This is a genomic window from Stappia sp. ICDLI1TA098 (assembly GCF_054880955.1).
The window spans coordinates 1,699,588-1,755,567 of the sequence record NZ_JBTZBT010000001.1 but is presented as its reverse complement, the minus strand read 5'-3'; the positions used below and the strand labels follow the sequence as shown (position 1 = coordinate 1,755,567).

Below are 55,980 nucleotides of genomic sequence, written 5' to 3'. Positions count from 1 at the left end.
GGTCCCATACCTCAAGATCGATGAGCATTTCATGAAAATCGCTGGCATGGCGGATCAGTTTCAGGTTGTCGATGTTGCCGTCGAGATCGGCAATCGCGCCGGCAATGGTCGCAAGCGACCCGGGTTCGTTCAGGGCGGAGACGTTGATGCGCGCGGGAAAACGGTCATGCCGGTCTCCGGCCATGTCCCAGCGCACGTCGAGCCAGCGGTCGGTTTCGTCCTCGAACGCCTGCAACGCCGTTGCCTGTATCGGGTATATGGTGACGCCAACGCCCGGTGTCAGGATGCCGACGATGCGATCTCCGGGAACCGCGCCGCCCTCGGGCGCGAAGGAGACCGGAAGATCCCCGGCCAGGCCGCGGATCGGCAGGGCCTGGCGGCCGCCGTCGCTCTCGTCTGAATCGGGCACGCGGAACTTCATGCCGCTACCGGATTCAAGGTCGAACCAGCCGGGCTCGGACCCCACCTGCGACGGCGTGACGCGGTCGTCGCGGTAGTCGGGATAGATCGCGGAGACCACCTCGTGGGCGCGCATCTCGCCACGCCCGACGGCGGCAAGCATGTCGCTTGCGTGGGTGAAACCGAGCGGTCCCAGCGCCCCGGCGATGAGTTCGTCGGTGAGCGTGTGGCCGGCGCGCAGGAAGGCGCGCTCCAGGATGTGACGGCCGAGAGCGCCATACTGCTGGCGCGCCGACTCGCGCGTCGCCCGGCGGATCGCGGCGCGCGCCTTGCCGGTGACGGCGATCGTCTCCCAGGCCGGCGGCGGCGTCTGCGCCTGGCTGCGCACGATCTCCACCTCGTCGCCATTCCTCAGCTCGGTGACCAGCGGCATGATCTGGCCGTTGATCTTGGCGCCGACGCAGGTGTTGCCGATGTCGGTGTGGACCGCATAGGCGAAATCGATGGGCGTGGCTCCGCGCGGCAGCGCGATCAGCCGGCCCTTGGGCGTGAAGCAGAACACCTGATCGTGGAACAGCTCCAGCTTGGTGTTCTCCAGGAACTCCTCCGGCGTGTCGCCCTGCGACAGCAGCTGGATGGTCCGGCGCAGCCAGTCGTAGGCGCGGCTTTCCTCGTTGTGCTTGGCGATGTTGCGGCCGCCGAACTCTCCGTCCTTGTAGAGCGCATGCGCGGCGATGCCGTATTCCGCCACCCGGTCCATGGCCGTCGTGCGGATCTGCAGTTCGACGCGCTGGCGGCTGGGACCGACGACCGTGGTGTGGATGGAGCGGTAGTCGTTCTGCTTCGGCGTCGACAGATAGTCCTTGAAGCGACCGGGAACCGCCGGCCAGCTCGTGTGCACGACGCCAAGCACCCGGTAGCAGGCCTCGACGGTGCCGACGACGACGCGGAAGCCGTAGATGTCGGACAGCTGCTCGAAGGCAACAGATTTCATCTGCATCTTGCGGAAGATCGAATAGGGGCGCTTCTCCCGCCCCTTGACCACGGCGGAGATGCCGCGCTCCTCAAGTCGCGTGACAAGATCGCGCTCGATGTCGCTGATGAGACTCTTGTTCTTCTCCTCCAGCGCCGAAAGCCGATCGACGATTGTCGAATAGGCTTCGGGGTAGAGCGTGCGGAAGGAAATGTCCTCCAGCTCCTCGCGCATGTCGTGCATGCCCATGCGCCCGGCCAGCGGCGCATAGATCTCCATCGTCTCCTCGGCGATGCGCCCGCGCTTGTGCTCCGGCATGTGATGGAGCGTGCGCATGTTGTGCAGCCGGTCGGCGAGCTTGACCAGAAGCACGCGCACGTCGTCGGCGATGGCCAGCAGCAGCTTGCGGAAATTCTCGGCTTGCTTGGCGCGCTTGGAAACGAGGTCGAGGCGCTTGATCTTGGTCAGCCCGTCGACGAGCTTGCCAATCTCCGGGCCGAACAGCCGGTCGATCTCGTCGCGCGTCGCGGTCGTGTCCTCGATGGTGTCGTGGAGCAGGGCGACGGCAATGGTCGCCTCGTCGAGCCTGAGGTCGGTCAGGATCGCGGCAACTTCCAGGGGATGCGAAAAGAAGGGGTCGCCGGACGCGCGAACCTGGCTGCCGTGCTTCTGCATGGCATAGACGTAGGCCTTGTTGAGCAAGGCCTCATCCGCGTTCGGATTGTACCGCTGGACCCGTTCGACGAGTTCGTATTGCCGCATCATCGCGGTGGCGCCTCACCCTGCGACACGGCCGGCAGAGGCTTGCCCGGCGGACCGGCGCGGCTGCGCCATCCACGAAGGTCGCCAGCCGGCCGGGCACGTTTTCAGATGCCGGATCGGGACGCTCAGATGTCGTCCTTGCGCTCCGGCGGAACGAGGCCTTCCAGGCCGCGCAGAAGATCTTCTTCCGACATGCGGTCGAACTCGACCGAGGAATCGTCGACCGAGTTCACCTCGGTTCCGCCGCGCTGAGACGCGTTCGGCACCATCGGAACGGCGTCGGCCTCGGGCTCGTCGACCTCCACGTACTTCTGGAGCGAGTGGATGAGGTCTTCCTTGAGGTCTTCGGGGCTGACGGTCTCGTCAGCGACCTCGCGCAGGGCAACGACGGGGTTCTTGTCGTTGTCGCGATCGATGGTCAGCGGCGAACCGTTGGAAATCATCCGCGCCCGATGGCTCGCAAGCAGCACCAGTTCGAAGCGGTTATCGACCTTGTCGATGCAGTCCTCGACCGTCACGCGCGCCATTGGCAGTCTCCATGTCCTAGTGATCTCGGCAAGCGGCGATATGTACTGTGTCGCACCGCGGAAGGCAACCCTGCCGCACCGCCGGACGTCAAGGTTTTTCGCCCGCAGCCTGCTCCGCGCGGCGGGCGCGGTCACGAGGCCTCCCGAGGCGGCTTTTCTGCTCCTTGGCACATGAGAACCGACCAGGCGCGAAGGGGAGGGTGATGGTCGCCCGGCGCGGGGAGTTTCCGTCGCCGGCGAATATCCGTGACGACCCGTAGGATTCATGGCCTTCGCCGTCATTGTTAAATCAATCACAGGTATCGGCGCAGCAAGTTCCCTACAAATATTGACTTTTTTTAGTGGAATTATCAACGCTTCGTTTACACTGTTTTCAGTGGTTACCGCATTGAACTTAACTGAAGTTCTGGGCCATGCTTGTGTTTTAGCCGGGCTCTTTCCCCATTCGCGGTCAAGTTGTGTTGCCGTCGCGACCCTGAATGGTGTAGGGGGACCCGATATCCGCATTTCCACTTGGAAACGTGGAACAACAAAAAAGAAGACGGCCCAGAAGAGGCCGTGTTCAGGGTACGTGTGGCCGGACAGTCGTTCGGGATGGCAGGTTTTCCACGTCGGATGCGAAGGCACTGGTGCGCGCTTTAAAAGCACGCGCGAACAGACTTTAGTCATGATTTGCTGGAGACTTCCCAGCGACGGATTCTGGAAGCCGACGTTACAGTGAAAGGTTTTGTACGTTATGTTCGACCCCCGCGAGAAGGTAGCGTTGTTCATTGACGGTGCGAATTTGTATTCGACCGCAAGATCTATCGGTTTCGATATTGACTACAAGATGCTGTTGCAGGAATTCCAGAAGACAGGCTACCTGCTGCGCGCTTATTACTATACTGCCCTGATCGAGGATCAGGAGTATTCATCTATTCGTCCGCTGATCGACTGGCTTGACTATAATGGCTACAAGGTCGTTACCAAGCCGGTGAAGGAGTTCGTCGACTCCAGCGGCCGCCGCAAGATCAAGGGCAACATGGACATCGAGCTTGCCGTCGATGCCATGGAGATCGTCGAGCATGTCGATCACATTGTATTGTTCTCCGGCGACGGCGATTTCCGCTCGCTCGTCGAGGCGCTGCAGCGCAAGGGGCGCAAGGTGACGGTGGTCTCCACCCTGCAGACCCAGCCGCCGATGATCGCCGACGACCTGCGGCGCCAGGCCGACCACTTCGTCGACCTCGCGACGCTGGCCAAGAAAGTCGGCCGCGACCCCGCTGAGCGTCCCGCACGCCCGGTTGAGCGCGTGCGTCGCGCGGAGACCGAAGAGGACGACGACGACTATTGAGCGCGCCCTCCAGCATGTCCGCAGGCGCGCATCCGGCCGAGCCGGGGCGCGACTGTCCGCTCTGTCCACGCCTGGTCGCGTTTCGCGAGTTGCACCGCGAGCGCGAGCCGGGCTGGCACAACGCACCCGTGCCGACCTTCCAGGCTCGCTCGCCCCGGCTGCTGATCGTCGGGCTGGCGCCGGGCCTGCGCGGGGCGAACCGCAGCGGGCGTCCCTTCACGGGCGATTTCGCCGGCGATCTGCTCTACGAGACGCTGCTGGATTTCGGCTTCGCGACGGGGCGCTACGAGGCGCGGCCCGATGACGGGCTGAGCCTGGTCGACGCGGCGATCACCAACGCCGTGCGCTGCGTTCCTCCCGAGAACAAGCCGGTCGGCGCGGAAATCCGCGCCTGCCTGCCGTTTCTCACGGCGACCATCGAGGGCTATCAGGGGCTGGTGACGCTCGTCGCCCTCGGGCGCATCGCCCATGACGCGACGCTCTCGGCCCTCGGCCTGCGCCGTGCCGCCTATCCCTTCGGCCACAACGCGCGCCATGATCTGCCGAACGGCCTCGTGCTGTTCGACAGCTATCACTGCTCCCGCTACAACACGAACACCGGCCGGCTGACGCGGGAAATGTTCCGCAATGTCTTCACCGATGTGCGCGCAACCGTCGACGCGGCTCCGGCGCGCGCCTGATCTGCCTGCCCTGCCTGAACGGCCGATCCTGCCTTGCTCCGACAGGGCCGGTGTCAGTCGTCGGCGGGGGCCCAGCCGTCGGGGCCCAGGTGGTCCTGCGGCTGGAAGCGGGCCTTGTAGTCCATCTTCGGCGAGCCATTGACCCAATAGCCGAGATAGACGTAGGGAAGCCCCAGCGCCCGCGCCCGCTCGATATGATCGAGGATGAGGTGCGACCCGAGGCTGCGCTCGGTCACCTCCGGATCGAAGAACGAATAGACCATCGACAGGCCGTCGCCGAGCACATCCGTCAGCGCCACGGCGAGCAGCGGGCCGTCGCCCCGCCCCGTGAGGAACGTATCCGGGCCGCGGCGGCGGTATTCGATCAGCTTCGTCTCAACATGGGTGTCCTCGATCATCATCGCGTAGTCGAGGACGCTCATGTCGGACATGCCGCCATGGGCGTGGCGTGCGTCGAGATAGCGGCGGAAGAGGCTGTACTGCTCGGAGGAGGGGGCCGGATCGAGCTCGGTCCCGACGACATCGGCGTTGCGTTTCCACACCCGGCGGAACGAGCGTGTCCAGTCGAAGTCGTCGACGCGGATGCGGATCGAGATGCAGGCTTGGCAATTCTCGCAGGCCGGACGATAGGCGATGTTCTGGCTGCGCCGGAAACCGCCCTGCGTCAGCACGTCGTTGAGCGGCTTTGCCCTCGATCCCACCAGGTGGGTGAACACCTTCCGTTCCTGCTGGTCTGGCAGGTAGGGACAGGGCGAGGGGGCCGTCAGGTAGAATTGCGGTGTATCTGTCGGGTGCCGCGTCACCGCTTTAACCTCTGCCTGTATGTCTCAAAGCATGGTGAAACCATAATACATTGGCGCAAGAAAAGTGAATGCCAACCAAAGAAGTACAGCAAGCGGCGCTCCTGCGCGAATGAAGTCGGAAAATCTGTAGTGGCCGGGACCCATGACGATCAGATTCGTCTGGTAGCCGATGGGCGTGGCGAATGAACTGTTGGCGGCGAAGATCACGCAGGTGACGAACGCCTCCGCAGGCATGCCCGTCTGGCGCGCCATATTCACCGCGATCGGGGTGAAGAGAACGGCCGTTGCGTTGTTCGACAGCAGGTTGGTGAGGCACATCACCAGCAGGTAGAGCGCCGAGAGCACCACCATGGGCGGCTGGCCCGCCAGCCTGCCGACGAGCAGGTCGGCGATGGCGCCGGCACCGCCGGTGACCTCGAGCGCCGACGCGGCCGCGATCGAGGCGCCGATCAGCATGAAGATGCGGCTGTCGACCGCGCGCAGCGCCTGGCGCACGTTGAGACAGCCGCCGGCAACCATCGCCATCGTCGCGGCCAGCGACGCGGTGACGATCGGCACCAGGCCCGTGGCGCTGGCCGACACCATCAGCAGGAAGATGACGAGCGCGCGCGGCGCCAGGCGGCGCGGCGGCAGCTCCGCCGCCGACCAGTCGAGCAGAAGCACGTCCCGGTTTGTCCTCAGTCCGGTGATTTCCGCGGCGCTGCCGGCGACGAGCAGCACGTCGCCGGGCTCCAGGCGGATCTCGGTCATCGCCATGCGCGGCATGCGCGAGCGCCTCTGCACGCCCATGACCACGCAGCCGGTCTCCGTGTGGAAGCCGCTCTGGGAGATGGTGCGGCCCGACAGGCGTGAGGCCGGGGCGACGACGGTTTCCGCCAGCGTCAGCGAGCGTTGCTGGGCCGGTGGCGTTTCCGCCTCGCCCGCGTCGTCGCCATTGTTGCCCTCCGCCGCCATCAGCGGATGCCGGCGCGACAGCGCCGCCGTCAGCGCCGAGCGCGTGGCGGCGACGATCAGCGTGTCGCCGGGACGAAGCGTCACGTTCTCGAAAGGCGGCAGGATCGGCCGCTCACCGCGCTGGACGAGGCGCACGGTCATGTCCTTCAGCGCCGGGAACAGGCCCGCCATCGAGGTCTCGCCCTCGAGCGGATGACCGGCGGTGATCTGGATCTGGGCGATGAACTGCTTGCCCGACGAGGATTGCAGCTCGTCCGTCATCGAGCGCCGCGGCTTCAGCAGGAACGGCATGACGAACAGCACATAGACGCTGCCGATGGCGGCGAGCGCGACGCCGAGGCCGGTGAAGCTGAAGAACGTGAGGCGCACGTCGCTGGTACGCGCGGCGACGTCGGCGACGAGGAGGTTGGTCGATGAGCCGATCAGTGTCGTCATGCCGCCGAGGATGGCAATGAAGGAGAGCGGCATCAGCAGCCGCGCCGAGGAGCGGCCCTGCGCCGCCGCCACCGCCGAGAGGATCGGCAGGAACATGACCACGACGGGCGTGTTGTTGAGAAAGCCGCTGATCACCGCGACGGCGATCAGGATCGGCACCGTGGCGAATGTGGGAAAGCGCTTCGTGGCGTTGACGATCATCTTCGCCGGCCGCTCCAGGGCGTTGGTCTGGAACAGTCCCTGGCCGACGATGAGCAGGCAGATGACGGTGATCAGCGCCGGATTGGCGAAGCCCGCAAGGATCTGCGCCGCGCCGAACGGCGTGCCGCCCAGGTTCGCCGGAAAGGCGGTGAAGATCGCCAGGAAAGCGACGATCGATCCGAGTGCGATGGCCTCCAGCGCGAACCTCTCGGTCGCGTAAAGCACGATCGTCACGACGATCACCACGAGCGTGAGGATCATGGCTGGATCGGCTGGCATCATGCGGTCGGTCCGTATCCTCTTCCCGGCCATGCCCGAAAGGCACGGCCGCGGTGGTCGCGAACCTTAAGTTCTATCCCCCGCGCGCCGCTTCGCAAAGCCGGAATGACAGCGCCGCCTGCCGCGCGCACGGGAATGATTTTGCGCAAAACCCGTGATCAGCGCCAAACCGCGCGCCCGGATCAGCCGCGGGCGCGGTTGAGCACCACTGTGCCGAGGATGATGTCGTGCAGCAGGCGCTTCTCGATGTTGAGCAGGCTGACGATGAGAACCAGCGGCGTCAGCAGCGTCACGGAGAACCAGAACAGCAGCGCGTGGATGGCCGCGATCAGCATGTCCGGACGGCGACCGTCCATCATGCGCATGGTCAGACCCATGGCGCGCATGCCGGGGGTGGCGCTGGTCGCACCGCCGAGCGAGACCGCCACATAGACCAGCGCGACGGCGGGCCACAGGATGGGAAACAGCAGCCAGCCGAGCCCCAGAGTGAAGATGCCGAGGAAGAACACGAGCACGCAGGACAGCAATGTCACCGCGCCGATGAGAAAGGCGTCGATCACGAATGCGAAGACGCGGTTGGTGCGCACGGACGCGAAAAGGGCGGGGTCGGGCGCTGCCGTCGTCTCGTCCGGATATCCGTACTCCTGGCTCATTCTCGGTCCTTCTTGTCGCCGGGACGCATCGTCCCTGTCCCAATGAGATGGGAAGGACGGCGGGGAAATGCAAATCGCTCCGCCGCAGGGGGGCTACAGGCGCGATTCGCCAAGATCGAGCATATGGACGGAATGGCCCGCCCGCTCGAGCGCGGCGAGGATCGTGGCCGCATGGCCGGCATCATGGGTTTCCATGGTGACGTCGAGCGTGGTGCCCTTGGCCGGCACATTGAGGAACAGCCGGTGGTGCGAGACCTCCATGATGTTGCCGCCCTCCTGGCCGATCAGGGTGGAAATCTCTCCCAGGATGCCGGGCCGGTCTGAGGTGGTGATGCGCACCGATACGAGGCGTCCGTCGCGGGCGAGCGCCCGCACCATGATGGAGGAAAGCAGCCGCGGGTCGATGTTGCCGCCGCACAGCACCAGGCCGACGCGCCGGCCGGAGAAGCGCTCCGGCGCGGCCAGCATGGCGGCAAGACCGGCGGCCCCGGCGCCTTCGGCCATGGTTTTCTGCAGCGTCATGTAGGCATTGATCGCCTGCTCCAGCGCAGCTTCGTCGACAAGGAGAATGTCGTCGACGGTGCGCCGCACGATCTCCAGCGTCAGTCGGCCGACATTCTTCACCGCGATGCCCTCGGCAAGGGTCGCCCCGCCGCAGTGGGCGGGCTTTCCCTCAAGGGCGGCGACCATCGAGGGATAGAGGCGCGATTCCACTCCGATGACTTCGATGCCGGGCTTCAGCGCCTTCGCCGCCGTCGCCATGCCGGAGATAAGCCCGCCACCCCCGACCGGGACCACGAGGCAGTCGAGCTCCGGCTGGTCCTCGAGCATCTCCAGCGCGATCGTGCCCTGTCCGGCGATGATCGCTTCGTCGTCGTAGGGATGAACCCACACGAGGTCTTCCGCCGCGGCGAGGCGCTCGGCCTCCGCCTGCGCATCGGCGAGCATCTCGCCGGCGAGAACCACCCGCGCGCCGTAACCGCGCGTCGCCGCGACCTTCACGATCGGCGTCGGCTCCGGCATGACGATGGTGGCTGGAATGTCGAGCCGTGCGGCGTGATAGGCCACCGCCTGGGCGTGGTTCCCCGCCGACATGGCGATGACACCGCGTGCCCGCTCGGCCTGCGAGAGCGCGAGCAGCTTGACCAGCGCGCCGCGCTCCTTGAAGGCGTTGGTGACCTGGAGGTTTTCGTATTTGACGAAGACCTCGGCGCCGGTCAGCCGCGACAGTTTTGGCGCCGGCAGGAAGGGGGTGCGCATCACCGCCCCCTCGATCAGGCGCGCGGCCTCGCGGATCGTGTCGAGGGTGACGGACATCGGGCAGGCTCCCGGCAGGAAGAAGGAAGGTCCTCCTGTGCCATCAAGCCGGGACCATTTGCAAGCTCGCGATGGTGGAGCCGACCATGAGCGCGGCAAGCGCGATGCGCAGGCCCTGCAGAAAACGCCCGTTGCCGGTGCTCTCGCGCAGCCACGACCCGCACAGCAGCCAGAGGCCGTTGAGCACGAATCCGAGGCACAGGAAGGACAGCGACACGGTGAGCGCGTCGGCGAGATAGCGCGCCGGGGAGACGAACTGGGAGATCGCCGCCACCTGCATGGCGTAGGCCTTTGGGTTGAGCGGATGGACGATAAGGCCGCGCGGAAAGCCGGGCACCCGCGCCGCGCCCGAGGGCCCCTTGGCCGGGCTGCGGACCACGACCCAGGCCAGATAGAGAATGTACCCCATGCACGCCCAGCGCAGCACGGCGAAGACCTGCGGCGCGCTGGTCAAAAGGGCGTAGAGACCGGCGACATTCAGCCAGAAGATGATCTGAAAGCCGCTCATGGTGCCGAGCAGGAAGGGCAGGGCGGGGCGCGCGCCAAAGGCCAGGCCACTTGCCATCAGCGCCATGTTGGCTGGCCCCGGCGAGCCGACCATGGCGAGGATGAAAAGCCCGAGCAGGGCGAACTGGGCAAGGGGCATCACGCTTTCGGGCGACATTTCGGCGACTCCGGCGGGCGACGGCCTCGACCGTCGCGACTTGTATCGAGGCGGCGAAACTTGCTTGAATCAATTCGTGGTACAATAGTAATATTGTACTCATGACAATATTCCTGAACCTTGCGGATAGCATCGACGAACCCCCCTCGGCGAGGGTGATCGAGGCGCATCTGCGCGCAGCCGTCACCGACGGGGCTCTGGCCCCGGGAACCCGCCTGCCGCCGATCCGCGAGGCGGCATGGCAGTTGCGCTGCGCGCCGGGAACCGTGGCGCGCGCCTACAAGGCGCTGGTGCTGGCCGGCCTCGCCCACGGCGAGGTGGGGCGGGGAACGTTCATCGGGGGGAGCGATCCGTGCATCGCCTTTCCGCCCGGTCTTTCCGGCGAGGCGCGCGCGGACCGCGCGAGCGCCGACGCCGTGCCGGCGCCCACGGTCGATCTCGCCATCAACAGTTTCGGCATGGAGGACCCCGGCGCGCTGGTCGCCGGCGGGCTCGCCCATGCCGCCGAGGTGCTCGGGCAAGGCGCGCCGGCCGGCTATCGCCCGGCCGGCGGCGGCAGCGGGGAACGGGAAGCCGTGCTGCCGTTTCTCGCCCGCTGGCGCGACGGGCTGGAGCCCGGCAACGTGGTCATCACCGGCGGCACCCAGTCGGCGCTCTTTGCCGCGCTGCTGGCGCTGCGCGACCAGGGCGGGGGGCTTGCCTGTGACCAGCTCACCTATCCAGGCGTGATCGCGGCCGCCGCCGCCATTGGCCTGCGCCTGCACGCGGTCGTCGCCGACGGGGAGGGCATGTCGCCCGATGCGCTCGATGCGCTCGCTGCCAGGGTACCGCTCGCCGGGGTCTTCGTCATGCCGGGTATCCACAATCCGACGGGGCGCGTGATGGGCGCGCGGCGGCGCGCGGCACTCGCCGAGATCGCCGCGCGGCGCGGCCTCACCGTGATCGAGGATCAGGTCTACGGATTTCTCCTGGACGCGGACGGACCCGGCTTCTCCCATCTCGTGCCGGAGCGCACGGTGCTGGTGACGGGGCTGTCAAAATGTGTCTCGCCGATACTGCGCGTTGGCTACGCGGCGGCGAGCCCGCTGCTCGCCCGCCGTATCCTGGCGGTGCAAAACGCCATGCAGCTGATGGTGTCGCCGGTGCTGACGGAGGCAGCGTCCTGGATCCTGGGCGGGCCGGGGCTGGAGGCGCGGATCGCACGGCTGCGGGCTGGGGTTGCCCGGCGCGGTGCGCGCGCGGCGGCGCTGCTGCCCGGCGTCGACCCGGCGCGCCTCTCGGGCGGTCTCGCGTGGATGGAGCCGGGTTCGGGCTGGCGGGCGGAGGAATTCGCCGCAGAGGCGTTGCGCCTCGGGGTGCGGGTCAGCCCGGCGCGGCCCTTCGCCGTTGATCCGCGCGGCGCGCCAGAGGCGGTACGCCTCTGCCTTGCCTGCGAGCCCGACGAAACGCGCTTCGAGACGGCGCTTGAAACGCTTGCCGGGCTCGCTGGCCAGTCGTTCCCGGCCGCGGCCATGCTGCCGTGACCGGGATGGCGTCCTCTCAGTCGCGGCCGAGCAGCTTGCGTGCCGCGTCCACCGCGAAATAGGTGAGCACGCCGTCGCAGCCAGCGCGCTTGAACGCCGTCAGGCTTTCCATCATGGCGCGCTCGCCGTCGATCCAGCCGTTGTTGGCGGCGGCCATGATCATCGCGTATTCGCCCGACACCTGATAGGCGAAGGTCGGTCGCAGGAAGCTGTCCTTCACCCGGCGGATGATGTCGAGATAGGGCATGCCGGGCTTCACCATGATCATGTCGGCGCCCTCGGCGAGGTCGAGCTCGACCTCGTGCAGTGCCTCGTCGGTGTTGGCCGGGTCCATCTGGTAGGTGCGCTTGTCGCCGACCAGCGTCGCATTGGTGCCGACCGCGTCGCGGAAGGGGCCGTAGAAGGCGGAGGCGAATTTCGCGGCATAGGACATGATCTGCACGTCCGTGTGGCCGCTCGCGTCGAGCGCGGCGCGGATCGCGCCGATGCGCCCGTCCATCATGTCGGAGGGCGCGATCACATCCGCGCCGGCGTCCGCCTGCAGCAGCGCCTGGGCGACGAGCTGCTCGACGGTCTCGTCGTTGAGCACCGTCTCGCCGTCCATCAGCCCGTCATGGCCGTGGCTGGTGTAGGGATCGAGCGCGACGTCGGTGATGATGCCGAGGGGAAGGCCGGCACCCTTGATCGCCCGACAGGCGTTGCAGATCAGGTTCTCCGGGTTGAGCGCCTCGGAGCCATTGGGGTCGCGCAGCGAGGGATCCGTGTTGGGGAAGAGAGCAATCGCGGGAATGCCGAGCTCGGCGGCCTTTTCCACCACCCCGGCGATCCGGTCGACCGAATGGCGCGAGACGCCGGGCATGGAGGGAACCGGCTCCTCGATGTTGCTGCCGTCCGTCACGAACACCGGCCAGATCAGGTCGTCCACGCCGAGCGTATTCTCCCGCACCAGCCGGCGCGACCAGTCGGTGCGTCGGTTGCGGCGCATGCGCCGTCCCTCGAGAATGGTGTCGAGCTGGATGGCCGGGCGGCCTTCGAGAGGGCGCTGGGGGGCGGTCATGACGGGATCTCCTGCGGGCTGGTCCGAAACCGGACGTGGCGTGTGGCGGGACATTAACCGCTTGGCGCGTCGGTCGGAAGCCGGCGGCGCGCGCTTTCCGCCGACAGATTGACGCGGCCGCGGGGGGCCGGTACTTCACGAGGGAGGCGGTCCCGCGCGGACCGATGCGGGAGGAGATGCGGCGCATGGATTTCACCCTAGGCGAGGATCAGCGGGCCTTCCAGGACGTGGCGCGGGCATTTGCCCGCGACGAGATGGAGCCCTTCGCGCACGACTGGGACGAGCGGTCCGAATTCCCGGTCGCGACGCTGCGCGAGGCGGCGGAACTCGGCTTCGGCGGGATCTATGTCGGCGATGACGTCGGCGGCTCCGGGCTGACGCGCCTCGACGCGGCGGTAATCTTCGAGGAACTGGCCGCCGGCTGCACCTCCACCGCCGCCTATATCTCGATCCACAACATGGCGGCGTGGATGATCGACCGCTACGGGACGGACGCGCAGCGCCGGCGCTTCCTGCCCGAACTCTGCACCATGGCGCGCTTCGCCAGCTACTGCCTGACCGAGCCGGGCGCGGGCTCCGATGCCGCGAGCCTGCGCACCCGTGCCGTTCGCGACGGCGACCACTACGTCCTCAACGGCTCGAAGGCCTTCATCTCCGGTGGCGGTGTCTCCGACGTCTATGTCGTGATGGTGCGCACCGGCGGCGACGGCCCGAAGGGCATTTCCTGCATCGTGGTGGAAAAGGGCACGCCCGGCCTGTCCTTCGGCGCGCAGGAGGTCAAGCTCGGCTGGAAGAGCCAGCCGACCGCGCAGGTCGACTTCACCGACTGCCGCGTGCCGGTCGACAACCGCATCGGCGCGGAAGGGGAGGGCTTTCGCATCGCCATGGCAGGCCTCGACGGCGGCCGGCTCAACATCGGCGCCTGCTCGCTGGGCGCGGCGCGCGCCTGCCTCGACCGCTCGATCGTCTATCTCAAGGAGCGCCGCCAGTTTGGCCGCGCGCTCGCCGAATTCCAGGCTCTTCAGTTCCGCCTTGCCGACATGGCGACCGAACTGGAGGCGGCGCGCCTGCTGCTGCACAAGGCGGCGACGCTGGTCGACGCCAAGACCCCCGATGCCACCCGCCTGGCGGCGATGGCCAAGCGTATGGCCACGGATGTGGGTTTCTCCGTCGTCAACGAGGCGTTGCAATTGCACGGCGGTTACGGCTATCTCCGGGACTATCCTGTCGAGCGCTTCCTGCGCGACGTGCGGGTGCACCAGATCCTGGAAGGCACCAACGAGATCATGCGCGTGATCATCGCGCGCGATCTTCTGAAGGACTGAGGAGAGCGTCGCATGGCCCGCCACCCCGCAAACGGCAAGGCCTGGGGCCTTGCGGCAGGAGATCTCGGAGAATGAGGCGGGGGCTCTTCGTCGGGATCGCCGGCTGGCTGGCCGCGACCGTGCTGTTTCGCCTGTTCGGCGACATGATTCTGCCCGGACCGGGCCCCGCCTATGTTGCGGCGATGATCGTCGGCGGTGTTCTCGCCGTCGCGGTGGCGCTTGCCGCCGCGCGGCTTTTCTGCGAGCCGGGCAAGAGCGCCCGTTTCGCCGCAGGCGTCGTCATCCCCGGTCTCTTCGGCGATGCCGCGACGACGCTTGCCTTCCCGGATGTCTTTCCCGCGATCCCGGCCGCCCGCGATGCGCTTTTCGCTGCGATGATGCTGTGGGGCTACGGGCTGATTCTGGCCGGGCTGATCCTTTTTGGCGACAAGGTAGTGAGGTCTTGATGAGCGAAGCTGAAATCCTTTTCGATCGGCAGGGCCGCGCCGGCCTCGTCACGCTCAACCGCCCGAAGGCGCTCAACGCGCTGACGCACGCCATGGTGAGCGCGTTCCATCGCCAGCTCGATGCCTGGCGGGATGACGAAACCGTCGGCTGCGTGATCGTCAAGGCGGCGGGTGACAGGGCGTTCTGCGCCGGCGGCGACATCCGCCAGGTCTATGACCAGGGCAAGGCGGGCGACCCGACCCAGCGCGACTTCTTCGCCGACGAATACCGGCTCAATGTTGCCATCAAGCGCTTTCCCAAGCCCTATGTCGCACTGATCGACGGCATCGTCATGGGCGGCGGCGTCGGCGTTTCGGTGCACGGCGGCTACCGCATCGGCACCGAGCGCACGACCTTCGCCATGCCGGAGACCGGGATCGGCTTCTTCCCCGATGTCGGCGGCAGCTACTTCCTGCCGCGCATGCCCGACGAGACCGGCATGATGGTGGCGCTCTCCGCTGGCCGGCTGAAGCAGGCCGATGCTCTGTGGAGCGGCGTGCTGACCCATGGCGTCAACGCCGAAGATCTGGCGGCGGTCGAGGCGGCGCTGTGCGAGACGCAGGACATCGACGGCACGCTCGCTCATTTCACCGCGCGCTGCGATCCCGGCCCCGCGCCGCTGGCCGGACGCGCGGGACCTGTCGCCGGGATCTTCTCGGGCGGTTCGGTCACCGCGATCCTGGATGCGCTCGACGCTGCCACGGGCGACGATGCGGAGTGGGCGGGAAAGCTCGCCCAGCAGATCCGCGCCAAGTCGCCGATGAGCCTGGAGGTCGCGTTCGAGCAACTGCGCCGTGGCGGAGCGCTCGATTTCGAGGCGTGCATGCGCATGGAGCACCGCATCGTCAGCCGCATTCTCAAGGGGCATGATTTCTACGAGGGCGTGCGCGCGGTGATCGTCGACAAGGACAATGCGCCCGTCTGGTCGCCGGCGAGCCTGGACGAGGTGCGCCGCGAGGACGTGGAGGCGCATTTCGAGATGCCAGAGGGCGGCGATCTCGATGTCTGATTCCGCCGCCCGCCCCGCCACCGGAAGGACCCGGCCATGATCGGCGCATTGCGCGACTTCTGGAGCAACAAGCGCGACTGGAACTCGGTGCTCGTGTGGTACCTGCGCGCCATGGCGATCCTGCTCATCGGCGGCGGCCTGATCCACTGGGCCCGCATCGTCGGCATCGTGCCCTGGCGGGGCGCGTGGTTCTGGGAAATGCCGGTCGAGTGGCAGGCGGCGACGGTGTTTTTCGCCGTGCTCGATCTGGTCGCGGCCATCGGCCTGTGGCTGGCCGTGTCCTGGGGCACGGTGATGTGGCTGCTGCGGGCGCTGACGCAGGTCGTCATGCACTCGCTGTTTTCCGACATCTACGGGCGCAGGCCCTACGAGATCGCGTTCTATCTGACGACGATCGCGATCTATCTGGTGATCCTCTATCTCGCCGACAGGGAACAGCGACGATAGGGCGGTCGTCCGGGAATCTCATCTGACAATCAACGCCACTGGGGAGTGAAGGAACATGGCTACGATCGGATTTGTCGGGCTTGGCAACATGGGCGGGCCGATGGCGGCGAACCTCGTCAAGGCGGGGCACGTCGTCAACGGGTTCGACCTGTCGCAGGCCGCGAAGGACCACCTCAAGGAGGCTGGCGGCACCCCGGTGGAAACGCTGGCCGAGGTCGCATCGGGCGCTGACGTCATCGTCACCATGCTTCCCGCCGGCGCCCATGTGCGCAAGGTCTACACCGGCGAGGACGGGCTCTTTGCCCACGCCAGGGCGGGGACGCTGATGATCGACAGCTCGACCATCGACGTGGAAAGCGCCCGCGCGGTGGCGAGCGCTGCCGAGGTGGCCGGCATGGCCATGGTCGATGCGCCGGTTTCCGGCGGCGTCACCGGTGCGGCCGCCGGCACGCTCACCTTCATGGTCGGCGGGCCCGACGAGGCCTTCGCCGCCGCCAGGCCCTATCTCGACATCATGGGCAAGACGATTGTCCATGCGGGCGGGGCGGGCAACGGCCAGGCTGCCAAGATCTGCAACAACATGCTGCTCGGCATCTCGATGATCGGTGTCTGTGAGGCCTTCGTTCTGGCCGAGCGTCTCGGTCTCGACCACCAGAAGCTCTACGACATCTCGTCGACCGCGTCCGGCCAGTGCTGGTCGCTGACGACCTACTGCCCGGTACCGGGCCCGGTGGAGACGTCGCCGGCGAACCGCGACTACCAGCCGGGCTTCGCCGCAGCGATGATGCTGAAGGACCTGAAGCTCGCGCAGGAGGCGGCCAGCACCTCGGGCACCTCGACGCCGCTCGGCGCGGAGGCGGCCGCGCTCTACAACCTGTTCTGCAATGCGGGCGAGGCCGGCACCGATTTTTCCGGCATCATTCGTTTCCTGCGCGGTAACGAATAGGCGTCGGCGATCCCGGCGCGCGCGGCCTGGGACGGTTTTTCCGGGCCGTGGAGCCCTCCTGGAGCGCAAGATGGGCACGATCTGTCCCTTTCGCGCTCCACGATTTGCGGTGGACGCCACGTAATCCCTTGAGAAAACATGTTCTCGGCAAGTACTGTGGTTAACGAAACGTATTTTCATTCATCCTGCAACGCATTTGCGCGTTAACCAGCGATTTAGTCTTCTTTTTAAGCGGATTTTAGAAGCCTCCAAGTACTCTGTCCTCAAGGTGACAAAAAAGGCACCGCAAACAATACATGAGGCGCAGACAATGATGACGGCGAAAAAAGCGGCCGATGCAGTGATGCAGGCCGAAGAAGGCGACGAGATCAAGCCGCTGTATCTTGAAGCACTGACGCTCGTCGAGCGACTGCATCGTCGCTTGCTGGACGTGATCAAGGACGAGTTCGACCGCGAAGGCCGGAATGACGTCAACAGTGTTCAGGCGCTGCTGCTGTTCAATATCGGCGACGCGGAGCTGACGGCAGGCGAGCTCAGGACTCGCGGCTACTATCTCGGCTCGAACGTGTCCTACAACCTGAAGAAGCTCGTCGACATGGGCTTCATTCACCACCAGCGCTCGCGCACGGACCGCCGTTCGGTTCGCGTCAGCCTGACGGACGAGGGCAAGAACATCGCCACCAAGGTGGCCGCGCTCTACGAACGGCACATGCTGTCCGTCGAGCAGGTTGGCGAGATCGGGCCCGAGGACCTCAAGGTTCTCAACCGCTCGCTGCGTCGCCTGGAGCGGTTCTGGACCGACCAGATCCTCTATCGGCTCTGACGCCGCCAGGACATCGACTGCACTGGTCTGATCGACAACGGGCCGCTCCGTACGCCGGAGCGGCCCGTCGTGCGTTTGCCCTCCGGACACGGCGGGCTGGCGCGGGTTCCGGGGCGTGCGACATGAATGCGCCACATTATCATGGATATCCAGAAGCGTTGGGGGCTTCCGTCCTCCGGTATTGCATCCGGAAGTCCTCGCACATGTGCCCCGCGCGCCCGTAAGGCCAAATTTGCCGCACGGATTGCGGCGCGGGCCCTTTTGCGTGATCGTTTGTTAAGGTCATCACGCTACCCCTGAAACGACAGATCGTTTCATCGCAGGCAAGAGTGGAGTGGACGTGGTGGGAATTCGACGGGCCCGGATCATCGGATCGAGCGCCGCGCGCGGCGTCGCCAATCTCATTCCGCTTGCGCGCATGCCCCTGGCGCTGCTCGGCGCGGCGCTGGCCGTTTCGGCGATGCCGGCGGGAAGCGCATCGGCACAGACCGCGCTCCAAGGCATCATCGAACAGCAGCAGCGGGTGGAGTGGCGCGACCAGTTCGACACCACGACCATGCGCAGCCTGCAGAAGGTCGAATCCTCCTATCCGACGCTTTCGCCCGATACGGCCGCCTATGTCGAGACGGCGATCCAGCGCTACTCCGCCATCGTTCAGCAGGGCGGCTGGCAGCCGGTGACGAGCGGGCGCAAGGCGATGCGCCTGGGCGCGCGCGATGCCAACGTCGTGTCGCTGCGTCGCCGCCTGATGGTCTCCGGCGATCTCGAGCAGACCGCCGGCCTGTCCGACACCTTCGATTCCTACGTCGATGCGGCGGTGCGGCGCTTTCAGATCCGCAACGGCCTGACGCCGGACGGTGTTGTCGGCAAGGGCACGCTCGACGCGCTCAACGTGCCCGCGAACCAGCGCCTGTCACAGCTCGAGACCAACCTGGTGCGGCTGCGTTCCATGTCCGGCTTCCTGGGTGACCGCTACGTGATGGTCAACATCCCGGCCGCCGAGATCGAGGCGGTGGAGAACGGACGTGTGCGCTCGCGTCACACGGCCGTGGTCGGCAAGATCGACCGCCAGACGCCGATCCTCAATTCGTCGATCTACGAGCTCAACTTCAACCCGTACTGGACGGTGCCGGTCTCGATCATCCGCAAGGATCTGATCCCGAAGATGAAGCAGGATCCGAACTACCTCGAGAAGAACCGCATCCGCATCTTCGACTGGAAGGGCAACGAGCTTGCCTGGCAGCAGATCGACTGGAACACGGACGAGGCGACCCAGTACCAGTTCCGCCAGGAACCGGGCGAGATCAACTCGCTGGGTTCCGTGCGCATCAACTTCCACAACAAGCACCAGGTCTATCTGCACGACACGCCGTCGAAGTCGCTGTTCGGCTCCGACTACCGGTTCCATTCCTCCGGTTGCGTGCGCGTGCAGAACGTCCGCGAGCTGATCACCTGGCTTCTGGAAAGCACCACGCCGGACTGGAGCCGCGCCCGTGTCGACGAGACGATCCGCTCCGGCGCGCGCGAGGATGTGAAGCTCAGGGGCAAGATCCCGATCTACATGACCTACATCACCGCCTGGGCGACCGCCGAGGGCGTGGTGCATTTCCGCGATGACATCTACGACCGCGACGGGCTGACCCTTGGCGGTCCGGAGACGGGAGTCGCGTTGCAGTGAGCGCGCCCTCCGGCCCCGCGGGAGAGGTCTATTTCGAGTTTCACGCCGTTGGCCGCCAGGTCAAGGTAACGGCCATCGACGCCACCACGGGCGTCGAGGTGATCGTGCTCGGGCCCGTTCAGGCAAGCCGGAGCGACCTCCAGCAACTCGCGCTGCGCAAGCTCCAGCGTCGCCTGCAGGGCGACGCCGCCGGCTAGTTCGCGCAAACCGGCACGGCCGGCGGACCTTGCGGCAAGGCGCGCATGGTGTCGCATCGATGCCAAATTGCCTTGGTTCACTTCACCGCCTGTGGTATTTGCGGAGCCCTCGCAAAGGGCGGGCGCGGCCATTCCGGCAACGGCCCCCGGCAGCCGTTTTGCGGCGAAGGCGGGGGCACGCACCGGGCGTGGCGGGCGGTCCGCAGTCCCGGACAGGCGGCACGGGCCGCATCTTCTTTGTTCATGCTGTGAGAGGGGACCGACGATGTCGATGGCCGATAGCAATCTCGACTCGCCGATTTTTCCGGATTTCTTCACGCGCTCGCTCCGCGACGCCGATCCGGAAATCAATGACGCGATCACCGGCGAACTCGGCCGTCAGCGCCATGAGATCGAGCTGATCGCATCGGAAAACATCGTTTCCCGCGCGGTTCTCGAGGCGCAGGGCACGATCCTCACCAACAAGTATGCCGAAGGCTATCCGGGCAAGCGCTACTATGGCGGCTGCGAGTTCGTCGACGTCGTCGAGACGCTCGCGATCGAGCGCGCCAAGACGCTCTTCGGCGCCAATTTCGCCAATGTCCAGCCGAACTCGGGCAGCCAGATGAACCAGGCGGTGTTCCTGGCGCTGCTGCAGCCGGGCGACACCTTCATGGGGCTCGACCTCAATTCGGGCGGTCACCTGACGCATGGCTCGCCGGTCAACATGTCCGGCAAGTGGTTCAACGTCGTCTCCTACGGCGTGCGTCGGGACGACCACCTGCTCGACATGGACGACATCGCCCGCAAGGCGGAAGAGCACAAGCCCAAGCTCATTCTCGGCGGTGGCACGGCCTATTCGCGCACCTGGGACTGGAAGCGCCTGCGCGAGATCGCCGATTCGGTCGGTGCCTACCTGATGGTCGACATGGCCCATATCGCCGGTCTGGTCGCTGGTGGCGTGCATCCCTCGCCCATCCCGCATGCGCATGTGGTCACCACCACGACCCACAAGTCGCTGCGCGGTCCGCGCGGCGGCATGATCCTGACGAACGACGAGGCGATCGCCAAGAAGATCAACTCGGCCGTCTTCCCGGGTCTTCAGGGTGGTCCGCTGATGCATGTCATCGCCGCCAAGGCGGTTGCCTTCGCCGAGGCGCTGCAGCCTGACTTCAAGACCTACGCGCAGGCCGTTGTGGCCAATGCCAAGGCGCTGGCCTCCAGCCTGCAGGAGCAGGGGCTCGACATCGTTTCGGGCGGCACCGACAACCATCTGATGCTTGTCGACCTGCGGCCGAAGAATGCCACCGGCAAGCGTGCCGAGGCCTCGCTCGGCCGCGGCAACATCACCTGCAACAAGAACGGCATTCCCTTCGACCCGGAAAAGCCCTTCGTGACCTCCGGCATCCGCCTTGGCACGCCGGCCGGCACGACCCGCGGCTTCGGCGTGGCCGAGTTCCAGGAAATCGGCCGGCTGATCGGCGAAGTTCTCGACGGTCTGCGCTCGGCCAACGCCGACGAAGGCAATGCCGCCGTCGAGGCGCGGGTGAAGGAGAAGGTGCTGGCGCTTACCGGGCGCTTCCCGCTCTACTCCTACCTGGACTGAGTGCGGCGCCGGCCTTTCAAGGCCGGCACGCTCACGGCCATTTGCATCGACCCTGTCGCGCGGCGCACTATCCTGGGCGCCGCGCGTTTTCGGCCCTGCCTTTTGGTGCGAGCCGAGCCCGTCGAGGGCGCGGAGGCGCGCCTGATTTCCCATGTGGAGCGTGACTGATGTCGCGCCCCGCGATCCAAGGCGGGCGGTCGGATGACGACCGCGCGCTGTGCAATTGCCCCTCGGCGCGCCCCCGGCGCCGCCCCGTGGTCCGGAGCCAGTACGACGCATGAAGTGTCCCTATTGCGGTTGCGACGACACGCAGGTGAAGGATTCCCGCCCGACCGAGGACAACACCGCCATCCGGCGCCGTCGGGTCTGTGGCGAGTGCGGGGGACGATTCACCACCTTCGAACGCATCCAGTTGCGCGAGCTGACCGTAGTGAAGCGCAACGGCCGGCGCGTTCCCTTTGACCGCGACAAGCTGGAGCGCTCGGTGCGGATCGCCACGCGCAAGCGGCCGGTGGATCCGGATGCGCTCGAGCGGATGGTGAGCAGCATCGTGCGACAGCTGGAAAGCTCCGGCGAGAGCGACGTGAAGGCGAGCGACATCGGCAATCTGGTGATGGAAGGGCTGAAGGACATCGACGACGTCGCCTATGTGCGCTTCGCCTCCGTCTACAAGAACTTCAGGGAGGCGCGCGACTTCGAGGCGCTTCTTGACGAAATGAGCGGGCCGGAAGCGGAACCTGCAAACGAAAGCTGAGCGGACGGATACGTGAAAGTTTCGACTTGTCGGGATGACGCCCGCTTCATGGCGGCCGCGGTGGCCTATGCCCGCAGGGGCCTGGGCAAGGTCTGGCCAAACCCGGCGGTCGGCGCGCTGATCGTGCGCGACGACGGCAACGGACCACGCGTCGTCGGACGTGGCCACACGCAGCCTCCCGGGGGGCCTCATGCCGAGGTTGTGGCGCTGCGCCAGGCAGGCGACCTTGCCCGTGGCGCGACCTGCTACGTCACGCTCGAACCCTGTTCCCATTATGGCCGCACCGGCCCTTGCGCCGTGGCGCTCGCCCAGGCCGGCGTCGCGCGCGTCGTGATCGGCCTGCTCGATCCCAATCCGCGAGTCGCCGGGCGTGGCGTCGAGATGCTGCGTGCCGGCGGCGTCGATGTCGTTTCGGGCATCCGCGAGGATCTCTGCGCCGCGCTGCATGCCGGTCATGTGCGTCGGCTGGTCGACGGGCGGCCGCATGTGATTCTCAAGCTGGCGGTGTCGCGCGATGGCTTCATCGGTTCTCCCGGCAATGGCCAGGTGATGATCACCGGCGAGGATGTGTTCCGCCGGGTGCATGTCCTGCGTGCCGAATGCGACGGCATTCTCGTCGGCATCGGCACCGTGCTCGAGGACGATCCGGGGCTCGATTGCCGGCTGCCGGGCATGTCGCATCGTTCGCCGGTGCGCATCGTGCTCGACACCCGCGCCCGCATACCGCTCGACAGCCGGCTGGTGACCACTGCCGGGGAGGTGCCGGTGTGGGTGATCGTGTCCGCCGATGTGGATCTGGAGCGCACCGATGCTCTGACCGCCGCCGGCTGCACCGTCATCCGTATCGCCACGCCCAGGAACGAGAGCCTCGATCCCCACGCCGCCCTGCGCGCGCTCGGCCAGCGCGGCATCACCCGCCTGCTGGTGGAAGGTGGCGCGGGCGTGGCGCGTGCGCTTGTCGATGCGGACCTGGCCGACGAGATCTGCGTCTCGCGCGGCAATGTGGAGATCGGGCAGGGGGGCTTGCTGCCCTTCGTCGACGAGGGTATCGAGCTGATCGAACGCGCGTCCTGCTATCGACGGGTTGCCTCCGATGCCGTTGGCGACGACATCATGACGATCTACCAGCGCGAAAGGGCCTGAGCCATGTTCACCGGCATTGTCACCGACATCGGCCGCATCGAAGCGGTGGAGAAGATCCCGGCGGGCCTGCGCACCCGCATCGAGACGGCCTATGACACCGGCTCGATCGACATCGGCGCGTCGATCGCCTGCGCCGGCGTCTGCCACACGGTGACCGCGAAGGGGGGCAACGGCTGGTTCGAGATCGAGTCGGCGGCCGAGACCCTGCGCCTGACCACCGTCGCCGACTGGAAGGCCGGCGACCGGGTGAACCTGGAACGGTCGCTGAAGATCGGCGACGAACTCGGCGGCCACATCGTTCAGGGGCATGTCGACGGCGTCGCGGAGATCCTGGAGCGTGTCGATCATCCCGACAGCGTCTTCTTCCGCTTCCGCGTGCCGGCGGAGCTTGCGCCCTTCATCGCCAAAAAGGGTGGTGTCGCGCTCGATGGCGCCTCGCTGACCGTCAATGAGGTGGAGGGCGACACCTTCACCGTCTTCCTGATCCCGCACACGCTCACGGCCACGACCTTCGATGAGCGGCGCGTCGGCGACCGGGTCAATGTCGAGGTCGACATGATGGCGCGCTATGCCGCGCGGCTGGCCGAATACCGCTGAGCGGAGACGCTTCGGGAAACCATCCGCGGATGCCGCCGAGGGGGCGTGGCAATCTTGTTCTGGACAAACGGCTGGCGGCATGGTTCCTACCGGCACCTTGCCCACCGCACAGCGACGCACCCGGCGCCACCCGCGCCGTTCGTCTTGCGTTGCGGGCACCAGAAATCATCGCGCGCCGCCCCTGCGCCGGCGCCGCAACAGCAGGGATGACCTGACATGTCCGCCCCCAGAATCCTTATGATCGATGCCCGGTTCTACGGCGACCTGGCCGACGCGCTTTGCGAAGGCGCGACCGCCGTTCTCGATGCCGCCGGCGCCGACGTGACCCGCGTGTCCGTTCCCGGCGTTCTCGAAATCCCGGCCGCCCTTGCCATGGCGCTTGCTGCCATGGAGACCGGCGAGGTCGAGTTCGACGGTTTCGTTCTGCTCGGCTGCGTCATTCGCGGCGAGACCACGCATTACGACATCGTTGCCAATGAGTCCGCCCGCGCCGTGATGGAACTGACCATCGACGCCGCGCTGCCGGTGGGCAACGGCATCCTGACCGTCGAGAACGACGAGCAGGCATGGGTGCGCGCCGACCCCAAGCGCAAGAACAAGGGCGGTGCCGCCGCGCAGGCCGCCCTCGACATGATTGCCGTTCGCGACCGTTTCGAGGGTTAAGCCATGACGGACGAGACCGAAGCGCCGAAGGCGCGTGCACCCAAGCCGGCCAACAAGCGCGGAGCCGCCCGTCTTTCGGCGGTGCAGGCGCTTTATCAGATGGACATGGGCGGGGCGCAGATCGCCGATGTTCTGTCCGAGTTCGAGGCCTTCCGTCTGGGCGCGGAACTTGACGGCGAACAGTATCGCGAGGCCGATGCGGCCTGGTTCCGCGATCTGGTCAAGGGTGTGGTCGCCGAGCAGCGACAACTTGACCCGGAGATCCACCGCGCGCTCGTCGCCGGCTGGCCGCTGCGCCGCATCGACACGACGTTGCGCGCGATCCTGCGCGCCGGAGCCTTCGAGCTCATGCACATGAAGATCGTGCCGGCCCGCGTCGTCATCAGCGAGTACATCGACGTCGCCCGCGCCTTCTACGAGAGCGAGGAGCCGCGCATGGTGAACGGCGTGCTCGACCGGCTGGCCCACATGCACCGGCCGGAGGAATTCGGCGGTGTCGCGGCGCCTGAGGGATCCGCCGACACCCCGCACGACTGAGCCCCACGGCACTCGTCCGTTCGCCAGCCATAGACTGGGGCAATGGCTCGCCCGTAGCCATTGCCCTTCTTGCGTGCCTCGCCTAGCCTGATCGCCCCGGCGCCCTGGTGAGTCCTCCCCGGACCCGCGCATGCCGGACCGCAGGTTTCCGAGGACCCCGCCCATGACCAGTACCGCCGCCTCCAGCGAGGCGATACCCTTGATCGACGACCGACTGGCCAAGCGGAATGCCGCGCTTCTCGCCGCGGCACAGGCTCTTGGCGGTGCTTCCGCCTCCATCGTCATTGCCTCTGCCTCGCTTGTCGGGGCGAGCATGCTGGGGGCTGACAAGTCGCTTGCGACGCTTCCCGTCTCCTGCTTCGTCCTCGGCACAGCCTTCGGCACCTTGCCGGCGGGCGCGGTGATGCAGCGTTACGGCCGGCGCGCCGGTTTCGTCGGCGCCGCCGCCTTTGGCATTCTCGCTGGCCTGCTGTCGGCCTGGGGGATCTTTCAGGCGAGCTTTCTGATCTTCTGCCTCGGCACCATGGCCAGCGGGTTCGTCAGCGCCTTTACCCAGCAATACCGCTTTGCCGCCGCCGATACCGCCAGTGACGCCTTCCGGCCGAAGGCGATCTCCTTCGTGCTGGCCGGAGGCGTGCTGGCCGGCATTATCGGGCCGCAGACGGTGATCAACACAGCCGACCTGTTTGATCCGATCCTGTTCGCCGGCACCTATGTCGCCCAGGCTGGTCTTGCGCTTGTCACCCTGTGCATCGTTGCTTTCGTCTCGGTGCCCCGTCCGCCGCGCAGCCGGGGACCGGTCAGCGGCGTGCGTCCTCTCTCCGAGATCATGGCGCAGCCGCGCTTCATCGTCTCCGCCGCGTGCGCCATCACCACCTACGCGCTGATGAGTCTGGTGATGACCGCGACGCCGCTTGCCATGATCGGCTGCGGCCTGACCGCGGACGATGCTGCCCACGGCATCCAGTGGCATGTGCTGGCCATGTTCGGCCCGAGCTTCTTCACCGGCCATCTGATCACCCGTTTCGGTCGCGAGCGCATCGTCGCCATCGGGCTCGCGCTGCTTTCCGGCTGCGCCGCGGTGGCTCTCTCGGGCATCGATGTTGCGCATTTCTGGACGGCGCTGATCCTGCTCGGCCTTGGCTGGAACTTCGGCTTTATCGGCGCCACCGCCATGCTCGCCGACGCCTACCGGCCGCAGGAACGGGCCCGAGTCCAGTCGGTGAACGACTTCCTTGTGTTCGGCTTCGTGGCGATGGCCTCCTTCTCCTCCGGCGCTTTGCTGCAGAACTTCGGGTGGGAGACGGTGAACTGGCTGGTGTTCCCCTTCACCATCGTGAGCCTGATCCTGCTGGTCTGGCTCGTGCTGAGCGAGCGGTCCCGCGCCGGAGGGCTTTGACGGGCGACGCCCGCACAGGGCAGGGGAGAGGTGCCGCCGCGCGCCTCGATGACCCGCTCCCCGTGTGCGGCGTGGATCGCGCCGCGCATCAGCGGTCGCTGGGGCGGGATTGCATGTAAAAAAAACCTCGCGCGTCGGCAGGACCTGCTCGTGGAAGGCGGCGTGAGGGTTCGGGGACGCCATCTCTGAGAAGGCGCGTCGCCGCGCCTCCCGGGAGATCTCCACCATGACGGGCCGGTCTCGGGCCTTTCGGGATTCGCGTCAGGCGCGGGGCTTTGGCGCCTTGCTCTCCCGCGCCGGCCGTCGCGTTTCGCCCGCCGCGTCCTGCGCGGTCGAGACGCGCGCGGGCAGCGGGTTGCTGTGGGCGTCAAGCCCGCAGGCCCTACTCTTTTCCCGGTTGCGAAAACGGAAGCGCCTCGCGTGTGCAGAAAACTTCTGTTTCGCGTGAATGACTTGCCGCAACAATGACATGTATTGCAAGAGCGACACACCTGCTGCCTGCAGTGCCGTTCGATCGCGATTCCCTAGCGGAAGATTTGTGTCGTCTTGCCACCAGCGCGGCAAGCGCTCCGGCTGCTCTGCAAAATCGCCTGCTTGACGGCACCGACAGGCAGGATACCGTCAGGTTACAGGGACCGATAATGACAAGAAACGGCCCTTCCGCGTCCTTCAACGGGGGGAAGAATGCTCGAACTTGCTATCGTGATCGTTTGCGGGTTGCTCTCAATCGCCTATGGCGCATGGGCAGTTCAGTCCGTCATGGCTGCCGATGCGGGCAATGCCCGCATGCAGGAAATCGCCGGTGCCATCCAGGAGGGTGCGCAGGCCTATCTCAACCGCCAGTATTCGACGATTGCCGTGGTAGGCATCGTCATCTTCGCGCTCGTCGCCTGGCTTCTCGGTCTTCTGGTGGCGGTCGGTTTCGCCATCGGCGCGATCCTGTCGGCGGCCGCCGGCTACATCGGCATGCTGGTGTCCGTGCGCGCCAACGTACGCACCGCCCAGGCGGCGAGCACTTCGCTTGCCGCGGGGCTCGAGATCGCCTTTCGCTCCGGCGCGGTAACGGGCCTGCTCGTTGCCGGTCTGGCGTTGCTCGGCGTCTCCGTCTATTTCACGATCCTCACCATGGGGCTTGGATACGAGGCGCAGAGCCGCACCGTGATCGACGCGCTTGTCGCGCTCGGCTTCGGCGCGTCGCTGATCTCGATCTTTGCCCGTCTCGGCGGCGGCATCTTCACCAAGGGGGCGGATGTCGGCGGCGATCTGGTGGGCAAGGTCGAGGCTGGCATTCCCGAGGACGACCCGCGCAACCCGGCCACCATTGCCGACAACGTGGGCGATAACGTCGGCGATTGCGCCGGCATGGCCGCCGACCTGTTCGAGACCTATGCGGTGACCGTGGTCGCCACCATGGTGCTGGCGTCGATCTTCTTCACCGGCGCCGCGGCGACGTCGCTGATGCTGTTCCCGCTGCTTATCGGCGGGGTCTGCGTCGTCACCTCGATCCTCGGCACCTTCTTCGTCAAGCTCGGCGCCAGCAACTCGATCATGGGAGCCCTCTACAAGGGCTTCGTCGCCACCGCGGTTCTGTCCGCCGTGGCGCTTTTCCTGGTCGTGTTCTTCTGGCTTGGCTTCTCGACGGAGTTCACCGCCTCGAACGGCCTGACCTTCTCCGGTCGACACCTGTTCTACTGCGGCCTTGTCGGCCTCGTCGTCACCGGACTGATCATCTGGGTGACGGAGTATTACACCGGCACGGACTATCGTCCGGTGCGCTCCATCGCCCAGGCCTCGGTGACCGGTCACGGCACCAACGTCATCCAGGGGCTGGCCATCTCTCTCGAGGCGACGGCGCTTCCCGCTCTCGTCATCATCGCCGGCATCCTGGTCGCCTACGGCCTTGCCGGTCTCTTCGGCATCGCCATCGCGGTGACGACGATGCTGGCGCTGGCCGGCATGGTGGTGGCGCTCGACGCCTTCGGTCCGGTGACCGACAACGCCGGTGGCATCGCCGAAATGGCGGGGCTGCCCAAGGAGGTGCGGGTCACCACCGACGCGCTCGACGCGGTCGGCAACACCACCAAGGCGGTGACCAAGGGCTATGCCATCGGCTCCGCCGGACTGGGCGCGCTGGTGCTCTTCGCCGCCTATACGGAGGACCTGAAGTTCTTCGCCGCGCAGGCGGCACCGGGCAGCTACTTCGACGGGGTGAACGTCGATTTCTCGCTCTCCAACCCCTATGTGGTGGTCGGTCTGCTCTTCGGCGGTCTGCTGCCCTTCCTGTTCGCCGGCATTTCGATGACGGCGGTCGGCCGTGCCGCCGGCGCGGTCGTGGAGGAGGTACGCAGGCAGTTCCGCGAGAAGCCCGGGATCATGCAGGGCACCGAGAAGCCGGACTACGGACGGGCGGTCGACATGCTGACCCGCGCCGCGATCCGCGAGATGATCGTGCCCTCGCTGATGCCGGTGTTGTCGCCCATCGTCGTGTTCTTCGCGATCACGGCGATCGCGGGCAAGTCGCAGGGCTTCGCCTCGCTCGGTGCCATGCTGCTCGGCGTCATCGTCACCGGTCTCTTCGTCGCCATCTCGATGACGGCCGGCGGCGGCGCCTGGGACAACGCCAAGAAGTCCTTCGAGGACGGCTTCGTCGACAAGGACGGAGTCCGCCACGAGAAGGGCTCAGAGGCGCATAAGGCCTCGGTGACCGGTGATACGGTCGGTGATCCCTACAAGGACACCGCCGGCCCGGCGATCAATCCGATGATCAAGATCACAAACATCATCGCGCTTCTGCTGCTCGCCGTGCTCGCGCACACCTGAGCAGCCGCCAAACGCGCGAAGGGCGCGGGAATGACCCCGCGCCCTTCTGGATTTTCCGGAATTCCCCGGAACCGCCTGTCCGGTATCGGACCCGCCCGCAGCGTCTGGCTGCGGGCTTTTTCTTTTCGAGCCCGCGCGCGCCTTGCGGGGCCCGCTCCTCAGAGATTGAGGCTCGGGTTCTTGGCGCCGCGCAGGATCTGCGTCAGGAAGCCGTAGTCGCTGCCGCCGGTGCGCGTCTTGCGCGTCAGCACGTCGATGACCTTGCCGTCCTCGAGGCTGTAGTAGGCGGTGTCGCGCACGAAGCCGTCCTCGTCGAAATAGATCGCGACAACGCGGCGCTCGACCGTTTCGGGTGCGAGGAACGCCGTCGTCTCATTGGTCTGGGAGATGTAGTAATAGGCGTCACCGTTGAGGCGCGACATGGTCGAGGGCGAGCCGAGCAGAAGCTCGACCTGCTCGCGGCTGGAGCCGACCTGGATCTCGCGCACCCGGTCGGTGGACAGCACATGCCCATGCTGGAGCGTCGTGGTGAAACAGCCTCCAAGCGGAAGCGCGAGCATGCCCGCAACAAGCGCGCCGCGAACCCAGCCGGTTCGTGCCGTGCCGTTTCCGCCCCAAGTCCCGCGAACACGTGTCGTCATAAATGCCTGTCCCGTTCTTCGTGCCGCCGCCGCCGGTCCGGCGGGTTACCCCCGCCTTCCGTCCGTCGACCGGCGCGGTTTCCTCGCGCATCCTTGGCAAAGTCCCTAACCTGCGCTAGGCCACTTGGCAACCGTCGTGCAATCGAGGCAATCCATGGTATTCGGACTTTTCAGGCGACGCACGCCCGACCTTGTGACCGTCGCATACTCCGCGATCGTGGCGCAGGCGCGGCAACCGCACTTCTACGCAGAGCTTGCTGTTCCCGATACGCTCGACGGACGGTTCGAGATGGTCTCCTTGCACACGATCCTCGTTCTCAACCGCCTGCGCGGCGAAAAGGACAAGGCGGGGGAGTTCGGCCAGCAGCTTTTCGACCTCTTCTTCCTCGATATGGATGGCTCGCTGCGTGAGTTGGGGGTGGGCGACGTCTCCGTTCCCAAAAAGGTCAAGAAGATGGCTGAAGCCTTTTATGGCAGGGCGGCGGCTCTGGGGGTGGCCCTTGCCTCGGAAAGCCGGGCCGAGCTGATCGAGATGATCGATCGCAACGTTCACGCTGGTGCCTCGGCGCCGGCCGCATCCGCAGCGCTTGCCGCCTATGTGCGGGCGAGCGCGGAAACGCTGGCCGCCGCACCGGTCTCAGAGATTCTCGCCGGCAGGCCCTCCTGGCCCGACCAGACGCAGTTCACCGTCAGTGGAGCGAACCGTTGACCGTAAAGCCCTTTCCCCTTCGCCATCCCGTTGAGGCGTCGCAGATCTCCGGCAAGCCGCGCAACGTCACGCTGGTTCCCTCGCAGGATGAAGTTGCCCGGATCGCGGACGCCTACGGTCTTCTTGGACTGTCCGGCCTGCGCGGCGAGTTCGAGCTGCGGCCGTGGCGGCGCGAAGGCGTCGCCGTCAGGGGCGTGTTGCACGCGGTCGCGACGCAGGCCTGCGTGGTCACGCTCAAGCCGGTCGAGCAGGTGATCGACGAGCCTTTCGAGATGCGCTTCGATCCCAGGGTGGAAACCTCCCCCGAAGCAACTGGGGAAATCGATGTCGACGCTTTCGCCGATGACCCGCCCGACCCGCTCGACAACGGGCGCATCGACCTCGGAGCCATTCTGTGCGAGCAGTTGACGCTTGCCCTCGACCCGTTCCCGCGCGCCCCGGACGCCGAGGTTCCCGAGGAATTCCGCCCGGACGAGGACGAGAAGGCCGAGGAGCGTCCGTCGCCGTTCGCCGCGCTCGCCGGGCTTCGCAAGACCGACGACTGAGCCGATCCCGGGGCGCCGGCGCGCCTCGCGGTGAGGAGAAAGCTGTTGTCACGCCGGCCCAAAAGGGTATGTTCCCCATCGCTCGGGCGGTCTCGGAGGCCCTGGCGGCGTCGGTTTCGACGAGCGTGAGCGCTGCGGTTGCGGCAGGGGCGAGAGGCTCGTGTCGGCGCAGCCGGACGCGGCGGCTTTTGTGCAGATGCGTGAGTGCGCGGACGTGCGAAAGCGGTCAGGGTGCAGGATCGAGCGGAAGGCCGCCCTTCAGGGTGCGTGGAGCTCCAGAAAACGCGGACAATGGCGCAAAAGGTTCGAATTTCTCTCGATGCGATGGGTGGGGACCGAGGGGCTGAGGTCGTGGTGCCCGGCGCCGCGCTGGCGCTCGAGCGTCGCCCCGATATCGCCTTTTCCCTGTATGGCGACAGTGCGGTTGTCGGTCCTCTGCTGGAGCGGCACCCGGCGCTCAAGGCCGCCGCCACGCTGCACCACTGCGAAGTGTCCGTGGGAATGGACGCCAAGCCGAGCCAGGCCCTGCGGCAGGGGCGCTGGAAGTCGAGCATGTGGCGCTCCATCGAGGCGGTGAAGACCGGCCATGCCGATGTGGCCGTTTCCGCCGGCAACACCGGCGCACTGATGGCCATGTCGAAGTTCTGCCTGCGCACGATGGCCAACATCGAGCGCCCGGCGATCGCGGCGATCTGGCCGACGGCGCGTGGCGAATCCATCGTGCTCGACGTTGGCGCGACCATCGGCGCGGACGCGCAGCAACTGATCGACTTCGCGCTGCTTGGCGGTGCGATGGCGCGGGTGCTGTTTTCCATCGAGCGACCGACCGTCGGCCTGCTGAACATCGGCGTCGAGGAGGTCAAGGGGCTGGAGGAGGTTCGCACCGCCGGCCGTCTGCTGCGCGAGGCCAATCTGCGCACGCTCACCTACGCCGGCTTCGTCGAGGGGGACGATCTCGGCAAGGGCACCGTCGACGTGGTGGTGACGGAAGGGTTTGCCGGCAATATCGCGCTCAAGACGGCGGAAGGCACGGCCAAGCAGATCGGCGGCTATCTGCGCTCCGCCATGAACCGCACCTGGCGCGCCCGCCTCGGCTATCTGCTGGCGAAGGACGCCTTCGACCGCCTGCGGGAGAAGATGGACCCGCGCAACGTCAATGGTGGCGTTTTCCTTGGCCTCAACGGCATCGTCATCAAGAGCCATGGCGGCACGGATCCGGAAGGCTTCGCGGCCGCCGTCGAGCTTGCCTATGACATGGCCCGCAACGATCTGATGCACAAGATTCTGAATGATTTGAAGCACTACCATCGCGGGCGGTTCGGCTCGCGGGATGGCTCGGAAGGTGATCTGTGACAGTCAAGCGTTCCATAATCCTCGGGACTGGCAGCTATGTGCCCGAGCGCCGCCTCACCAACACCGACCTGGCGGCAATGGTCGACACCTCGGACGAATGGATCGTCCAGCGCACGGGCATCCGCGCCCGTCACATCGCCGCTGAAGGCGAGCTGACCTCGGATCTCGCGGTCAACGCGGCGACCCGGGCGCTCGAGGCCGCCGGCCTGGCGGCGAGCGACATCGACCTGATCATCCTGGCCACCGCGACGCCGGACAACACCTTTCCGGCTTCGGCCGTCACGGTGCAGAACAAACTCGGCATCTCCACCGGTTTCGCCTTCGACATCCACGCGGTCTGCTCCGGCTTCGTCTACGCGCTCGCCACGGCGGACGCCTACCTGCGCGGCGGCATGGCGAAGCGGGCTCTGGTGATCGGCGCGGAGACGTTCTCGCGCATTCTCGACTGGGAGGACCGCACCACCTGCGTTCTCTTTGGCGATGGCGCCGGTGCCGTCGTCATGGAGGCTTCGGACGGTGAGGGGACCACGGCCGACCGGGGCGTGCTGACCTCGCATCTGCGCTCCGACGGCGCGCACAAGGACAAGCTCTATGTGGACGGCGGGCCGTCCTCGACCCAGACAGTCGGTCACCTGCGCATGCAGGGCAAGGAAGTGTTCCGCCATGCCGTGTCGATGATCACCGACGTGGTGGAAGCGGCCTTCGAGGACACCGGCACCGACGCTGCCGCGCTCGACTGGTTCATCCCGCATCAGGCCAACCGGCGCATCATCGACGCCAGCGCCAGGAAGCTGGGCATCGACCCCGACAAGATCGTCATCACGCTCGAGGATCACGGCAACACGTCCGCCGCCTCGATTCCGCTGGCGCTGGACACCGCCGTGCGCGACGGTCGGGTGAAGCGTGGCGATCTCATCATGCTCGAGGCGATGGGTGGCGGCTTCACCTGGGGCGCCTCCCTCGTTCGCTGGTGATCCGCCAAGGGATTGACCGGCAGGGCTTTTTCGAAGCAACGTAACGTCACGTGGTTGACCCTCAACCCGGGAGCAAATAGTCTACGCGACGTAACGATAAAGCATCCCTGAGTTGCCGGGTTTCGAGAGCCGGCCTAGGAGGAGCTATGGGCGGCAGGACAATTACCCGCGCGGATCTGTGCGAGGCGGTCTACCAGAAGGTGGGACTGTCTCGCTCTGAATCGTCGGAACTGGTCGAAAAAGTGCTTTCCGAGATCGCCGATTGTCTTGTGGCGGGCGAATCTGTGAAGCTGTCGTCGTTCGGATCGTTCATGGTCCGCTCCAAGGGAGAGCGGATAGGCCGAAACCCGAAGACCGGTGAAGAGGTTCCGATCCTTCCGCGCCGGGTGATGGTTTTCAAGCCGTCGAACGTTCTGAAGAAGCGCATCAACGAGACCATGATGGGGACGTCGGACGACGCGGCGTGACCATCGCTGCCGACGATAAAGTGCCGATCAAGTGACCGTTGACAAAAGCCCTGACGCCTTTCGCACCATCAGCGAAGTCGCGGACGATCTCGACCTTCCGCAGCACGTGCTGCGGTTCTGGGAGACCCGTTTCTCACAGATCCGCCCACTGAAGCGCGGTGGTGGACGGCGCTATTATCGTCCCGAGGATATTGATCTCCTGCGCGGCATTCGCCATCTGCTTTACGGCGAGGGCTACACGATCAAGGGCGTTCAGCGCATCCTCAAGGAGCAAGGCCCGCGTTTCGTCATGCAGGTGTGGCGCGACGACGGAATTCCGCTGGCTGCCATCGCGGCCCAGGTTGCCGGCACCCAGCCCGACGCCACGGCGGGACGCAGCGCGTCCGCGCGGACGGCACCCGCGCCTGGCGGCCCGGCCCGCCAGCCCACGCAAGCCTCTCCCTCCGCTGCCGGTACCGGCGTGATGACGGCCGCAAGCCATGAAGGCGAGGGCGACAGGCATTCCTCCGCCGATCTCGATGTCGAGCCCGTTCCGCGCGGCATCCTGCCGGAAGGCGTGGAGCCGCCCCAGGGGCGCGGCGGTCTGCGGTTGATGGAAAGGCTGCTCGGTGAGCGGAGTGAGCACGGCCCCGCGACGGCGTTGTCGCGCGACGACATCCGCCGTCTCCAGGCCACGCTCTTTGAGCTTCTCGAGTGCAAGCGCATCCTCGACCAGGCGCGCTGAACTCTCGCCCGTCTGATCGGGCATCTCCTCTTGAAGCCGGATTTTCAGGACTGAAGCAGCGTCCCGCCTCGGGCTGCGCGGCCTGTCGGCAGGCGGCCGGCCCCGCGAGGGGGCGGCGCAAGCGCTGCCCTGTCGGCGAGCGCACCTGCGTCCCGATCAGGCCACGAACGGACCGAAGTGGCAGCCCGTGGCCTGAGAGGTTTCCCGCATGGACCCTTGCCAGGGGTTAGAGGTTGCCCTTCGCCAGCTCGGAAGCGATCCGGTCCGCCTGGCGGATGGCGAGCGCGACGATTGTCAGCGTCGGGTTTTCCGTCGCGCCGGTGGTGAACTGGCTGCCGTCCGAGACGAAGAGGTTGGGCACGTCATGCGCCTTGCCCCAGCGGTCGACCACACCGTCGCGCGGCTTCTCGGACATCCGGTTGGTGCCGAGATTATGCGTCGAGGGATAGGGCGGGGTGGGGAAGGTGCGTGTCGCACCGACCGCGTCGTACAGAGCCATGGCCTGCCTGTAGGCGTGATCGCGCATGGCATTGTCGTTCGGGTGGTTGTCGAAGTTCACATTGGCGACGGGCTGGCCGAAGCGGTCCTTGAGATCATGGTTGAGGGTGATCCGGTTGGTCTCCTGCGGCATGTCCTCGCCGACGATCCAGAGGCCGGCCATGTTCTCGTAGCCGTCGAGCGCGGTGGTGAACTCGCGTCCCCAGGCACCCGGATCGAGGAAGGCGGCCATGAACGGCAACCCCAGCGACAGGGTCTCCAACTCGTAGCCACCGACGAAGCCGCGCGAGGGATCGTGGCGCGACTCGTCCTGGATGATGCCCGCCATCGTCGTTCCCCGCCACATGCGCACCGGCTTGTCGAAGATGGCGTAGACCGAGCCGGTGGTGTGGCGCATGTAGTTTCGCCCGACCTGTCCGGATGAATTCGCCAGCCCGTCGGGAAACATGCTCGACGCGGAGTTGAGCAGCAGACGCGGGCTCTCGATGGAATTGCCGGCGACGCAGACGACGCGCGCCTTCTGCAGGTGGTGGGCACCGTCCTTGTCGGCATAGACGACGCCGGTCACCTTGCCGCTCGCGTCATGCTCGATCCTGAGCGCGTGGCAGTTGTCGCGCACCTCGAGATTGCCGGTGGCCTCGCCGCGTGGAATGTCGGTATAGGCCGACGACCATTTGGCGCCCCACTTGCAGCCCTGGAAGCAGAATCCGGTCTGCTGGCAGGACACGCGCTCGTCGTAGTCCTGGCTGTTGATCGCCATGCGACCGGTATGAACTTCCTTGTAGCCGAGCTTGTGGGCGCCGGCCTCGAAGACCTTGTAGTTGTTGTTTCCCGGCAGGCCGGGGCGGCCACCGGTGCGGGTGACGCCGAGCTTGGTCTCGGCCTTTTCGTACCAGGGGTCCATCTCCGCCAGGTCGATCGGCCAGTCGAGCAGGTTGGCACCCTGGACGTTGCCATAGGTGCTGCGTGCCCGGAACTCGTGTTCCTGGAAGCGCAGCGATGCGCCGGCCCAGTGAATGCTGGTGCCGCCGACAGCCTTGACGATCCATGCCGGCAGGCCGGAGAAGTCCTTCGCCACGCGCCAGTCGCCGGAGGTCGAGCGCGGCTCGGTCCAGGCGAGCTGGCCGAAGCTCTCCCACTCGTCGTTGATGTAGTCCTCCGGCAGGTAGCGTCCGCCCGCTTCCAGTGAAACAACGGAAACGCCCTTTTGCGCCAGCTCGTTGGCAAGCACACCGCCGCCCGCGCCGGTGCCGATGATGACGACGACGCTGTCGTCGTTCAGGTCGAATGGTGCAGCCATGACAGCCCCTCCCTCAGATCCAGTTGATGTCGTCGAAGCCGCGGTGGATGTAGCCGCCCTTGGAGAAGCTTTCGCCCTCGTAGCCGAAGAGCGGCCAGAGGCCCTTCTGGTTGTAGAGCCCGGTGACGAGCCCGCCGCGGATCAACTGGAAGAAGGGGCTTTCCTCCATGCCCCTGAGGATCTCCACCCGGTCGCGTTCCCAGCCGATGGAGAGATAGTCGGCGTGGCCCTTGCCGCGCGCCGCCGCGTCGAGCCCGGCAATGCCCACCTCGACCGTTTCGGCCATGTCGGCGTTGTCGTAGCCCTTCACCGCGGTGGCGTAGAATTCATCTGCGACATGATCGTGCGGGTAGATGTCGCGTGCCATCTGGATCAGCGTCGCCATCGTCGCCGGCTTTACATGGGTCACCTCCATGGCCCATGCCGCGCCGGTCCCGGCGAGAAAGCCGGGGCCGGTGACGAAGGCGGCGCCCGCTGCCGCGCCAAGCGTCAGCAGTTGCCGTCTGGAAAGCCCTCTTGGGGATACAAGCGTTTCGGTCATAATCTCCTCCCTCCCGAAACAGCCGCCACCTAGCGGTAGCGGCCGTGCCTTTGCAGAACCTCGATCTGATAGCCGTCCGGATCCTGGACAAAGAAGAACCGCGCCAGCAGCGCGCCGTCGCGGTTGAAGTCGACAATCTTGCGCGGGGCGAGCCCGGCTGCCTCGAAGCGCGCGTGCTCTGCGTCGAGATCGTCTACGCAGACAGCGATGTGCCCATAGCCGTCGCCAAGGTCATAAGGGTCCGTGCGTCCCTTGTTGACCGTCAGCTCGACCTCGAAGTCGGCTTCGTCGTTGCGGAGATAGATGAGAATGAAGCTGTCGAACTCGAGTCGCTCCGCGATCTCCAGTTCGAAGGCAGTCCTGTAGAAGGCGATGGAGCGCGCTTCATAGAGCACGCGTATCATCGCATGAATGCATTTCGCCACGATTTACTCCCGGATCGTCTCCGCCAGCCCTCGTGCCCAGGGGCTGGCGTATCGGTCTACCGTCAAGCTGATGCGAGATTTCGCACTTGCAGCAAACGCTCGTCTTTTGACTTGCGATAACGACAGACTGGGACGGGAGACCTCGCTCCGGGTAGTATCGATTTACTACAGGACGTTTTTTACTCGGCCGCCTCGAGGTGGATCTGCGGCAGCGTCTGGCGCAGGCGCACGAGACAGGCACAGCGCAGCAGCGAGGTGAAGTTGCGGGTCTCGCCCCGCAGTTCCAGTACCTCGGAGTGCAGCTTGGAGATGAAGGCCGGGGTCGAGACGCCCTCCGCCGCCGCGATCTCGTCGACGATGTCCCAGAACGATCGCTCCAGGCGGATGCTCGTGCTCTGGCCGTTGAGGCGCATGCGGCGCGTCTCGGGTTCGTAGTCGTCCGGGTCCTGCCCGGCGAAGATGTGGCACATGGGGTCCTCCCGCGCGGTGTCCGCGTGTCTTGTCCGCCAGTCATTCCGCTGGCGCTGCCGTTCAACCATGGTAGCGCCAAGAGGCCTGCGCACAAGTGCGGATGCGGGACGGCTCAGTCCGGGTGAACATCGCCATCGGGCAGGCCGAAGCGTTCGAGGTCGCGGCGGGCGATCTTCTCGCCGAGGGAATAGGTGAAACCGGTGACCCGCTCGAGGCCCGCCGCCGCCTCGCAGACGAAGGCGAGCGCATACCAGTCCGCGCCGCCATGGATTGCGGCTCCTTGCGCGGAAAGGGTCGCTCCGTCGAACCGCAGATCGGCGCGGGCGTAGGCATTGACGAAATCCGCGTGCAGCTTGGGTCGGGCGTGGCGAACCTGCTCCACGGCCTCGTAGTTGCAGAGCTGGACAAGGCGCTCCTGCGGGTCGAAGCCCTTCAGGTCTTCCCGTGTCTGTCGCCCGAGCGGGCTGTCCATCGCGGCGGTGGAATATACCTTTTCGGCGCGCACCATCGGCGTTGGTCGGTCGCGGCGAGGGGGATCCGGCCGCAGGCGGGCGCTGTCCTTCGCCGTCTCCCGTGCGGGTGCCTTGTCGCGGAGGATGGGGGCTTCCGGCGCGGCCGACGGCGTCACGCGCCGGGCGGCTTCCCCGGCAGGCGCTGTGGTGAAAGGGGGCGAGTGCGGCGCTTCGACCGGGGTGTTGTCGGTGCCAGCCTGCTGGCGCCGCGACCCGGTTCGCGCGGGCAGGGCCAGAAGTTCCACAGGGATCGTCTCGAGCGACGGCCGCGGCGCATCGTGCGGCACGGCGAGCGTGAGCGCCGAGAGAAGCACGGCATGCAGCAATGCGGAGATGGCAAAACCGGAGCGCATCCGGAAAGGCAGCCGGTCGTCGGTGCTCGAAAAGGTCAAGGGCGTGGCCGGAGATCGCCGAAGGGAACAAGAGAAAAACCCTGCTCGCCAAATGAGCCGAAATTCCGGCGTCTGACGCACCATGCGGGAGTACCGACCGGACTTGAACAGACACCCGTTCTCCGCAGCGTCTTCAGGTGCTGCAATCTGCCCTTTCGTGAACCGTGAACGCCTCGTTTTCCGTCGCCGCGATCGGCGGGTTTACCCAAGTCCAAAGGACATTCAGAGAACAGAGAACGATGATCGACCCTGACGCAGCTGGAATATGAATTCGTAGCAATGTTTGGGTAGTACATTCTTAAACATTGGAATCTACGGCTCTAAACATTGGTGTTAGGAGGGGGATTTATGCAACCATCAGTTCGTGCCAATCGCCTGGCGATCGAAGGCGGTGAACCTGTTCGTACAAAACCGTTGCCATGGGAACTTCCAGGAGCTCATTGGATCGGCGAAGAAGAACGCGAACTTGTTGAGCGGGTTGTAAAGTCTCAAAGCCCGTTCAGGTTTTATGGTCCCAACCCACAGCATATGGTGGAAACGCTCGAGAAGGAGTGGTGCGAGACCTACGGGCATTCCAACGCGCTGGCGGTTTCATCGGGAACCGCGGCGTTGTCCATTGCCCTGTCCGCGCTTGAGGTGGGCCCTGGCGATGAAGTTCTGGTCGCCGGCTATATGTGGGTGAGTTGTATCTCGGCTATTGTCCGGGCCGGGGCGATCCCGCGGCTGGTTGATATCGACGATACCTTCTGCATGGACCCTGCGGATCTCGAGGCCAAGATAGCCCCGCGCTCTCGTGCCATCTTGCTGGTTCACATGAGTGGCGCCCCTGGCAATGTTTCGAAGATTGCCGATATTGCCCGAACGCATGGTATTGGCCTGATCGAGGATTGCGCGCAGGCTGCTGGTGCCAGTCAAAACGGCACGCCAGTGGGACGTTTCGGAGACGTCGCAACGTTCAGCTTCCAGTTGAACAAGAACATGACATCGGGCGATGGCGGCATGGTTGTCAGCGACAATGATGCTTTGTTCCGCCGGATCGTGGCGCTGCATGATCTGGGCTATGCCCGCGATGAAGCTGGTCGGCTGGATCCGACGGACGAGACCTGCCAGCTGTGGGGCATCGGCGCGCGTATGTCAGACCTGGCCGGGGCGATGGCGCTGGCGCAATCGCGTAAGCTGGCCAAGATCACAGGCGCCATGCGACAGGCTAAATGGCGCATCCGCGCGGCGTTGGAGGAGATCCCCCAGATCAAGTTCCGCAATGTCATCGACCCCGACGGCGACAGCGGTCCATTCCTGATCATGTCCTTTGAGGACGAGGACATCTGCGCGCGCTTCATGGCTGCCGTCAGGGCGGAGGGCATTCATGGCCCCGAAGGATCGCTGAGCTGTTTGCCTATGCGTGAATGGGGTCTGCATTGGTATTTCAACATCCCCAGCCTGACCCGCAAGCGCTCCAACAGCCGGGATGGTTTCCCCTGGACCCATCCAGCCAACAGCTTTGCGTCGCAAATCGACTACGGACGGGGGCAATTGCCGGTCTGTGACGATATGCACGGCCGAGCCGGTCTTTTGTCCATCGCCTCCACACTCACGGATGACGATGTCGACGACATCATCCTTGCGTTCCGCAAAGTCGCCACTGCCTATTTCAATCGTTGAGGCCAGAACTCATGCAATCCCTTTCGTCTGTGCTCGCTACAGATCTGTTTTCAATCGCCAAGGCAACGACCAGCATCGACGTTCTGATCGTTGGATCGGGCACCGCCGGGGTCACCAGCGCGATCGAATTGGCCGGCAAGGGGCTGTCGGTTGTGATTTTGGAAGCCGGGCCGTTTGTGCTGACCAACCACGTCGGCTCAACGCCATTTCGCAGCCGCAGCGATCTGGCTCCTCAAGTTCACAATCTTGTACGCTACCGCACCGCCTGGACCGACCGCGAGCATTTCGACGAAGACATAGCGCCACCATTGAACAGCGACGCCTGGTCGGCCGTGGGCGGTCGCACGCTGTTCTGGGGCGGGTGTACGCCGCGGTTCTCCGAATGGGACTTTGCAGACTGGCCGGTCACGTTTGATGAATTCAAAGCCTATTATGAACATGCCGAAGACCTGATGCATGTGTCGGGAAACAGCACCGACCGACCGCCGTTCTTTCGCGGTGATGCCCAGCAGGGATTTCTGGACAGTCTGACGAATGCCGGGATCGAAGCGGAGCACGCCTCTTTGGGCGTCGACACGCAGGAGCAGCGCAACGGGTACGTGTCGCGCGGATTTGACTGCGCTGCCGACCGGCTGATCAGAAGCGGCCTGTTGTCATGCGACGTGGCCCGCGGCCGGATCACCCTGGTGCCCAATACGCTTGCCGAACGCGTGGATCATGACGGTCGCCAAGTGACCGGGCTGATTGCCAAGGGGACCGAAGATGACCAGCGGTATCGTCTGGTTGCCCGGCACTACACGTTTGCAGGGGGGGCTATTCAGTCGACACGCCTAGCGCTGGCTTCGGGATTGAAGGAACTGCATCCGCATGTCGGGACGCATGTTTCCGATCATCAGTTCATTCAGGGCTTGTTCAAATTGCGTGAGCCTTTGAACGAACCGATCTATGCGTTCATCCCGTCGACGAAAGAGCGCCCTTATCACATCCAGATCCAGGGTCCGTTCAACGAGACCTGGTATACGCCGTATCATGCCACCGTCTGGCTGGATTGCGACCCTGAGGGCCTGTATCTGCTGGCCTATTGCTTTGGCGTGGGAGAATCTTCGGAGACCAACGAGGTCAAGCTGACCAATGGTCAGAGCGATGGCCCCGGTGACCTTGGGAAATACGCGGTCATTGCGGACCGCAGCGAGAGCGACAAAGAGGTTTTGGCGCAAATGGATGCGTTTCTTCCCAAAGTCGCGGAGGCCATCAACGCAGAGCTGATCCGAACCCAGGTCAATCCGCTTGGGGCAGCCCTGCATGAAATCGGTGGCCTGCGCATGTCCGCCGAGCCTGAAGCCGGTGTGACCAACACCTATGGTCAGTTCTGGCGGCTTCCCAATCTGTCCGTCGCGGATTCGGCGGCCTGGCCCTCGCAGGGATCTGCCAACAGCTATCTGACCATCACCGCTTGGTCGCTTCGTCATGCCGAGGGCGTGCTTGCACGCCTGTCAGCCTGAAGACCCCAATAGGGAGGGGCCAAGATGCTCTTACGACTGGTTTCACTGGCTGCACTTTTCGGCCTGCTTTTTGGTTTCGATGAGGGGGTCATTGCTGGTGCTCTGCCTCTGATCACCAAGACTTTTGACATCTCGGTCACGGCCGAGGGGTTCTTGACGGCAGCGGTCCCTCTGGGAGCCGTCGCCGGGGCAATTCTGGCGGCGATGTACGCCGACAGTCTGGGCCGGCGAAAAGTCCTGATCTTGTGCTCGGTGCTCTTTGCCGCCGGCTCGGTTGCCAGCGGTCTGGCGATGCGGCAGGAAGAGCTGGTCGTCGCACGGCTGATTCTGGGCGTTGGAATTGGGGCTTCGGCCCTGGCCGCCCCCATGTTCCTGGCGGAACTTGCCCCGGCAAAATACCGTGGGGCGGTGGTCTCTGCGTTTCAGCTGATGATCACTGTGGGCATTCTGGTCTCTTATCTTCTGGATATGGCCCTTGAACCACTGGGCGCCTGGCGCTGGATGCTGGCTTTGGGCGCGGCACCCGCGGTGGTGGCCCTGGTCGGGATTTTCCTGTCACCGGAAAGCCCGCGCTGGCTGGCGATGAACGGTGCGCGCGACGAGGCCATTTCGGTTATCGGTCAGGTGCAACCTCATCTGTCCAAGGATAAGATTACCCACATTGTTGATGAAATCGAAGCGTCGAAATCTGCAGATGACAAGGTCCCGGACTGGGGTGTCTTCTTGTCCGACAAAGTGCGTCCGCTGGTGATTTTCACTATTGTCGCGTTTGTCTTGCAGCAGGTCAGCGGAATTAACGCCGTCATCTATTACGCGCCGACGATCATGAGCCACGCTGGATTTGACGGTGCAAGCACCCAGCTTGCGGCAACCGTCGGTATCGGCGTCGTGAATGTGCTCATGACTGTCGTGGCCATGTTCGTGGTTGACCGCTTCGGCCGCCGCCCCCTGTTCATCCTTGGATTTCTGGGCGCGACAGTCAGCCTGGCGGTGATCGCTTATGCGATGCAGGCCGACCGACCGGATCTGGCGCCAGTCGGCCTGGCTGGTCTGTTTGCCTATATTGCATTCTTCGCGGTCAGCCTTGGGCCCTTGCCGTGGCTCTATATGTCCGAGCTGTTTCCGCTGGCGTTGCGCAGTCGGGGAATGGCGATGGCATCGGTTGCGAACTGGAGCTGCAATTTTATCGTCGTTTTCGCGTTTCCGTTGGTTGTGGCCCAATTCGGGGCCCCGGCAACATTCTCCATCTTCGCAGCCTGCTGTGCCCTCGGCGCGGTGTTCTCCTGGTTCTATGCTCCGGAAACCAAGGGAGTCAGCCTGGAAGAAATCGAGAGACATCACAGCGGCGTGGTTGCATGAACCTTCAACCACCGGCAACGGGGATGCGACTGTATCTCGCGCTAAGCCGCGTATCGTTCCTGACAACTTGCGCTGGCCTGCTGTTTGGATACAGCACGGCCAGCCTCGCCGGCTGGCTGGATGAGATCGGCCTCGAATTCAGCCTGGGCACATCGGGCAAGGAGTCCGTCACGGTCTCGCTCGTGATCTGCTGTTTTCTGGGGGCGATTCTGGCGGGGCCACTCTCAAGGGCCTGGGGGCGTCGCGTAACGTTGCTGTGCGCCTTTGGTCTGGCTGGTGCGGGCTATGCCTTTACCCTGACGCATCCAGACTTGAGCGGATTGGTGGCGGCACGGGTCCTGATCGGGCTATCCGTCGGTCTGTCGTCGATGGCTGCGCCGATGTATGCGGGAGAAGCAACGCCCGCACGCTATCGCGGCAGCGTTGTGTCGCTGTTCCAACTGGCCGTCACGATAGGCATTCTCGCGGCGTATGCTGTTCCGCTCTGGATGGAGGACCCAGCCAAATGGTCCCTGGGGATCGGGCTGGGTGGTGTGATCGCGCTGGCAGGCCTCGTGGCGCTGGCCTTGGTGCCGGAAAGCCCGGTATGGCTGGGCATGGCAGGGCGTCCGGGGCAGGCTCAGGCCGCGGCCGCAACACTGGGGTTCGACTATCAGCCCCGGTCTGGGCAACCGGCTGGCAAGGGCGGGGTGCCGTTGCTGAAGGTCATGTGCGTGGGAACGACACCGGCCGTGCTGGGCTTATGTTGCGGACTGTTCATCCTGCAAAATCTCAGCGGTATCGACGGTATTCTCTACTACGCTCCCGCGATCTTTGTTGAGTTGGGCTTTTCGCCGGGATCGGCAGCGCTTGGCGCGACGTTTGGCCTGGGTCTGATCAATCTGGTTGCGACAATCGTGGCGATTGCGACGGTCGACAAGCTGGGTCGCAGGCCGTTGGCCATCGGCGGGTCACTGATCATGGTGATTGGCCTGCTTGGCGTGGTTGCCGCCAAATCCTGGGACCTGCCAATCCTCGGTCTCGTTTCCCTATGCACCTATATAGGGGCGTTTGCCGTAAGCCTTGGGCCCTTGCCCTACGTCTTGATGTCCGAGTTGATACCCTCAACGATCCGGGAAACCGGGATTGCCGTCGCTTCGGCCACCAGCTGGTTGTTCAACGCGCTTGTTGCATTTGTCTTTCTGTCCGGCGTGTCGACCATAGGACTGGACGGCGTGTTCCTGGTTTTTTCAGCCGTTTGCGGTCTGGCCTTGGTCGTGTCGCTGGTCTGGTTGCCGGAAACCAAGTCGCGGAACCTGAACATGATCGAAGACAATGTCCGTGCGGGCGTCGAATTGCGCCGCGTCGGTGACGTTTCCTAGGAGCAGGACCAGACGTGATTGAAAGACTCGGCCCGCTGGCGGACGCACGAACCGTCGTTCAGCCAGCGGGCCGGCTGTTCTTCGGCTGAGTCTGAGGAACTTTACGCCCTCCCGTCACCGGATCCGCCCGCGCCCGCCAATGGCGGTGGAGCAGGGATCGCTTGCGTAGGGGATCGTCCGACGGTCACACCATGGCGCATGCCGGCAGGGCAATCAGGGCCAGCGCCGCCGAGTGCAGGCAGCGCCCCTCGAAAGCCACCCAAGGACCATCAAACATGGGTAGAAGGAGACCGCGAGGAGGGGCTTCGCGCCGGACCGCGGACCGCTGGTGGAAACACGCCGCGAACCGTCACTAAGCTGGCCCCCGGTTCGTGAGAACAGGAGCCAACTTCACATGAATTTTCCAGGTAATTGAATTTAATGGTCGGGCAGGCCGGATTTGAACCGACGACCCCTTCACCCCCAGTGAAGTGCGCTACCAGGCTGCGCTACTGCCCGACTGTCCCTTGACGGAACCCGCTCTTCCTAACCGCTTCGCCGGTCATGCGCAAGCGCATAGCTCGTGCTTTCCACGCGCTATCGACGGCTTTCGCGCCTTGCCCGCGCGCCGGGGTGGCGCATGCCGTATTCGAGCGAGATCAGGCCCCATGCGATGCCGTAGAGCATATAGAGATGGCGCCAGCGGTCGGTGTCGATGATGGCTGACATGATCATGTGGCCGACGAGAACCACGAAGACGCAGCGCGCCGCCCATTGCCAGGGGCGCGGCTGGAACACCACAGTCAGCATCTGCCGGAAGGTGACGATGACAAGCGCCAGATAAGCCGCCCCGCCAAGCCAGCCGTAGGTGGTGAACGCCTTCATGTAGGTGTTGTGCTCGTCCTCGGGAAAGAAGTTGCGGAACTGCAGCGGTCCGAGCCCGAAGGGGTGGTCGACGACGATCTCGAAGCCGAGCACGTAGCGTGCGAAGCGGCCGAGACGGGCCGTGTCGTAGTCCTGCACCAGCTTGGCGCGCTGGATGAGCATGGTCGAGATCGAATCGATCGAAAGCGCAACGACGAGAAGAGCGGCGAAGGCGAGGGTGCCGGCGAGCGCGAAGCCGAGCAGCCGGGCGCGCGCGTGCGCATCCCGCGTGCCGATGAAGACCAGCAGATAGACGCCAAGGCCGGAGAAGGCGGCAAGCCCCCAGGCCGCGCGCGAGAACGACAGCAGGATGGCGAGGCTGAGGATCGCCAGTGAGCCGAGACGCAGAAGCGGCCTGATCAGCGGGCGCGAGACAAGCGGCTCGCTCAGCAGCGAATGGACGAGGAAGGTCCATGGCAGCACAAGGAAGGGGCCGAAGACATTCGGGTCCTGAAAGGTTCCCTTGGCCCGGCCGTAAAGCGTGAAGGTCTCGTGGCCGAAGCCGAAATAGCCGGCGATGCCGAGCAGCGAGACGATCACCGCGCTTGCCTCATAGGCGGAGCGGATCGTGAACAGGCGCTCCGGCGCAGCGGCGATGATGGCCGCGAAGAACAGGCAGGTGATCGCCAGGAAGCCGGTGACGGCGATATACATGATCGCTTCGCCGAAATCGTCGGACATCAGCGTCGAGATCAGGCCGCCGCAGATGAAAAGCACGACGATGACCAAAAGCGGTGCCGTGGCGACGGGGAGCCTTGCGCCCGAGAGCAGCCAGCCGCCGAGGACCACGACCATCGCCAGTTCATAGGGGGCGGGCTCGCGGATGACGAAGCCGCCCAGGAAGACGACGAACCAGAGGCCGGCGGCGGCGATGCGCGACGTGTCGAGGCCGATGGGGCCGCGTCCCGCCGAAAGGCTCGCCCCGGCGCCCATCAGTAGGCGTTTTCTGTCTTGAACAGCGCCAGCGGCGTCGCCAGCAGGATGCGGATGTCGAAGAGAATCGACCAGTTCTCGATGTAATAGACATCGTACTGGACGCGCTTCTGGATCTTCTCCGGCGTGTCGACCTCGCCGCGCCAGCCGTTGATCTGGGCCCAGCCGGTGACGCCGGGCTTGACCTTGTGGCGGGCGAAATAGCCGTCGACGACCTCGTCCCAGAGCTTCTCGTCGGTGTGCGCGTTGACCGCATGCGGACGCGGACCGACGAGCGAGAGATCGCCGCGCAGCACGTTGAACAACTGCGGCAGCTCATCGATGGAGGAGCGGCGGATGAAGCGGCCGACGCGGGTCACGCGCGGATCGTTTTTGGTCACGACCTTCTTCGCGGTCGGGTCCGCCATCTCGTGATACATGGAGCGGAACTTGAGGACGTCGATGACCTCGTTGTTGAAGCCGTAGCGCTTCTGGCGGAAGAGGATCGGCCCCTTGCTGTCGAGACGGATGGCGAGCGCGGCGGCGATCATCACCGGCGACAGCAGGATGATCGCTGCGGTCGCGACGACAAGGTCGAAGGCGCGCTTGGCGATCGAGTCCCAGTCGGCCATGGGCTTTTCCACCACGTCGACGAAGGGCACCGTGCCGATGAACGACGAGGCACGGTCGCGGAAGCTGACCTTGTCGGTGTGGGCGGACAGCCGGATGTCGACCGGCAGCACCCAGAGCGTCTTCAGGAACTCCAGCAGCCGCTTCTCGGCCCTGAGCGGGATCGTCACGATCAGCATGTCGATGCGGGCGATGCGCGCGAATTCGACCAGGTCGGTGACGGTTCCGAGCTTTGGATAGCCGGCGACGATATCGGGTGAGCGTGCGCTCTTGCGGTCGTCGAACAGGCCGCAGATGCGAATGTCGTTGTTCGGCTGGTTCTCGATCTCGTGGATCAGGTCGGCTGCGACCTGGCCGCCGCCGACGATCACGGCGCGTCGCTCCAGGCGGCCGGCGCGGGTCCAGCGGCGCACCAGCATCGAGGCGACCATGCGGGCGCTGAGCAGCGCGGCAAGGCCGGTGCCGTACCACAGGCTCAACACGGTCTCGTCGACGCCGCGCATGAAGTTGCCGACATTCTTGATCATGTAGAGCGTCAGAAACACCAGCGTCCAGGCGACGGCGATCCGCGTTCCGTGCGAGAGCACGTTGCGCATGACGGGGATCTGGTAGCAATCCGCCGCCTGAAAGAACGACGTCGCCAGAATCAGCGCCACCGCCAGCGGCAGCGCGAAGGTGAACGAAAACAGCGGCACGCCACCGGAGAGCATTGCCGCGGTGCCGATCAGGGCGATCAGCGCCAGGTCGACAAGGCGCACGGTGCCGCCGACGACAGCCGGCGCGATGACGGACTTGCGAAGACCGGAGGCGACTTCGAGCGCCAGCGGCGAAAGGCCCGGTGCGCGCGCGCCAAGGTCTTCCTTGTCGCCGGAACGTGCCTTGCCTGTCTCGCCGGCCGGCAGCAGGTCCTTCAGAAATTCCGTGGAATGGGGCGAGGTCATGTCACTTACTCCTCAGTCCCTTGCCCCTTTGGGACCGACATCCGGTTTGACTACGGCACGCGCGGACGCGAGCGCCGTGCTCTCTTCGCAGTGCCGGGACCGCCCCTGCTTGCGGTCCTCGCGCGCCTGAAGATAGAGCGAGGTGATGCGATCGTTCATCAGATCGACGTTGAAGGTCTCCGAAAGGCACTTTCGCTGGCCTTCCGCGCGACGGCATGCCGCCGCAGGATCGGAATGGACCATTGCCATCGCCGCTGCAAGCTCTGAAGCGGATCCGGGGGTTACGAGCTGGTCGGCGTAGCGGCCGAATATCTCGGGAATGCCGCCCACCCTTGTGGCGATGAGCGGCACCTGGGCTGCCACTGTCTCCAGGACGATGTAGGGCATAGCCTCGGCGCGCGACGGTACGACGACACAACGAGCCTTGGGAAAGGCCTCGCGCGCCGGCAGTGCGCCGGCAAAGGTAACGCGGTCCGAAAGGTTGAGTTCCGCGACCATGCGCTCGTAGCGCGGCCGGTCCTCGCCTTCTCCCACGATCAGCGCGGTCGGGTTCAGCCCGTAACCGCTCCCCAGATCGCCGAGCGCGCGGATGAAGAGATCCGGTCCCTTGAGATCACGCAGCATGCCGATGAAGAGAAAGTCGACGGCATCCGCATTGGGCTTGATGGCGGAAAATTCCTCCGGTGCCAGTCCGTTGTAGACGACCCGTGCCGGGATCCGCGGCGTGCGCACCTTCGATTCGTAAGCGGCGTATTCATAGTCGGAGACGAAGACGAGTGCGTCGGTGAAGCGCTCCTGCAGGCGCTCGAGCGCGAAATACACGCGCCCTTCGATCTTTCCGGCATCGTAGTGCAGGCTGCCGCCGTGGGGGCAATAGACCCGCGTGATCTTGCGCCCGCCGGCGCGCAACAAGGTGCCGATGGCGCGGGCGAAGACGCCGCCCTTGGCGCCGTGGCCGTGCAGCACGTCGGGCTTCAGGTCGCGGATATGGCGAAAGAGAGAGAAGGCCGCGCCGATGTCGCGGGGGGTAACCTGTCGCCGCATGGGGAAGCGCTTAATGCCGAGCGCAAGCTGCGGCGCGAGGCGCGCGATTGCCGCGTCCTCGAAGGCGCCGCCGGTCGTCGCATCGCAGACCACGCCGACTTCGTGTCCGGCGCGGGTCTGGGCAAGCGCCAGATCGGCGATGTGGCGGAAAATGCCGCCAATGGGCGCGCGTACGATATGAACGATACGCATGGGCGCGGCAGTCATTGGAACTCTCCCTGTCTGCAAGCAGCACCCGGCCGGATTATGCTTCCGGTCCAGGCAACGGCAAAGCTAGCAGGTGGCGGTGAGTCCCAGGTTAACCGCGCGCCGCGTGAAGGGCGCTCTGGCGGCGGCGTGCCGTCAGAAGAATCGCTCTCTCACATAGATCGTGTCGCCGGGGCGGATCGGATCGGTGATCGGCACGCGACCGCTCAGGATCTCGCCGTTGATCTGGCGGGTGATATCCACCGAGGATTGCTGCGCGCGGGGCGTGAAGCCGCCGGCGGTTGCGATCGCGTTCTGTGCCGTCATGCCCGCCACATAGGCGTACTGGCCGGAATTCGAGACCTCTCCCATGACGAAGAGCGGGCGGTAGGTGGCGACCTCGACGGAGACGTCCGGATCGCGCAAGTAGCCGTTTTTCAGCCGATTCGTGATGGATGACTCGAGTTCGCGGAGGGTCAGTCCACGCGCCGGAACGCTGCCGATGAGGGGCATCGAGATGTAGCCCGCCTGATCGACCGTGTAGGTGTTGTTGAGGTCGCGCTGACCGAAGACGATCACCCGCAGGACATCGCTCGAATCGAGCCTGTAGGGCTTGGTCAGAATGTCGTGAAAGGCCGTCGGCGGCTGCCGGTATCCGCTGCAGGCGGCGACCATGAGGCAGAGGCAGAGGGTGGCGGCAATACGGCTGAACATCCCGATCTCCTGAAGCGATTGCGCCAGTATTTCGCCGAACGTGGTTAACTTGCGGTGAATCCCCGCGATCTCTTTCACGAGGACGCATTAAGGGCACTTGGTTCGGGATGGTTAACACTCCGCTTACCATAGCGAGGCATCATCCTTGCCAAGTATTTCCTTGGAGTAGCGAGCATGAGTGAGCCGCTGACACCTGGCATGACCCGGTCCGATGCGGAGGAGCGCGTCGAGATCGACGTTGCGTCCATCCTTGCTGCCCTGCGCCGGTCGCTGCGCTGGCTGCTGCCGCTCTGCATCGCGGTCGCCGTGTGCGCCTTTGTGGTGCTGCAGATCGTGCCGTCCCGCTACCGGGCCGAATCGAAGGTGCTGATCGAGACGTCGGACATGGTCTATCCGGGCCAGGCGCGCGGTGCGGAAGAGGAGCGCGCGCTGCTCGACAACGAGGGCGTTGCCAGTCAGGTCGAGCTACTCATGTCGCGCGATCTCCTGCGCCGTGTTGCCAAGCGCCTGGACCTCGCGGCCGAGCCGGAGTTCGAGGCCGGCGGATCCGGCGGGCTGGTCCGCGACATGCTGGTCGCCCTTGGCGTGACCCGCGATCCCGAGCGCAATTCGGACCAGGAGCGGATGCTCAAGGTTCTCTATGAGAATCTCGACGTCTTCCGCGTCGACGGATCGCGCGTCATTTCGGTACGCTACGTGTCTCGCGATCCGGAGCTGGCCGCGCGAGTCGCCAATGCCATCGTCGAGGAATACCTGAACCTCCAGTCGTCGGTGAAGCGTGAGACCACGGATCTTGCCGCAACCGCGCTCGAGCCGCAGGTCGAGCGGCTTCGCAAGGATGTGAAGGAAGCACAGGAAAAGGTGGAGGCCTGGCGTTCGGGGCAGGGGCTTCTTCTGGGTGCCGACAACCAGACGCTCGACCAGCAGCAGCTTGGCGAGGTCAGCACCCAGCTTTCCGACGCCCGTGCGGCCCGCTCGCAGGCAGAGGCGCGCGCCGATCTCATTCGCGGCCAGCTCCGCGCCGGCGGATCTCTGGAGAGCGCCAACGAGGTTCTGAATTCGCAGTTGATCCAGCGTCTGGTCGAACGCCAGGTCGAACTGCGCGGACGAATCGCCGAGCTGTCCACCACGCTGCTCCCCAATCACCCGCAGATCCGGGCTCTGCGCTCGCAGCTTGCCGATTTCGACCGCCAGATCCGCCAGGAGGCGGCAAAGATCGCCGCCGGGCTGGAGAACGAGGCGAAGATCCAGCAGGAGCGCGTCGAATCGCTGACCCGTACGCTCGAAGAGCTCAAGACGCGGGCCGCGAAGTCCAACGAGGACCAGATCCGGTTGCGGGAGCTTGAGCGCGAGGCGCAGGTCAAGGCGACCCAGCTCGACCAGCTCATGACTCGTTACCGCGAGGCCGACACCCGGCGCAACGCACCGGTTCTCGGCGCGGATGCGCGTGTGATCTCGCGCGCCACCGTGCCGCTAGAGCCCTATTGGCCCAAGACCGGCCCGATTGTCGGCATCCTCACCTTCGTCACCTTCATTCTCGGCGCCCTCGTCGTCGTACTCGGCCAGTTTCTCTCCGGGCGTGCCTTCGCCAGCGTCCCGCTTGCCGAGGACGGCGACGACAGCGCGCCTGCCGGTCGTGACAAGGCAATGCCCGTTCCCGCATCCCTGGGGGGCAGCTATGGTGGCTATGCGTCGGCCGCGCCTTCGGCGAGCTATTCCGGCAACTGGCAGCCCCCGGCGACCGGCAATGTGACAATGGAGGATGCGGACGAGCCGCTTGAGCCGCAAGGCGAGGCCACGCCTGCCAAGCCCAAGGACCAGGATCTGATTGCCGAGACCCGTGCGCATCTCGCGGAAGCTGCGGCCGACACCGGCGCGGCGTCAGCGGCGATGCAGGGCGAGGGCGACCGCCCGCGCCGCGTCGCGGTTCTCTCGGTCGACAGCGACGAGGCCTCGCAAGGGGTGGCCTTCCGCCTCGTGCGCGAAGCCGCCGAGGACGGCGTGCTGCCGCTCTTCCTGGAGGTTCGCCCCGATCTTGCCGACCCGGAAGCCGTGCCGGGCTTCGCCGAGCTTCTGGAAGGCTCCGCCTCCTTCGCCGGCGTCATCTACCGGGACGCCGCGTCGCGGGCGCATGTGATCGAATCCGGACGCCGTGCCATCGACGACGATCTCGCCCAGGGGGGCAGGTTCGAACTGCTGATGGATGCGATCGACCACACCTACGACCAGGTTTTCTTCGACCTTGGGCTCATCGACGACGCGCTGATCAGCGCCCAGATCCTCGCCATGGCCGACAAGGTGGTGGTGGCGAGCGGCGGCTCGCCGGCCGGCCCGGAACTGGAGGCGGCACTCCGGATGCTGGCCGACCAGACGGGCGCGCCGGTTGTCGTCGAGCGTGTCTCGCGCACACGTCCCGGCGGGAACTCGCGCTCCGACATGGCTGCCTAGGGGCGCGCGGCCCGCATTTCTTGCGGGAAAGGCAAGCGGGAACGAAAAAGGGACGCCGGCGGATGCGGGCGTCCCTTTTCGCTGTCTTGCAGAGATGAAATCCGTCAGCCGACCAGCTTGCGAAGCTGCCTGACCCTTTGCCACAGGGCGGGCGTGTTGCGGATCCGGCGCTTGGCGGAGCGCACCTGACGGATCGCCGCCAGCATGATCCTGCCGCGCAGCGTCACCGGAACGTCGACGTCGAGCAGCACTTCCTTGTCCGCCCAGGCCGTCTTGTAGCGCTCGGCGCCAAGCCCGAAGTCGAAGCATGTCGCCCCGAGCGCGCAGGCATCGGCGATGACATGGTTGAGCAGCAGGTCGCCCGGACTGCAGGCGGCCGCATCCTCGTCGATGCTGTTGGTATAGGCGTGGAAGCGGTCGTATTGCATGCCGCAAAGATAGGTGGCGCGCACCTCGCTGCCGCACTCCAGCGCATAGATCATGAAACGGTCGTCGCCGGCCTCGAGCGAGCGCTTCAACTGCTCGCGCAGGAAGGCGCGCATGTCGGGCACGTCGAACACGTTGGGAATGCCCTGGCTCGCCTGCCGCACGCCGCGTTGTGCGATCAGGGTATCGAGGAAGGCGAGCGCCGTTTCGAGATCGTCCGCACGGCGGAAGGTGAGGGGGCCGGCCTCCGCCAGCTTGCGCTCCTTGGTGCGCAGCTTCTTGCGGGCGCTGGAACTGCGGCGCGCCTTGTAGAGCGTGTCGAAATCCGGCTGCAGCGGGAAGGCGTGAACGGCGTTGAGGCTTTCCACCGCCTTGTTGTCGACCAGCGGATGAATGCGGGCGTCGAGCGTTGCCGGCACATACTTGAGATCGAACAGGTCGACGCCGTTCTCGGCTCCGACCCGGATCAGCGCCTTGTGCAGGCTCTTGGCGTGAATGCCGGCAAGAATGTCCCGTCGCCACAGGCCCGAATTCTGGTTTCCGTGGAAGTCGCCGAGAAAGCGGCCGACCGTGGCGAGCCCGCCGGCCCTGCGCCGGTAGGACAGCGGCAGCAGGAACGCCGGCTTGCCTTCCAGTTCGCCGACAACGATCAGCGCCTCGATGCCGCGCCCGCGTCCGACCCGGTCGTACCAGGAGGACAGCCATTCGTAGCTGGTGAAGAGCGTGCCGAAGGCGTGGTCCTGCAACTGGCGCCATTCGGCTTCGACCGCATGGGGGTCGCTGACCGCGCGGATCGCGAATTCGCCGGTTTCCAGCAGGGCGTCAAGCCTCATGGCCTCGACGTCCATGTCTTCGAAATCATGCGCCTGAAAGAGCTCGGTCGATCTCGCAAGTGCTTCCGCCATTCCTTCCCCCCGCCGCGCGACAGCGCTGGCATCCCGTACCGTTCTGCTCTTCTGAGTAGCAAGGAGTTCTAAAGAAAACGTCGATAGTGTCCGTATCGAACGGTGGCCATGGGGAATTTTGAGGAATGGATCTGCGTCGCGGATTGCTTGCAGCAGGTTGCGCGGTGCTCGACCGGAGCGGGATCGGTCGCGCGCTGATGCCCCTCACCGGCGGACGCGGTCTCATCCTGACGCTGCACAGCGTCCAGCCCGGTTGCGCGCCGCGCGGGTTCGACCCCAATGCGCATCTGCGCGTGACGCCGGAGTTCCTCGACCACACCATTCGCCAGATCCGCGCTGCCGGCATCGAACTCGTCTCGCTGGAAGAAGCCGTCACGCGCGGCATCGACGCACCCGCCGGCGGTGGCAAGCGGTTCGCCGCGCTGACCTTCGACGACGGCTATCGCGACAATCTCGTCCACGCCTATCCGGTGCTCCGACGTCACGGCGTGCCCTTCACCATCTTCGTCACCACGGGCTTCGTCGACCGGACGGCGGAGATCTGGTGGGAGGCGCTGTCGCGCATCGTTGCCAGGGCGGAAACGATCGAGGTTCCTGTCGGACGGGGAATGCAGCGCTTTCCCGCCGCGACCTGTGCGCAGAAGGCGCGCGTCTTCTGTCATGTTCTGCACTGGTTCACGCGCGAACTTGGCGAGGATTCCCAGCGTCTCGAGCTGCGTCGGCTGGCCGAGCGACACGGCGTCGACCTGACCGCGCTGGCCGAGGAGCTGATCCTGTCCTGGGAGGAACTGCGCGGGTTGATGGCCGATCCGCTGTTCACCGTCGGCGCGCACACCCACGACCATTTCGCGCTCGCCCGTCTCACCCGCGAGCGTATGCACGCGGATGTCGCGAAGGGCCTGTCGCGGCTGTCTGAGGAGCTGGGCGTTCGCCCGGCGTGTTTCGCCTATCCCTATGGCTACGAGGCCGCCGTCAACAGCGAGGCGGGCGAGGTCGTCGCCGAATTCGGGTTTCGCGCGGCGATGACCACGCGGCCGGGCATGATCTGCGCGAAATCCGACCGCATGGCGCTGCCGCGTGTCTCGCTCAACGGCTATTTCCAGAACGCCGCCGTCGTCTCCCAGTATCTCACCGGCGTGCCGTTTCCCGTCTACAATCTCGTGCGGCGCGTTCGCGACGTGGTCAATCCGCATCCTGCCTGCGGCTGAGCCGGAAGCCGTGTTCCATCCACCAGATGATTGCGCCGGCGGGAACCGTCCAGGCTAGCCCGGCAATGCCGTAATAGAGCATGCGCACCGCGCCCGAGGCCTCCTGCATCGTCATGTCTCCGATCACCATCGCCACGAAGGCGTAGACGATGACGAAGGCGACCAGCAGCACCATGCCGATGAACTTGCGCAGACGGTTGGGCATATCGCGGTTCGTTCCTGTTGCCGGGCTCCGGGGGCGGAGCCGCTTCCCGCTTGAGTGAATGTGTCACAGCCGGTGCAAGGTCAAGCCCTGCGCAAAGGCCTTGTCATTCCCCGGCGCGGTCTGTAACCCCTTTGTCGCGGGCTTGCAGCGCTCGGACAGCGGCGGAGAGCCGCGCCGTTCAGCTCCCGCGAGAGCCCTTGGGATCCACTCAGCCAGAGCCAGCCATGACCGACACCACGGCCACCGCGACCCCGGTTCCGGGCACCGAACCAGCCAGGATCGCGCGCGATCGCAAGGCGATCCGCCTCTGGCTCTACGCAATCTGCCTCATGATCTTGGCCATGGTCATCGTCGGCGGCGCGACGCGGCTGACGGAGTCCGGCCTCTCCATCACGGAGTGGAAGCCGATCCACGGCATCATTCCGCCGCTGTCGGTCGCCGAGTGGGAGGAGGAACTGGCGAAATACCGCCAGATTCCCGAGTATCAGCTCATCAACAAGGGCATGTCGCTCGAGGAGTTCAAGGTCATCTTCTGGTGGGAATGGTCCCACCGGCTGCTTGGCCGTCTCATCGGCGTTGCCTTCTTCGTGCCGCTTGTCTGGTTCTGGGCGCGCGGGCGTGTCGAGAACTGGCTGAAGCCCTGGCTCGTCGTTGGCCTCGCGCTCGGCGGTCTGCAGGGCGCCGTCGGCTGGTGGATGGTCGCCTCCGGTCTCGTCGACCGGGTCGACGTCAGCCAGTACCGTCTGGCCACCCATCTGACGCTCGCCTGTCTGATCTTCGCCTATCTCTACATGTTGGCCCGCTATCTGGCCTTCGCGCCCATCGGGCGGGCGGTCGCGCAAGCGGATGCGCGCCCCTTTGCCGGGGCGGCCGCGGGGCTTGTCGCTCTGCTCTTCGTGCAGATCTTTCTTGGCGGCCTGGTGGCGGGGCTGAAGGCCGGCCACACGTTCAACACATGGCCGCTGATGGACGGGCAGTTCATTCCCTCCGGCCTGTGGATCCAGACCCCAGCCTGGCTCAATCACTTCGAGAACGCGCTGACCGTCCAGTTCC

The 55,980-nt window shown here is 65.5% G+C and carries 52 protein-coding genes, 1 tRNA gene and 1 pseudogene (2 of these 54 cut by a window edge); 32 read left to right on the top strand and 22 right to left on the bottom strand.

All coding sequences use genetic code 11. The features are described 5' to 3' along the window. Positions 1-2,137, bottom strand: the 5' portion of a protein-coding gene (locus tag ACSLUQ_RS07965; RefSeq protein WP_417772793.1) for a RelA/SpoT family protein. Its footprint begins 77 nt before the window's first position; only the first 2,137 of its 2,214 coding nucleotides appear in the window; it begins with the start codon at positions 2,135-2,137; its stop codon lies off the left edge, out of view. A gap of 122 nt (positions 2,138-2,259) precedes the next feature. Then, positions 2,260-2,661 (bottom strand): DNA-directed RNA polymerase subunit omega, encoded by a 402-nt coding sequence (rpoZ, locus tag ACSLUQ_RS07960; protein ID WP_417772794.1) that lies wholly within the window; start codon positions 2,659-2,661, stop codon positions 2,260-2,262. Between the two features lie 736 nt (positions 2,662-3,397). On the opposite strand from rpoZ, the gene ACSLUQ_RS07955 reads away from it, so the two are divergent. Then, entirely contained in the window at positions 3,398-3,994 is a 597-nt protein-coding gene (locus ACSLUQ_RS07955; RefSeq protein ID WP_417772795.1) for a LabA-like NYN domain-containing protein, read from the top strand. 14 nt (positions 3,995-4,008) lie between these two features. Further along, complete coding sequence (locus ACSLUQ_RS07950) at positions 4,009-4,674, top strand: uracil-DNA glycosylase (protein ID WP_461808482.1); 666 nt, start codon at positions 4,009-4,011, stop codon at positions 4,672-4,674. Positions 4,675-4,727: 53 nt separating this feature from the next. Here ACSLUQ_RS07950 and ACSLUQ_RS07945 read toward each other — a convergent pair whose 3' ends face one another. From ACSLUQ_RS07945 to ACSLUQ_RS07925, 5 genes are all read right to left on the bottom strand, one after another. Beyond that, positions 4,728-5,477 (bottom strand): arginyltransferase, encoded by a 750-nt coding sequence (locus ACSLUQ_RS07945; RefSeq protein ID WP_461808192.1) that lies wholly within the window; start codon positions 5,475-5,477, stop codon positions 4,728-4,730. Between the two features lie 24 nt (positions 5,478-5,501). Then, entirely contained in the window at positions 5,502-7,349 is a 1,848-nt protein-coding gene (locus tag ACSLUQ_RS07940; protein ID WP_417772797.1) for an SLC13 family permease, read from the bottom strand. 179 nt (positions 7,350-7,528) lie between these two features. Next, positions 7,529-7,999 (bottom strand): RDD family protein, encoded by a 471-nt coding sequence (locus ACSLUQ_RS07935; RefSeq protein ID WP_417772798.1) that lies wholly within the window; start codon positions 7,997-7,999, stop codon positions 7,529-7,531. 93 nt (positions 8,000-8,092) lie between these two features. Next, positions 8,093-9,316 carry a threonine ammonia-lyase gene (locus tag ACSLUQ_RS07930; protein ID WP_461808191.1) on the bottom strand — a complete coding sequence of 408 codons (1,224 nt, stop codon included), beginning with the start codon at positions 9,314-9,316 and terminating at the stop codon, positions 8,093-8,095. Between the two features lie 43 nt (positions 9,317-9,359). Then, positions 9,360-9,980 carry a LysE family translocator gene (locus tag ACSLUQ_RS07925; RefSeq protein WP_417772800.1) on the bottom strand — a complete coding sequence of 207 codons (621 nt, stop codon included), beginning with the start codon at positions 9,978-9,980 and terminating at the stop codon, positions 9,360-9,362. 101 nt (positions 9,981-10,081) lie between these two features. Here ACSLUQ_RS07925 and ACSLUQ_RS07920 point away from each other — a divergent pair, with 101 nt between their 5' ends. Further along, entirely contained in the window at positions 10,082-11,503 is a 1,422-nt protein-coding gene (locus tag ACSLUQ_RS07920; protein ID WP_461808190.1) for an aminotransferase-like domain-containing protein, read from the top strand. A 16-nt stretch (positions 11,504-11,519) separates the two neighbouring features. On the opposite strand, the gene hemB is transcribed toward ACSLUQ_RS07920, so the two are convergent. Then, a complete protein-coding gene (gene hemB, locus ACSLUQ_RS07915; protein WP_417772844.1) occupies positions 11,520-12,488 on the bottom strand; it encodes a porphobilinogen synthase in 969 nt (322 codons plus the stop codon). Between the two features lie 257 nt (positions 12,489-12,745). Between hemB and ACSLUQ_RS07910 the strand changes: the two genes are divergently transcribed. The 16 genes from ACSLUQ_RS07910 to ACSLUQ_RS07835 all read left to right on the top strand — a co-directional run bounded on the left by ACSLUQ_RS07910 (position 12,746) and on the right by ACSLUQ_RS07835 (position 28,969). Continuing rightward, positions 12,746-13,885: an isobutyryl-CoA dehydrogenase gene (locus ACSLUQ_RS07910; RefSeq protein WP_461808189.1), complete on the top strand. Its 1,140-nt coding sequence runs from the start codon at positions 12,746-12,748 to the stop codon at positions 13,883-13,885. A gap of 71 nt (positions 13,886-13,956) precedes the next feature. Beyond that, positions 13,957-14,331, top strand: a complete 375-nt coding sequence (locus ACSLUQ_RS07905) for a DUF5367 family protein (protein ID WP_461808188.1) — start codon at positions 13,957-13,959, stop codon at positions 14,329-14,331. Continuing rightward, positions 14,331-15,380 carry an enoyl-CoA hydratase/isomerase family protein gene (locus tag ACSLUQ_RS07900; protein ID WP_461808187.1) on the top strand — a complete coding sequence of 350 codons (1,050 nt, stop codon included), beginning with the start codon at positions 14,331-14,333 and terminating at the stop codon, positions 15,378-15,380. Before ACSLUQ_RS07905 ends, ACSLUQ_RS07900 begins: the two co-directional genes overlap by 1 nt. A 36-nt stretch (positions 15,381-15,416) precedes the next feature. Further along, the gene (locus tag ACSLUQ_RS07895; protein WP_417772805.1) at positions 15,417-15,827 is read left to right on the top strand and encodes a DUF6163 family protein; all 411 of its coding nucleotides are present in this window, start codon (positions 15,417-15,419) and stop codon (positions 15,825-15,827) included. Positions 15,828-15,882: 55 nt separating this feature from the next. Continuing rightward, positions 15,883-16,773: a 3-hydroxyisobutyrate dehydrogenase gene (mmsB, locus tag ACSLUQ_RS07890; RefSeq protein ID WP_461808186.1), complete on the top strand. Its 891-nt coding sequence runs from the start codon at positions 15,883-15,885 to the stop codon at positions 16,771-16,773. 310 nt (positions 16,774-17,083) lie between these two features. After that, positions 17,084-17,596: a transcriptional regulator LdtR gene (gene ldtR, locus ACSLUQ_RS07885; RefSeq protein WP_417772807.1), complete on the top strand. Its 513-nt coding sequence runs from the start codon at positions 17,084-17,086 to the stop codon at positions 17,594-17,596. A 418-nt stretch (positions 17,597-18,014) separates the two neighbouring features. Then, complete coding sequence (locus tag ACSLUQ_RS07880; protein WP_417772845.1) at positions 18,015-19,274, top strand: L,D-transpeptidase family protein; 1,260 nt, start codon at positions 18,015-18,017, stop codon at positions 19,272-19,274. Further along, the gene (locus tag ACSLUQ_RS07875) at positions 19,271-19,471 is read left to right on the top strand and encodes a DUF6898 family protein (RefSeq protein ID WP_417772808.1); all 201 of its coding nucleotides are present in this window, start codon (positions 19,271-19,273) and stop codon (positions 19,469-19,471) included. Before ACSLUQ_RS07880 ends, ACSLUQ_RS07875 begins: the two co-directional genes overlap by 4 nt. Before the next feature lie 271 nt (positions 19,472-19,742). Further along, positions 19,743-21,056, top strand: coding sequence for a serine hydroxymethyltransferase (gene glyA, locus ACSLUQ_RS07870; RefSeq protein ID WP_417772846.1), 1,314 nt, complete (start codon positions 19,743-19,745; stop codon positions 21,054-21,056). A 277-nt stretch (positions 21,057-21,333) separates the two neighbouring features. Beyond that, positions 21,334-21,810: a transcriptional regulator NrdR gene (nrdR, locus tag ACSLUQ_RS07865; protein WP_417772809.1), complete on the top strand. Its 477-nt coding sequence runs from the start codon at positions 21,334-21,336 to the stop codon at positions 21,808-21,810. Between the two features lie 12 nt (positions 21,811-21,822). After that, positions 21,823-22,953: a bifunctional diaminohydroxyphosphoribosylaminopyrimidine deaminase/5-amino-6-(5-phosphoribosylamino)uracil reductase RibD gene (ribD, locus tag ACSLUQ_RS07860; RefSeq protein ID WP_461808185.1), complete on the top strand. Its 1,131-nt coding sequence runs from the start codon at positions 21,823-21,825 to the stop codon at positions 22,951-22,953. A 3-nt stretch (positions 22,954-22,956) separates the two neighbouring features. Next, the gene (locus ACSLUQ_RS07855) at positions 22,957-23,550 is read left to right on the top strand and encodes a riboflavin synthase (RefSeq protein ID WP_417772811.1); all 594 of its coding nucleotides are present in this window, start codon (positions 22,957-22,959) and stop codon (positions 23,548-23,550) included. A 216-nt stretch (positions 23,551-23,766) separates the two neighbouring features. Beyond that, on the top strand, positions 23,767-24,213 hold the full coding sequence (gene ribH / locus ACSLUQ_RS07850; protein ID WP_417772812.1) for a 6,7-dimethyl-8-ribityllumazine synthase: 447 nt from the start codon (positions 23,767-23,769) through the stop codon (positions 24,211-24,213). Positions 24,214-24,216: 3 nt separating this feature from the next. Beyond that, on the top strand, positions 24,217-24,750 hold the full coding sequence (nusB, locus tag ACSLUQ_RS07845; RefSeq protein ID WP_417772813.1) for a transcription antitermination factor NusB: 534 nt from the start codon (positions 24,217-24,219) through the stop codon (positions 24,748-24,750). A 163-nt stretch (positions 24,751-24,913) separates the two neighbouring features. Further along, entirely contained in the window at positions 24,914-26,149 is a 1,236-nt protein-coding gene (locus ACSLUQ_RS07840; protein WP_461808184.1) for an MFS transporter, read from the top strand. A 684-nt stretch (positions 26,150-26,833) separates the two neighbouring features. Then, entirely contained in the window at positions 26,834-28,969 is a 2,136-nt protein-coding gene (locus ACSLUQ_RS07835) for a sodium-translocating pyrophosphatase (RefSeq protein WP_417772815.1), read from the top strand. Positions 28,970-29,127: 158 nt separating this feature from the next. Here the strand turns inward: ACSLUQ_RS07835 and ACSLUQ_RS07830 are convergent, their stop codons facing one another. After that, positions 29,128-29,610, bottom strand: a complete 483-nt coding sequence (locus tag ACSLUQ_RS07830) for an outer membrane protein assembly factor BamE (protein WP_417772816.1) — start codon at positions 29,608-29,610, stop codon at positions 29,128-29,130. Between the two features lie 154 nt (positions 29,611-29,764). Between ACSLUQ_RS07830 and ACSLUQ_RS07825 the strand changes: the two genes are divergently transcribed. From ACSLUQ_RS07825 to ACSLUQ_RS07800, 6 genes are all read left to right on the top strand, one after another. After that, positions 29,765-30,319, top strand: coding sequence for a ubiquinol-cytochrome C chaperone family protein (locus ACSLUQ_RS07825; protein WP_461808183.1), 555 nt, complete (start codon positions 29,765-29,767; stop codon positions 30,317-30,319). After that, positions 30,316-30,864: a YceD family protein gene (locus ACSLUQ_RS07820; RefSeq protein WP_417772818.1), complete on the top strand. Its 549-nt coding sequence runs from the start codon at positions 30,316-30,318 to the stop codon at positions 30,862-30,864. The genes ACSLUQ_RS07825 and ACSLUQ_RS07820 overlap by 4 nt, the downstream gene beginning before the upstream one ends. 291 nt (positions 30,865-31,155) lie before the next feature. Beyond that, positions 31,156-32,217, top strand: a complete 1,062-nt coding sequence (gene plsX / locus ACSLUQ_RS07815) for a phosphate acyltransferase PlsX (RefSeq protein ID WP_417772819.1) — start codon at positions 31,156-31,158, stop codon at positions 32,215-32,217. Beyond that, on the top strand, positions 32,214-33,191 hold the full coding sequence (locus tag ACSLUQ_RS07810; protein ID WP_417772820.1) for a beta-ketoacyl-ACP synthase III: 978 nt from the start codon (positions 32,214-32,216) through the stop codon (positions 33,189-33,191). The genes plsX and ACSLUQ_RS07810 overlap by 4 nt, the downstream gene beginning before the upstream one ends. A gap of 146 nt (positions 33,192-33,337) precedes the next feature. Then, positions 33,338-33,658, top strand: a complete 321-nt coding sequence (locus ACSLUQ_RS07805) for an integration host factor subunit alpha (RefSeq protein WP_417772821.1) — start codon at positions 33,338-33,340, stop codon at positions 33,656-33,658. A gap of 31 nt (positions 33,659-33,689) precedes the next feature. Next, complete coding sequence (locus tag ACSLUQ_RS07800) at positions 33,690-34,382, top strand: MerR family transcriptional regulator (protein ID WP_461808182.1); 693 nt, start codon at positions 33,690-33,692, stop codon at positions 34,380-34,382. 226 nt (positions 34,383-34,608) lie between these two features. Here ACSLUQ_RS07800 and ACSLUQ_RS07795 read toward each other — a convergent pair whose 3' ends face one another. The 5 genes from ACSLUQ_RS07795 to ACSLUQ_RS07775 all read right to left on the bottom strand — a co-directional run bounded on the left by ACSLUQ_RS07795 (position 34,609) and on the right by ACSLUQ_RS07775 (position 38,521). After that, on the bottom strand, positions 34,609-36,180 hold the full coding sequence (locus tag ACSLUQ_RS07795; protein ID WP_417281084.1) for a GMC family oxidoreductase: 1,572 nt from the start codon (positions 36,178-36,180) through the stop codon (positions 34,609-34,611). 13 nt (positions 36,181-36,193) lie between these two features. Then, positions 36,194-36,721, bottom strand: coding sequence for a Twin-arginine translocation pathway signal (locus tag ACSLUQ_RS07790; protein WP_461808181.1), 528 nt, complete (start codon positions 36,719-36,721; stop codon positions 36,194-36,196). 29 nt (positions 36,722-36,750) lie between these two features. Then, positions 36,751-37,146: a VOC family protein gene (locus tag ACSLUQ_RS07785; protein WP_461808180.1), complete on the bottom strand. Its 396-nt coding sequence runs from the start codon at positions 37,144-37,146 to the stop codon at positions 36,751-36,753. 179 nt (positions 37,147-37,325) lie between these two features. Further along, positions 37,326-37,616, bottom strand: a complete 291-nt coding sequence (locus ACSLUQ_RS07780; protein ID WP_417281087.1) for a ribbon-helix-helix domain-containing protein — start codon at positions 37,614-37,616, stop codon at positions 37,326-37,328. Positions 37,617-37,729: 113 nt separating this feature from the next. After that, complete coding sequence (locus tag ACSLUQ_RS07775; protein ID WP_461808179.1) at positions 37,730-38,521, bottom strand: DUF930 domain-containing protein; 792 nt, start codon at positions 38,519-38,521, stop codon at positions 37,730-37,732. Between the two features lie 348 nt (positions 38,522-38,869). On the opposite strand from ACSLUQ_RS07775, the gene ACSLUQ_RS07770 reads away from it, so the two are divergent. From ACSLUQ_RS07770 to ACSLUQ_RS07755, 4 genes are read left to right on the top strand one after another with little or no spacing between them, the layout of a single operon-like run. Beyond that, positions 38,870-40,183, top strand: coding sequence for a DegT/DnrJ/EryC1/StrS family aminotransferase (locus tag ACSLUQ_RS07770; protein WP_461808178.1), 1,314 nt, complete (start codon positions 38,870-38,872; stop codon positions 40,181-40,183). 11 nt (positions 40,184-40,194) lie between these two features. Further along, positions 40,195-41,685: an FAD-dependent oxidoreductase gene (locus ACSLUQ_RS07765; RefSeq protein ID WP_461808177.1), complete on the top strand. Its 1,491-nt coding sequence runs from the start codon at positions 40,195-40,197 to the stop codon at positions 41,683-41,685. A gap of 24 nt (positions 41,686-41,709) precedes the next feature. Further along, positions 41,710-43,044: a sugar porter family MFS transporter gene (locus ACSLUQ_RS07760; protein WP_461808176.1), complete on the top strand. Its 1,335-nt coding sequence runs from the start codon at positions 41,710-41,712 to the stop codon at positions 43,042-43,044. After that, positions 43,041-44,405: a sugar porter family MFS transporter gene (locus ACSLUQ_RS07755; RefSeq protein ID WP_461808175.1), complete on the top strand. Its 1,365-nt coding sequence runs from the start codon at positions 43,041-43,043 to the stop codon at positions 44,403-44,405. The genes ACSLUQ_RS07760 and ACSLUQ_RS07755 overlap by 4 nt, the downstream gene beginning before the upstream one ends. A gap of 5 nt (positions 44,406-44,410) precedes the next feature. On the opposite strand, the pseudogene ACSLUQ_RS07750 reads toward ACSLUQ_RS07755, so the two are convergent. The 6 genes and pseudogenes from ACSLUQ_RS07750 to ACSLUQ_RS07725 all read right to left on the bottom strand — a co-directional run. After that, positions 44,411-44,556, bottom strand: a pseudogene (locus ACSLUQ_RS07750) (IS3 family transposase); the annotation flags it as partial. Positions 44,557-44,826: 270 nt separating this feature from the next. Further along, positions 44,827-44,903, bottom strand: a tRNA-Pro gene (locus ACSLUQ_RS07745). Positions 44,904-44,981: 78 nt separating this feature from the next. Next, positions 44,982-46,241, bottom strand: a complete 1,260-nt coding sequence (locus ACSLUQ_RS07740; protein WP_417772826.1) for an O-antigen ligase family protein — start codon at positions 46,239-46,241, stop codon at positions 44,982-44,984. After that, positions 46,241-47,791, bottom strand: a complete 1,551-nt coding sequence (locus tag ACSLUQ_RS07735) for an undecaprenyl-phosphate glucose phosphotransferase (protein ID WP_417772827.1) — start codon at positions 47,789-47,791, stop codon at positions 46,241-46,243. Before ACSLUQ_RS07735 ends, ACSLUQ_RS07740 begins: the two co-directional genes overlap by 1 nt. Positions 47,792-47,803: 12 nt before the next feature. Continuing rightward, entirely contained in the window at positions 47,804-49,042 is a 1,239-nt protein-coding gene (locus ACSLUQ_RS07730) for a glycosyltransferase (RefSeq protein WP_417772828.1), read from the bottom strand. A 135-nt stretch (positions 49,043-49,177) separates the two neighbouring features. After that, the gene (locus ACSLUQ_RS07725) at positions 49,178-49,735 is read right to left on the bottom strand and encodes a polysaccharide biosynthesis/export family protein (RefSeq protein ID WP_417772829.1); all 558 of its coding nucleotides are present in this window, start codon (positions 49,733-49,735) and stop codon (positions 49,178-49,180) included. Positions 49,736-49,909: 174 nt separating this feature from the next. Between ACSLUQ_RS07725 and ACSLUQ_RS07720 the strand changes: the two genes are divergently transcribed. After that, complete coding sequence (locus ACSLUQ_RS07720) at positions 49,910-52,183, top strand: exopolysaccharide transport family protein (protein WP_461808174.1); 2,274 nt, start codon at positions 49,910-49,912, stop codon at positions 52,181-52,183. Positions 52,184-52,287: 104 nt separating this feature from the next. Here the strand turns inward: ACSLUQ_RS07720 and ACSLUQ_RS07715 are convergent, their stop codons facing one another. Continuing rightward, positions 52,288-53,514 carry a GNAT family N-acetyltransferase gene (locus tag ACSLUQ_RS07715; RefSeq protein WP_461808173.1) on the bottom strand — a complete coding sequence of 409 codons (1,227 nt, stop codon included), beginning with the start codon at positions 53,512-53,514 and terminating at the stop codon, positions 52,288-52,290. A 125-nt stretch (positions 53,515-53,639) separates the two neighbouring features. Between ACSLUQ_RS07715 and ACSLUQ_RS07710 the strand changes: the two genes are divergently transcribed. Further along, positions 53,640-54,722 (top strand): polysaccharide deacetylase family protein, encoded by a 1,083-nt coding sequence (locus tag ACSLUQ_RS07710; RefSeq protein ID WP_417772832.1) that lies wholly within the window; start codon positions 53,640-53,642, stop codon positions 54,720-54,722. Here ACSLUQ_RS07710 and ACSLUQ_RS07705 read toward each other — a convergent pair. Next, complete coding sequence (locus ACSLUQ_RS07705; RefSeq protein WP_417772833.1) at positions 54,697-54,927, bottom strand: DUF2842 domain-containing protein; 231 nt, start codon at positions 54,925-54,927, stop codon at positions 54,697-54,699. The two genes, ACSLUQ_RS07710 and ACSLUQ_RS07705, sit on opposite strands and share 26 nt — an antisense overlap. Before the next feature lie 224 nt (positions 54,928-55,151). Between ACSLUQ_RS07705 and ACSLUQ_RS07700 the strand changes: the two genes are divergently transcribed. Next, positions 55,152-55,980, top strand: partial view of a COX15/CtaA family protein gene (locus tag ACSLUQ_RS07700; protein WP_461808172.1) — the 5' portion only. The gene runs 263 nt beyond the window's last position; the window shows 829 of its 1,092 coding nt (coding positions 1-829); it begins with the start codon at positions 55,152-55,154; its stop codon lies beyond the right edge, outside the window.

Bases quoted from the DNA above. Each gene is read 5' to 3' on its own strand.
- rpoZ (WP_417772794.1), bottom strand. From the start codon at position 2,661: ATGGCGCGCGTGACGGTCGAGGACTGCATCGACAAGGTCGATAACCGC.
- ACSLUQ_RS07955 (WP_417772795.1), top strand. From the start codon at position 3,398: ATGTTCGACCCCCGCGAGAAGGTAGCGTTGTTCATTGACGGTGCGAAT.
- ACSLUQ_RS07950 (WP_461808482.1), top strand. From the start codon at position 4,009: ATGTCCGCAGGCGCGCATCCGGCCGAGCCGGGGCGCGACTGTCCGCTC.
- ACSLUQ_RS07940 (WP_417772797.1), bottom strand. From the start codon at position 7,349: ATGATGCCAGCCGATCCAGCCATGATCCTCACGCTCGTGGTGATCGTC.
- ACSLUQ_RS07935 (WP_417772798.1), bottom strand. From the start codon at position 7,999: ATGAGCCAGGAGTACGGATATCCGGACGAGACGACGGCAGCGCCCGAC.
- ACSLUQ_RS07930 (WP_461808191.1), bottom strand. From the start codon at position 9,316: ATGTCCGTCACCCTCGACACGATCCGCGAGGCCGCGCGCCTGATCGAG.
- ACSLUQ_RS07925 (WP_417772800.1), bottom strand. From the start codon at position 9,980: ATGTCGCCCGAAAGCGTGATGCCCCTTGCCCAGTTCGCCCTGCTCGGG.
- ACSLUQ_RS07920 (WP_461808190.1), top strand. From the start codon at position 10,082: ATGACAATATTCCTGAACCTTGCGGATAGCATCGACGAACCCCCCTCG.
- hemB (WP_417772844.1), bottom strand. From the start codon at position 12,488: ATGCGCCGCAACCGACGCACCGACTGGTCGCGCCGGCTGGTGCGGGAG.
- ACSLUQ_RS07910 (WP_461808189.1), top strand. From the start codon at position 12,746: ATGGATTTCACCCTAGGCGAGGATCAGCGGGCCTTCCAGGACGTGGCG.
- ACSLUQ_RS07905 (WP_461808188.1), top strand. From the start codon at position 13,957: ATGAGGCGGGGGCTCTTCGTCGGGATCGCCGGCTGGCTGGCCGCGACC.
- ACSLUQ_RS07900 (WP_461808187.1), top strand. From the start codon at position 14,331: ATGAGCGAAGCTGAAATCCTTTTCGATCGGCAGGGCCGCGCCGGCCTC.
- ACSLUQ_RS07895 (WP_417772805.1), top strand. From the start codon at position 15,417: ATGATCGGCGCATTGCGCGACTTCTGGAGCAACAAGCGCGACTGGAAC.
- mmsB (WP_461808186.1), top strand. From the start codon at position 15,883: ATGGCTACGATCGGATTTGTCGGGCTTGGCAACATGGGCGGGCCGATG.
- ldtR (WP_417772807.1), top strand. From the start codon at position 17,084: ATGATGACGGCGAAAAAAGCGGCCGATGCAGTGATGCAGGCCGAAGAA.
- ACSLUQ_RS07880 (WP_417772845.1), top strand. From the start codon at position 18,015: ATGCCCCTGGCGCTGCTCGGCGCGGCGCTGGCCGTTTCGGCGATGCCG.
- glyA (WP_417772846.1), top strand. From the start codon at position 19,743: ATGGCCGATAGCAATCTCGACTCGCCGATTTTTCCGGATTTCTTCACG.
- nrdR (WP_417772809.1), top strand. From the start codon at position 21,334: ATGAAGTGTCCCTATTGCGGTTGCGACGACACGCAGGTGAAGGATTCC.
- ACSLUQ_RS07855 (WP_417772811.1), top strand. From the start codon at position 22,957: ATGTTCACCGGCATTGTCACCGACATCGGCCGCATCGAAGCGGTGGAG.
- ribH (WP_417772812.1), top strand. From the start codon at position 23,767: ATGTCCGCCCCCAGAATCCTTATGATCGATGCCCGGTTCTACGGCGAC.
- nusB (WP_417772813.1), top strand. From the start codon at position 24,217: ATGACGGACGAGACCGAAGCGCCGAAGGCGCGTGCACCCAAGCCGGCC.
- ACSLUQ_RS07840 (WP_461808184.1), top strand. From the start codon at position 24,914: ATGACCAGTACCGCCGCCTCCAGCGAGGCGATACCCTTGATCGACGAC.
- ACSLUQ_RS07835 (WP_417772815.1), top strand. From the start codon at position 26,834: ATGCTCGAACTTGCTATCGTGATCGTTTGCGGGTTGCTCTCAATCGCC.
- ACSLUQ_RS07830 (WP_417772816.1), bottom strand. From the start codon at position 29,610: ATGACGACACGTGTTCGCGGGACTTGGGGCGGAAACGGCACGGCACGA.
- ACSLUQ_RS07825 (WP_461808183.1), top strand. From the start codon at position 29,765: ATGGTATTCGGACTTTTCAGGCGACGCACGCCCGACCTTGTGACCGTC.
- plsX (WP_417772819.1), top strand. From the start codon at position 31,156: ATGGCGCAAAAGGTTCGAATTTCTCTCGATGCGATGGGTGGGGACCGA.
- ACSLUQ_RS07805 (WP_417772821.1), top strand. From the start codon at position 33,338: ATGGGCGGCAGGACAATTACCCGCGCGGATCTGTGCGAGGCGGTCTAC.
- ACSLUQ_RS07795 (WP_417281084.1), bottom strand. From the start codon at position 36,180: ATGGCTGCACCATTCGACCTGAACGACGACAGCGTCGTCGTCATCATC.
- ACSLUQ_RS07790 (WP_461808181.1), bottom strand. From the start codon at position 36,721: ATGACCGAAACGCTTGTATCCCCAAGAGGGCTTTCCAGACGGCAACTG.
- ACSLUQ_RS07780 (WP_417281087.1), bottom strand. From the start codon at position 37,616: ATGTGCCACATCTTCGCCGGGCAGGACCCGGACGACTACGAACCCGAG.
- ACSLUQ_RS07770 (WP_461808178.1), top strand. From the start codon at position 38,870: ATGCAACCATCAGTTCGTGCCAATCGCCTGGCGATCGAAGGCGGTGAA.
- ACSLUQ_RS07765 (WP_461808177.1), top strand. From the start codon at position 40,195: ATGCAATCCCTTTCGTCTGTGCTCGCTACAGATCTGTTTTCAATCGCC.
- ACSLUQ_RS07760 (WP_461808176.1), top strand. From the start codon at position 41,710: ATGCTCTTACGACTGGTTTCACTGGCTGCACTTTTCGGCCTGCTTTTT.
- ACSLUQ_RS07755 (WP_461808175.1), top strand. From the start codon at position 43,041: ATGAACCTTCAACCACCGGCAACGGGGATGCGACTGTATCTCGCGCTA.
- ACSLUQ_RS07740 (WP_417772826.1), bottom strand. From the start codon at position 46,241: ATGGGCGCCGGGGCGAGCCTTTCGGCGGGACGCGGCCCCATCGGCCTC.
- ACSLUQ_RS07735 (WP_417772827.1), bottom strand. From the start codon at position 47,791: ATGACCTCGCCCCATTCCACGGAATTTCTGAAGGACCTGCTGCCGGCC.
- ACSLUQ_RS07730 (WP_417772828.1), bottom strand. From the start codon at position 49,042: ATGACTGCCGCGCCCATGCGTATCGTTCATATCGTACGCGCGCCCATT.
- ACSLUQ_RS07725 (WP_417772829.1), bottom strand. From the start codon at position 49,735: ATGTTCAGCCGTATTGCCGCCACCCTCTGCCTCTGCCTCATGGTCGCC.
- ACSLUQ_RS07720 (WP_461808174.1), top strand. From the start codon at position 49,910: ATGAGTGAGCCGCTGACACCTGGCATGACCCGGTCCGATGCGGAGGAG.
- ACSLUQ_RS07715 (WP_461808173.1), bottom strand. From the start codon at position 53,514: ATGGCGGAAGCACTTGCGAGATCGACCGAGCTCTTTCAGGCGCATGAT.
- ACSLUQ_RS07710 (WP_417772832.1), top strand. From the start codon at position 53,640: ATGGATCTGCGTCGCGGATTGCTTGCAGCAGGTTGCGCGGTGCTCGAC.
- ACSLUQ_RS07705 (WP_417772833.1), bottom strand. From the start codon at position 54,927: ATGCCCAACCGTCTGCGCAAGTTCATCGGCATGGTGCTGCTGGTCGCC.